Source organism: Pleomorphochaeta sp. DL1XJH-081 (assembly GCF_049310885.1).
GTDB lineage: Bacteria > Spirochaetota > Spirochaetia > Sphaerochaetales > Sphaerochaetaceae > CAYZJV01.
In genome coordinates this window covers 20,513-78,183 of record NZ_JBMDYO010000006.1, presented here as the reverse complement: position 1 = coordinate 78,183, position 57,671 = coordinate 20,513, and the positions used below count along the sequence as shown (strand labels likewise).

General features: G+C 46.4%; 48 protein-coding genes. 35 read left to right on the top strand and 13 right to left on the bottom strand.

The genetic code is table 11. The annotated features are described in order from the left end of the window. The 4 genes from ACODJP_RS10665 (at position 1) to ACODJP_RS10650 (ending at position 3,879) form a co-directional block, all read left to right on the top strand. Complete coding sequence (locus tag ACODJP_RS10665) at positions 1-1,074, top strand: 3-deoxy-7-phosphoheptulonate synthase (protein ID WP_422481318.1); 1,074 nt, start codon at positions 1-3, stop codon at positions 1,072-1,074. Then, complete coding sequence (locus ACODJP_RS10660; RefSeq protein WP_422481316.1) at positions 1,071-1,631, top strand: DJ-1 family glyoxalase III; 561 nt, start codon at positions 1,071-1,073, stop codon at positions 1,629-1,631. The genes ACODJP_RS10665 and ACODJP_RS10660 overlap by 4 nt, the downstream gene beginning before the upstream one ends. A 25-nt stretch (positions 1,632-1,656) precedes the next feature. Continuing rightward, entirely contained in the window at positions 1,657-3,171 is a 1,515-nt protein-coding gene (locus tag ACODJP_RS10655) for a DUF1846 domain-containing protein (RefSeq protein WP_422481314.1), read from the top strand. A 69-nt stretch (positions 3,172-3,240) separates the two neighbouring features. Beyond that, a complete protein-coding gene (locus ACODJP_RS10650; RefSeq protein WP_422481312.1) occupies positions 3,241-3,879 on the top strand; it encodes an AAA family ATPase in 639 nt (212 codons plus the stop codon). Positions 3,880-3,939: 60 nt separating this feature from the next. Here the strand turns inward: ACODJP_RS10650 and ACODJP_RS10645 are convergent, their stop codons facing one another. Beyond that, the gene (locus ACODJP_RS10645) at positions 3,940-5,274 is read right to left on the bottom strand and encodes an acetate kinase (protein ID WP_422481310.1); all 1,335 of its coding nucleotides are present in this window, start codon (positions 5,272-5,274) and stop codon (positions 3,940-3,942) included. A 67-nt stretch (positions 5,275-5,341) separates the two neighbouring features. On the opposite strand from ACODJP_RS10645, the gene ACODJP_RS10640 reads away from it, so the two are divergent. Further along, entirely contained in the window at positions 5,342-6,754 is a 1,413-nt protein-coding gene (locus tag ACODJP_RS10640; RefSeq protein ID WP_422481308.1) for a hypothetical protein, read from the top strand. Here the strand turns inward: ACODJP_RS10640 and murB are convergent. After that, entirely contained in the window at positions 6,726-7,646 is a 921-nt protein-coding gene (murB, locus tag ACODJP_RS10635; protein ID WP_422481306.1) for a UDP-N-acetylmuramate dehydrogenase, read from the bottom strand. The two genes, ACODJP_RS10640 and murB, sit on opposite strands and share 29 nt — an antisense overlap. 72 nt (positions 7,647-7,718) lie before the next feature. Between murB and cysS the strand changes: the two genes are divergently transcribed. The 4 genes from cysS to ACODJP_RS10615 all read left to right on the top strand — a co-directional run bounded on the left by cysS (position 7,719) and on the right by ACODJP_RS10615 (position 13,096). Beyond that, complete coding sequence (gene cysS, locus ACODJP_RS10630) at positions 7,719-9,140, top strand: cysteine--tRNA ligase (RefSeq protein ID WP_422481304.1); 1,422 nt, start codon at positions 7,719-7,721, stop codon at positions 9,138-9,140. A gap of 28 nt (positions 9,141-9,168) precedes the next feature. Further along, a complete protein-coding gene (locus ACODJP_RS10625) occupies positions 9,169-9,696 on the top strand; it encodes an RNA polymerase sigma factor (RefSeq protein WP_422481302.1) in 528 nt (175 codons plus the stop codon). After that, positions 9,686-10,255, top strand: coding sequence for an anti-sigma factor family protein (locus ACODJP_RS10620; RefSeq protein ID WP_422481300.1), 570 nt, complete (start codon positions 9,686-9,688; stop codon positions 10,253-10,255). The genes ACODJP_RS10625 and ACODJP_RS10620 overlap by 11 nt, the downstream gene beginning before the upstream one ends. 189 nt (positions 10,256-10,444) lie before the next feature. Further along, on the top strand, positions 10,445-13,096 hold the full coding sequence (locus ACODJP_RS10615) for a valine--tRNA ligase (RefSeq protein ID WP_422481298.1): 2,652 nt from the start codon (positions 10,445-10,447) through the stop codon (positions 13,094-13,096). Positions 13,097-13,168: 72 nt separating this feature from the next. On the opposite strand, the gene ACODJP_RS10610 is transcribed toward ACODJP_RS10615, so the two are convergent. The 6 genes from ACODJP_RS10610 to nagZ all read right to left on the bottom strand — a co-directional run bounded on the left by ACODJP_RS10610 (position 13,169) and on the right by nagZ (position 20,165). After that, positions 13,169-13,345, bottom strand: coding sequence for a hypothetical protein (locus ACODJP_RS10610; RefSeq protein ID WP_422481296.1), 177 nt, complete (start codon positions 13,343-13,345; stop codon positions 13,169-13,171). Between the two features lie 110 nt (positions 13,346-13,455). Next, complete coding sequence (locus tag ACODJP_RS10605) at positions 13,456-14,706, bottom strand: peptidase U32 family protein (RefSeq protein ID WP_422481294.1); 1,251 nt, start codon at positions 14,704-14,706, stop codon at positions 13,456-13,458. Continuing rightward, the gene (gene lon, locus ACODJP_RS10600) at positions 14,703-17,075 is read right to left on the bottom strand and encodes an endopeptidase La (protein ID WP_422481292.1); all 2,373 of its coding nucleotides are present in this window, start codon (positions 17,073-17,075) and stop codon (positions 14,703-14,705) included. The genes ACODJP_RS10605 and lon overlap by 4 nt, the downstream gene beginning before the upstream one ends. An 80-nt stretch (positions 17,076-17,155) precedes the next feature. After that, complete coding sequence (locus tag ACODJP_RS10595; RefSeq protein WP_422481290.1) at positions 17,156-17,863, bottom strand: SGNH/GDSL hydrolase family protein; 708 nt, start codon at positions 17,861-17,863, stop codon at positions 17,156-17,158. Continuing rightward, complete coding sequence (locus ACODJP_RS10590; RefSeq protein ID WP_422481288.1) at positions 17,863-18,501, bottom strand: queuosine precursor transporter; 639 nt, start codon at positions 18,499-18,501, stop codon at positions 17,863-17,865. Before ACODJP_RS10590 ends, ACODJP_RS10595 begins: the two co-directional genes overlap by 1 nt. Before the next feature lie 107 nt (positions 18,502-18,608). Beyond that, the gene (gene nagZ, locus ACODJP_RS10585) at positions 18,609-20,165 is read right to left on the bottom strand and encodes a beta-N-acetylhexosaminidase (RefSeq protein WP_422481286.1); all 1,557 of its coding nucleotides are present in this window, start codon (positions 20,163-20,165) and stop codon (positions 18,609-18,611) included. Between the two features lie 179 nt (positions 20,166-20,344). Here nagZ and arcC point away from each other — a divergent pair, with 179 nt between their 5' ends. Next, positions 20,345-21,292, top strand: a complete 948-nt coding sequence (gene arcC, locus ACODJP_RS10580) for a carbamate kinase (protein WP_422481284.1) — start codon at positions 20,345-20,347, stop codon at positions 21,290-21,292. Between the two features lie 50 nt (positions 21,293-21,342). Here the strand turns inward: arcC and ACODJP_RS10575 are convergent, their stop codons facing one another. Beyond that, complete coding sequence (locus ACODJP_RS10575; RefSeq protein ID WP_422481282.1) at positions 21,343-22,728, bottom strand: DUF4105 domain-containing protein; 1,386 nt, start codon at positions 22,726-22,728, stop codon at positions 21,343-21,345. 114 nt (positions 22,729-22,842) lie between these two features. Here ACODJP_RS10575 and recO point away from each other — a divergent pair, with 114 nt between their 5' ends. The 24 genes from recO (at position 22,843) to ACODJP_RS10455 (ending at position 48,339) form a co-directional block, all read left to right on the top strand. After that, positions 22,843-23,610 carry a DNA repair protein RecO gene (recO, locus tag ACODJP_RS10570; RefSeq protein WP_422481280.1) on the top strand — a complete coding sequence of 256 codons (768 nt, stop codon included), beginning with the start codon at positions 22,843-22,845 and terminating at the stop codon, positions 23,608-23,610. Positions 23,611-23,624: 14 nt separating this feature from the next. Then, on the top strand, positions 23,625-25,802 hold the full coding sequence (gene recJ, locus ACODJP_RS10565; RefSeq protein WP_422481278.1) for a single-stranded-DNA-specific exonuclease RecJ: 2,178 nt from the start codon (positions 23,625-23,627) through the stop codon (positions 25,800-25,802). An 84-nt stretch (positions 25,803-25,886) separates the two neighbouring features. After that, on the top strand, positions 25,887-26,096 hold the full coding sequence (rpsU, locus tag ACODJP_RS10560) for a 30S ribosomal protein S21 (protein ID WP_422481431.1): 210 nt from the start codon (positions 25,887-25,889) through the stop codon (positions 26,094-26,096). Positions 26,097-26,295: 199 nt separating this feature from the next. Then, positions 26,296-27,582, top strand: coding sequence for an O-acetylhomoserine aminocarboxypropyltransferase/cysteine synthase family protein (locus ACODJP_RS10555; RefSeq protein WP_422481276.1), 1,287 nt, complete (start codon positions 26,296-26,298; stop codon positions 27,580-27,582). Between the two features lie 11 nt (positions 27,583-27,593). Continuing rightward, on the top strand, positions 27,594-28,562 hold the full coding sequence (gene metA, locus ACODJP_RS10550; protein ID WP_422481274.1) for a homoserine O-acetyltransferase MetA: 969 nt from the start codon (positions 27,594-27,596) through the stop codon (positions 28,560-28,562). Between the two features lie 125 nt (positions 28,563-28,687). Beyond that, complete coding sequence (locus ACODJP_RS10545) at positions 28,688-29,572, top strand: NAD(P)-dependent oxidoreductase (RefSeq protein ID WP_422481272.1); 885 nt, start codon at positions 28,688-28,690, stop codon at positions 29,570-29,572. Then, positions 29,569-30,654, top strand: a complete 1,086-nt coding sequence (gene serC, locus ACODJP_RS10540; protein ID WP_422481270.1) for a phosphoserine transaminase — start codon at positions 29,569-29,571, stop codon at positions 30,652-30,654. The genes ACODJP_RS10545 and serC overlap by 4 nt, the downstream gene beginning before the upstream one ends. Further along, entirely contained in the window at positions 30,654-31,106 is a 453-nt protein-coding gene (locus tag ACODJP_RS10535) for an Lrp/AsnC family transcriptional regulator (RefSeq protein WP_422481268.1), read from the top strand. The genes serC and ACODJP_RS10535 overlap by 1 nt, the downstream gene beginning before the upstream one ends. A 177-nt stretch (positions 31,107-31,283) precedes the next feature. Further along, on the top strand, positions 31,284-32,090 hold the full coding sequence (locus ACODJP_RS10530; RefSeq protein WP_422481266.1) for an IclR family transcriptional regulator: 807 nt from the start codon (positions 31,284-31,286) through the stop codon (positions 32,088-32,090). A 32-nt stretch (positions 32,091-32,122) separates the two neighbouring features. Then, positions 32,123-33,505, top strand: a complete 1,383-nt coding sequence (locus ACODJP_RS10525; protein ID WP_422481264.1) for an aspartate aminotransferase family protein — start codon at positions 32,123-32,125, stop codon at positions 33,503-33,505. A gap of 16 nt (positions 33,506-33,521) precedes the next feature. Further along, positions 33,522-34,538, top strand: a complete 1,017-nt coding sequence (locus ACODJP_RS10520; protein ID WP_422481262.1) for an aspartate-semialdehyde dehydrogenase — start codon at positions 33,522-33,524, stop codon at positions 34,536-34,538. Positions 34,539-34,541: 3 nt separating this feature from the next. Beyond that, positions 34,542-35,723, top strand: a complete 1,182-nt coding sequence (locus tag ACODJP_RS10515; protein ID WP_422481260.1) for a M20 metallopeptidase family protein — start codon at positions 34,542-34,544, stop codon at positions 35,721-35,723. Positions 35,724-35,826: 103 nt separating this feature from the next. Then, positions 35,827-36,897: a TRAP transporter substrate-binding protein DctP gene (gene dctP, locus ACODJP_RS10510; protein WP_422481258.1), complete on the top strand. Its 1,071-nt coding sequence runs from the start codon at positions 35,827-35,829 to the stop codon at positions 36,895-36,897. An 84-nt stretch (positions 36,898-36,981) separates the two neighbouring features. Then, positions 36,982-37,614 carry a TRAP transporter small permease gene (locus ACODJP_RS10505; protein WP_422481257.1) on the top strand — a complete coding sequence of 211 codons (633 nt, stop codon included), beginning with the start codon at positions 36,982-36,984 and terminating at the stop codon, positions 37,612-37,614. Beyond that, positions 37,614-38,891 (top strand): TRAP transporter large permease, encoded by a 1,278-nt coding sequence (locus tag ACODJP_RS10500; protein ID WP_422481255.1) that lies wholly within the window; start codon positions 37,614-37,616, stop codon positions 38,889-38,891. Before ACODJP_RS10505 ends, ACODJP_RS10500 begins: the two co-directional genes overlap by 1 nt. A 16-nt stretch (positions 38,892-38,907) precedes the next feature. Then, positions 38,908-39,645, top strand: coding sequence for an aspartate/glutamate racemase family protein (locus ACODJP_RS10495; protein ID WP_422481253.1), 738 nt, complete (start codon positions 38,908-38,910; stop codon positions 39,643-39,645). 36 nt (positions 39,646-39,681) lie between these two features. Further along, on the top strand, positions 39,682-40,857 hold the full coding sequence (locus ACODJP_RS10490) for a M24 family metallopeptidase (RefSeq protein ID WP_422481251.1): 1,176 nt from the start codon (positions 39,682-39,684) through the stop codon (positions 40,855-40,857). 4 nt (positions 40,858-40,861) lie between these two features. Further along, positions 40,862-41,842 (top strand): threonine/serine dehydratase, encoded by a 981-nt coding sequence (locus ACODJP_RS10485; RefSeq protein WP_422481249.1) that lies wholly within the window; start codon positions 40,862-40,864, stop codon positions 41,840-41,842. Positions 41,843-41,850: 8 nt separating this feature from the next. Further along, positions 41,851-42,849: a cyclodeaminase gene (locus ACODJP_RS10480; RefSeq protein ID WP_422481247.1), complete on the top strand. Its 999-nt coding sequence runs from the start codon at positions 41,851-41,853 to the stop codon at positions 42,847-42,849. Between the two features lie 16 nt (positions 42,850-42,865). Then, entirely contained in the window at positions 42,866-44,035 is a 1,170-nt protein-coding gene (locus ACODJP_RS10475; protein WP_422481245.1) for a M24 family metallopeptidase, read from the top strand. 23 nt (positions 44,036-44,058) lie between these two features. Further along, positions 44,059-45,381, top strand: coding sequence for an aspartate kinase (locus tag ACODJP_RS10470; protein ID WP_422481243.1), 1,323 nt, complete (start codon positions 44,059-44,061; stop codon positions 45,379-45,381). A 106-nt stretch (positions 45,382-45,487) separates the two neighbouring features. Then, positions 45,488-46,474, top strand: a complete 987-nt coding sequence (locus ACODJP_RS10465; protein ID WP_422481241.1) for a dihydroorotate dehydrogenase-like protein — start codon at positions 45,488-45,490, stop codon at positions 46,472-46,474. Between the two features lie 2 nt (positions 46,475-46,476). Beyond that, positions 46,477-47,613, top strand: a complete 1,137-nt coding sequence (locus tag ACODJP_RS10460; protein ID WP_422481239.1) for a 1-acyl-sn-glycerol-3-phosphate acyltransferase — start codon at positions 46,477-46,479, stop codon at positions 47,611-47,613. A 3-nt stretch (positions 47,614-47,616) separates the two neighbouring features. Then, the gene (locus ACODJP_RS10455; RefSeq protein WP_422481237.1) at positions 47,617-48,339 is read left to right on the top strand and encodes a hypothetical protein; all 723 of its coding nucleotides are present in this window, start codon (positions 47,617-47,619) and stop codon (positions 48,337-48,339) included. Here ACODJP_RS10455 and mutL read toward each other — a convergent pair. From mutL to ACODJP_RS10435, 4 genes are all read right to left on the bottom strand, one after another. Next, positions 48,332-50,137 (bottom strand): DNA mismatch repair endonuclease MutL, encoded by a 1,806-nt coding sequence (mutL, locus tag ACODJP_RS10450; RefSeq protein ID WP_422481235.1) that lies wholly within the window; start codon positions 50,135-50,137, stop codon positions 48,332-48,334. The genes ACODJP_RS10455 and mutL overlap by 8 nt on opposite strands. A 65-nt stretch (positions 50,138-50,202) precedes the next feature. Next, positions 50,203-54,888 (bottom strand): hypothetical protein, encoded by a 4,686-nt coding sequence (locus ACODJP_RS10445; protein ID WP_422481233.1) that lies wholly within the window; start codon positions 54,886-54,888, stop codon positions 50,203-50,205. A gap of 65 nt (positions 54,889-54,953) precedes the next feature. Then, positions 54,954-55,757 (bottom strand): tRNA lysidine(34) synthetase, encoded by an 804-nt coding sequence (locus tag ACODJP_RS10440; RefSeq protein ID WP_422481231.1) that lies wholly within the window; start codon positions 55,755-55,757, stop codon positions 54,954-54,956. Continuing rightward, the gene (locus tag ACODJP_RS10435) at positions 55,747-57,165 is read right to left on the bottom strand and encodes an HD domain-containing protein (RefSeq protein ID WP_422481229.1); all 1,419 of its coding nucleotides are present in this window, start codon (positions 57,163-57,165) and stop codon (positions 55,747-55,749) included. Before ACODJP_RS10435 ends, ACODJP_RS10440 begins: the two co-directional genes overlap by 11 nt. Between ACODJP_RS10435 and ACODJP_RS10430 the strand changes: the two genes are divergently transcribed. Continuing rightward, positions 57,137-57,595: a hypothetical protein gene (locus ACODJP_RS10430; RefSeq protein ID WP_422481227.1), complete on the top strand. Its 459-nt coding sequence runs from the start codon at positions 57,137-57,139 to the stop codon at positions 57,593-57,595. The two genes, ACODJP_RS10435 and ACODJP_RS10430, sit on opposite strands and share 29 nt — an antisense overlap. Positions 57,596-57,671: the final 76 nt, after the last annotated feature.

Genomic DNA, 57,671 nt, shown 5'->3' with positions numbered 1-57,671 from the left:
ATGCAAAAAAATATAGACATCAGGATTGAGGGAGTAGAGCCACTTGCCAGTCCGGCAACCCTCGCGGAAAAGTTCCCCGTATCTGACGAATTGACTAGACAGATTCTCGAATCTCGCCAACGAGTGAACGATATCATCTTGGGAAAAGACAAGCGGCTTCTAGCGATTGTAGGCCCCTGTTCGATTCATGATCCTATAGCGGCTTTGGAGTATGCCAAGAGACTGAAAGAGTTTGCCGATGAGGTCTCGGACCAATTGTATGTTGTTATGAGGACCTACTTCGAGAAACCCCGTACTATAGGTGGTTGGAAAGGTCTTATTCTTGATCCCAACATGGATGGTTCCTATGATATCCAAGGTGGGATCGCCACCGCGAGGAAATTGTTGATCGATATCACCTCACTGGGTTTGCCGGTGGGATGCGAGATGCTCGATCCCATTGTTCCCCAGTATATCGATGAGATGCTCAGTTGGTGTTCTATAGGAGCTCGTACCACTGAGAGCCAGACTCACCGTACACTTGCGAGTGGCATGTCGGTAGCGGTCGGGTTTAAGAACAGTACCAGTGGAGAATATGCTACTGCAGTTAATGCAATAAAGAGCGCACGCCAGAGTGCTGCATTCATAGGAATAGACAAGCATGGCAATTCCGCGATCTACCGGACGACGGGAAATGATTGTGGCCATTTGATACTTCGGGGAGGAGACCACGCTCCGAACTATTATGAAGAGGATGTTGAGGCCGCAGCTAAACTTATGGAGAAATTGGCTCTTCCCAAAGCCATCATAGTCGACTGTAGCCATGCTAATTCTCGAAAGGATCCACAACGACAGAGAAGGGTCCTCAGAGCTGTAGTTGACCAAGTTGTCTGGGGTAGGAATGAGATAAAAGGATTCATGTTGGAAAGCAATCTCTTCTCCGGGTGTCAATCGATCCCTGAGAACCCCAAGGATCTTCAGTATGGAGTATCTGTCACTGATGGATGTATTGGGTGGGACGATACGGTTGAGACCTTGAATCGGGTCTGCAATGCATTGCGCAAAGGAAGACAAGAATTGGAGGCTTATGTATGAGTAACAAGAATATCCGGATTTTGGTTCCCTTGGCCGAAGGATTTGAAGAAATCGAAGCTCTTGCACCAGTTGATCTTTTCAGAAGAGCGGGTTTTACCGTAGTGTTGGCTGGTGTCGGGGCAACCGAAATTACTGGTGGACACGGAATAACGGTTGCTTGTGATACCGTTATCGAGGATGTGGGAATAGACTTCGATGCAATGGTCCTCCCCGGTGGTGGCCTCGGATCGAAGAATCTTGCCGGTTCCTGGGAAGTGAATGAAAAGATGTTGATGATTGCCAATACCGGTAAGGTGATAGCTGCTATTTGTGCGGCTCCTGCTGTGGTCCTTGGTCCCGCAGGACTTCTTGAGGGACATCAGGCTGTCTGCTTTCCGGGAGCTGAATCAAACACTCCCGATTTCGATTTCGGTACTGAGCGCGTCTGTGTGGATGGGAATATTATTACTGCACGTGCGGCAGGGTGTGCTATCGAGTTCGCCCTAGCCATTATACAGAAGCTTACCGATGGCGAGATCAGTCGGAAAATCGGAAAATCGATACTAGCACAAGACTGATATAGAATAGGGGAGAACAGAGAGGATGACACGCACGGGATTTGACAATGAGAAGTATCTGAGGGAACAGACCCAAGCCATCTTGAAACGGATGGAGGAGTGTGATGGAAAATTGTATCTTGAGTGTGGTGGGAAACTTCTCTATGATTACCATGCTTCAAGGGTCCTTCCCGGCTTCGATCCCAACGTGAAGATGCGTGTATTTCAGTCACTCAAGGATAAGATCGATGTGATTGTCTGTATTTTCGCCGATGATATCGAAAGGCGTAAAATCCGGAGTGATTTCGGTATTACCTATGATACGGATGTTTTCAAGATGATCGACGATTTTGCCGATTGGGGTTTATCCGTAACCCGTGTGGTAATAACTAGGTTCAATGCACAACCGGCAGCCGTACAATTTATGAATCGCCTAACCAGACGTGGTATTAACGTGTATACCCACAAGGCTACGGATGGGTATCCATCAGATGTCGATACGATCGTAAGCGATGAGGGATATGGTGCGAATCCTTATATTGAGACTGAACATCCGGTTGTCCTCGTTACTGCTCCTGGTCCAGGAAGTGGGAAATTGGCGACCTGTCTCTCCCAACTCTATCATGATTATCGCAGAGGCTTGAAAAGCGGATATGCCAAGTTTGAGACTTTCCCCATCTGGAATTTGCCTATCGAACATCCGGTGAATGTTGCTTATGAGGCTGCCACGGCCGATATCGGTGATATCAATCAGATTGACCACTTCCAGCTATCGGCTTATGGAGAACATGCAGTCAACTATTCGCGCGATATGGAAGCATTCCCCTTACTCAGAAGAATAATTGAAAAGATCACCAAACAACCATCCTTCTATAAATCTCCTACCGACATGGGGGTAAACCGATGTGGTTTCGGTATTGTTGATGATGAAGCGGTACGCAATGCCGCATATCAAGAGATCATCCGTCGATATTTTGCAGCGGCTTGTGATTATGCACGGGGAATCGGAACTCAAGAGGCTATCGGAAGGATTAAGTTACTGATGGAGAACCTAGAACTGAACCCGATGATGCGTACAACCGTACCGGCAGCAGAAATTGCTCTGAAAGCTGCTGTAACAAAAGGGAAAGGAAGGGATGGTATAGTTTGCGCTGCGGCGATGGAATTGCCTGATGGCAGTATCGTATCCGGAGCGAATTCTGAGACCCTGCATGCCTCCTCAGCCTTGGTCCTCAATGCCGCGAAGCGGTTGGCTGGAATACCCAAGGCAATTGACCTGATACCGAAACAGACGATCGAGTCAATCCGGCATCTCAAGAGGGATGTATTGAGCGGGAGACGGGTAAGTCTAGACCTTGATGAGACTCTTATTTGTCTAGCTATGAGTGCACCGATAAATCCTTCTGCCCAAATTGCACTTGAGAAGCTGCCATTATTACGGGGATGCGAGGTGCATCTTACTCATTTGCCGTCTGTAGGGGATTCGAATGGTCTGAGGAAGTTGGGCTTGAATACTACCAGTGAACCTAAGTTTCCCTCTGCCAATCTCCACGATGACTAGTGATTAGAGTTTCCCCTTTCACCATAGCCATAATCACGATACAATAGGGTGTACAGAAAGGAGGAACGTATGGGAATACATACGGTAGTTTCAATCAGTAGACAATTCGGAAGTGGTGGTCGTGAAATCGGTAGACTGCTCGCCGACAAGTGTGACATCCCTTTCTATGACAGTGCACTGATTTCCATGGCTGCTGAGAAGAGCGGTATGAGCAAACAGGTCTTGGAAAATCTCGATGAAAAGGCTGCAAGTAGATTTCTCTACACTATCCCTTCGAGTATTCCTACACTCGGACATGCTTCCACCTCAGTCTATAATATGCCGCTGAGCGATACATTGTTCCTTACGCAGTACGAGATAATAAAACAACTGGCTGAAGAGGGACCATGTGTTATCGTTGGTCGTTGTTCAGATTACATCCTTAAGGAACATCCACATCATGTTTCCATATTCATCCATGCTCCTGAAGAAGTCCGTGCCCAACGTATCGCTGGATATGAAGATATCGAAATCAAAGAAGCTCTTTCCCATATCTCCAAATATGACAAGGAGAGAAGGAAGTATCACGACTACTATGCGGCAGGTACGTGGGGAAATGCAGCATTCTATGATATGACGTTAAACTCAGCACCTCTGGGAATGGATGGCACGGCAGGTTTTATCAAACAATTCATTGAAGCAATGGAAGCCCGAGAGGAAAAAATTTAGGGTTGCACCACAACCGAAGTCAGATGCAACCCTCAAAGGCAGAAGAATAATCACCGGCTATTAGCGAGGTAACGCCAATATCTTCTTCAACTCCGGCTTCTTCTTAAGATCCTGTTCCAATCCTGCAGCACGGGCTTTGTTCACATACTCCTTGTGTTGGAACGAGTAGGTGAAGTTCATGTGGACATCATAAGTTCCATTCATCAATGCATAGGCATCCTCGGTCATTACCAATTCCTCGTCGGTAGGAATGACGAATATCTTTGTCTGAGAATCGTCTGTACTGATTTCCAATTCAGCATTTCTGCATTGAGCAATCCTATTTTTATCTAGGTCCAACTTGATTCCCAAGATATCGAGATCTTTTGTAGCCCCTTCACGGATATGGGGAGCCATTTCACCAACCCCTGCGGTATAGACAAGAGCATCGACACGTCCAAGCAAAGCTGCATATGCTCCTATGTATTTCTTCAAACGGTGGCATTCGATTCCGACAGCAAGTTTCGCCTTCTCATTTCCGCCAGCTGCTTCGTCTCTTACATCTCGACGGTCACTCATACCACAAATACCGATAAGACCACTCTTCTTGTTCAGTGCGCTGTCCATCTCTTTCGCACTCATGCCGGTGCGGTTCATAATGAACGGGAGTATGGCCGGATCCAGATCTCCAGATCGGCTACCCATGACCAGACCTTCCAATGGGGTGAGACCCATGGTGGTGTCTATACAAACACCATTTTTAACTGCAGAGATCGATGCACCGTTACCGATATGGCAGATGATCAGGTTTGTATCCTTGGGCTTTTTTCCTAAAAGGACGGCAGCTCTTTTTGCAGTATAGACATAACTGGTTCCATGGAATCCATAACGTCTCACATTGAACGATGTATACCATTCATAGGGAACAGCATACATGTATGCTTCGGGGGGCATGGTCTGGTGCCAAGCTGTATCCATGACGATGGCGTGGGGGATATCGGGCATGACTTTCCGAGCAGCTTCAATACCCATGATATTGGCTGGCATATGGAGTGGACCAAGGGGAATGAGCTCTTTGAGGTGGGCTAGTACATCGTCATCCACTAACGCAGATTCCTTGAACCTCTCGCCGCCATGGAGAACGCGATGACCGACAGCACTGATCTCACTTACATCAGAAATAACTCCTCTCAATGGATCCAGCAAGGTCTTGATGATTAATTCGATTGCCTCTTTATGAGTAGGGCAAGAGACTTTTTCGGTATATTCCCCATTCTTGGTGGTTTTATGCTCTATTACGGAATAATCGAGTCCAATGCGTTCAACGACACCTACTGCGAGAACTTCTTTGTTATTCCAATCATACACCTGATATTTTGCGGAAGAACTACCGCAATTCAATGTGAGAATCACCATTACGACCTCCTGGTACTACTTGACCAAATTACTATTTTGACTGTGTACAGCCAACAATTATTTTTACATGTCACGGCTAAAAAATCAATGGATAAGAAGCAATATGAGGGATTTGGTCGTTATTTCGGTCATGGTCAATAAAACGAAGTCATCAGTTGCAATACTCATGCTACTCCTCTCAACCCCTGTATGGGCAAACATGAACATGGTCTTCTCTTCTACGATGACGAATTGGTCTATGGATCTGGAGGAGACGACTTGCCAAGTTGGTATTTCCGCTATGGAACTCTCTATGGGATTTTATGCAAGCGCAGAGATGACGGATAACAACCCTGTCACTATTGGGATTAATGGTGTCATAGCTATAGCGATAAAGATGCCGAAATTCCATTTTTACTTCGGTGATATTTCAAGAGATCCCCGTCTTGCAGTCTTCTCTTCCACCGCTTTCCAGCTTCATCCTCTTAAGGAACGCGACTATGGGCAAGTGGACGTGGTGAAGTTGGATTTTGATCTCCTTTCCCACGCATCTTGGATTTTCTCAATGACGAACCTTAATTTTACTCGTATCCATCTTTTCAGACTAGTCTCACAACAAGAAAGAGCGGGAGGTAACCTAGGTGCGCTCGTCGAGATAGGTAACCGATTGGGTATTATGAGGTTAGCTACTCTAGTAGTTGACCATGGATCCTATGCTTCAGGAGACCACACGATCAATTACAAGGCAAGGGCGATAGGCGAGGGGTATTCATCATATCTTGCATGGAGTGGAGACTATGAGGTAGCTGATTGGAGCGTATCAATCATGCCTCAATTGTTGATCCGTTTTGCATGTGATCGCGAATTGGGTTCTGCCATAGCCTCCCTCTATCGTTTGCAGATCGATCGCCATAACGTTTCGTTGGTGCTAGAACGTGTAGAGTCTTCTGCATGGGTAGGTGTCTTTGATTCTAATGGAACCAAGATTGTCGATATTCCGATGAGACGTGATACGGTCGGTCTTTCCTATGATGGGGAGACGTTCGCCCTGGATGCCTCCTTACAGGATTCTTGGTGGCAACAGACGGTGTATGCCGCAGAAAGTCAGAAGCGGAGTATTGTTGCCAGTATAGCCGGTAACTACCAAGGCTCATGGGGCGAAGCTGGTATCGCCGCACGATACCGTAAAAGAAACAATAGGTCGGCCTCTCAATCGAAGGCGATAGAACTCTCTTTTCCTCTCTCAATACGTATGGTAGCTGTTGAGCTCTCGTTCTTACCGACACTGAGGTGGTCTAAAGGATTCTCTTTGCATGGTCGCTTACTCTGTGAATTTGAAATACGTGGATTGGGAGTCTGCAAGACAAAACTCAAGATCATGTCGGAAAAGGTGGATTTGGACTTGACCTATATCCATGAGCTGAAGGGAGGAGATATCTCGGTAACCTTGGATAGTACGGGGGGAATAGGGATCAGTTGTTCCATCGACCTAGGAGGATGACCTCTCTTTCTAGGTGGATCTTGTTTCGTTTTTCGATCTCATGTTCAACTATCCTGCTCAGTTCGTAGATATCACTCGCAGAGGCGTGATGATCGTGGTTTACAATGAAATTACCATGGTGCTCGCTCACCCTAGCACCACCGAAAGACCTTCCCTTGAGTCCGGCCTCATCGATCAGTTGTCCGGCAGAGATTCCATGTGGATTCTTGAACATGCACCCTGCACTCGGGAAGTCGAATTGTCCCGTTTCCATCCGTTCGATCCTGCTTTGTTCCTTCCTCAATCTGGCTTCGCTAGTCTTCTTATTCGGTATGAGTCTGAAGGCTATTTCGTAGATAATGCTTTCGGAGTCTGTGAAGGGCGATTTCTTGTAGGAAAAGCCGCCATCCATACCTTGATAGCGATGGAAACTGCCATCCTTATCCAAATAATCTACCCATTCTATCAACTCAGATATCCATAGCCCGCCGGCGGATGCGTTTCCACGCACAGCTCCTCCGACCGTTCCGGGGAGTCCTCCCAAAGGTTCGAGGCCACTCAGGGAACGCTCTATGGCGACATTGATCGCTGTATCCAACGGAAGGCCGCTCTGGGTACAAAAGATTCGACCACGCACATGATGCTCAGTTAATCCTGTAGTGAGTATCACCAGACCTTCCACCCCTTTATCTGAGATGAGAACGTTGGAACCACCACCTAAAATAGTTGTGGGGAGGGATCGTTCCTTTGCCCACAGTAGGGCTGCCCTGAGTTCACCAAGATTGTTCGGGGTAATGAGGAAGTCGGCCTCTCCTCCCGTACCATAGGAACAGAGTGAGGCCATTGCTACATGCTCATGCACCAAGTGGTCGATATTGATTTTTTCATCTGCATTACGTATTGTGGTATCCACAGGGGTATACTATCCCATTTCCTTTTGGCATACAATGCCAGTCTGGATGGTTGCCGATTATAGGAGAACACCATGAAAATTTCCCTCCACAATACTATGAGTCGATCCATAGAGCCGTTTGAACCACTTACCAACGGCTTGGTCCGCATGTATTGTTGTGGTCCCACTGTGTATAACTTTGCCCATATAGGAAATCTCCGTACCTACATTTTCGAGGATGTGTTGAGGAGAACCTTGGAATATGGAGGATTTTCGGTAAAGCATGTGATGAATGTGACCGATGTCGGACATCTTACCGACGATGGTGATGATGGTGAGGACAAGATGGTGAAGTCCTCCAAGGAAACTGGGCGTGATGTCTACGAGATTGCTCGTATGTATACCGATGCATTCTTTTCCGATACCGACGCATTACATATCCTCAGACCTCACGTAGCTTGTCGTGCTACCCAACATATCGAAGATATGATAGCCCTCATAAAACGACTGGAGGAGAAAGGCCACACGTATGTATCCGGTGGTAATGTCTATTTCAGCATTGATACCTTCAGCCGATATGGTGAACTGGCAAAGTTAAATCTGGAAGACCTGCAATCGGGTGCTAGAATAGATGTTGACGCGAATAAGAAGAATCCAAAGGATTTTGTCCTATGGTTTACCAAATCCAAATTCGAAAACCAAGTGATGGTGTGGGATTCTCCATGGGGTAAGGGCTATCCGGGTTGGCATGTCGAGTGTTCTGCAATGAGCATGAAATATCTTGGTGAGTCTTTCGACATCCACTGTGGAGGTATAGACCATATACCAGTTCACCATACCAATGAAATTGCCCAAAGTGAGGCTGCGACCGGTAAACGTTGGGTGAAGTATTGGGTTCATGGTGAGTTCCTTATCAATGAAACAGGAAAAATGTCAAAATCGAAAGGTGAGTTCCTCACTCTCACAGTACTCCAAAAGAAGGGGTACGATCCTATGGACTATCGTTACTTCTGTTTGGGAGGTCATTATAGGAGCCAGTTGGTTTTCTCGTGGAAATCGATGGATTCCGCTAAAAATGGTAGAAAGAATTTGATGAAGCTCATTAGGGGCGTCCATCAGGATGCTACAAAAGCGATCCATTCGGATTTATCTGATAGTGCACAGAAGTATCTGGATACGTTTTTCGGTCATCTTGGGAATGATTTGAATGCACCGAGAGGTTTAGCGACAGTATGGAACCTCGTAAAGGATAATTCAGTACCAGCATCGGATAAGTTGTTTTGTTTAGGTGAGATGGACAAGATTCTCGGGCTGGGTTTGACCGTAATTGAAGAATCCGAAGAACCCTCAACAGGGGAAATTCCTGAAAATATACGGGCACTGGTCGATGAGCGGATAGAAGCCAAGAGCAACAAGAATTATCACCGTGCAGACGAGTTGCGTGCTATAGTGGAAGAAGCTGGTTACAAACTTACCGACACACCTGACGGTACAGTTGTTTCAAAAATAGTGTAACCAAGACCATGGATGAGTTGTTAAGTGTATGGAAATAAAGAGCAGCGAGAATGAATCGTTCAGGCTGGTATATGAAGAGGTGTTCCCGGTGGTGATGCGCGTTGCGTATCACGTAACCTACAACATGGATGTCTCTGAGGATATCTGTCAGGAAGCATTCATCCGGTTCTACGAGAAGAATATCGATTTTCGTTCAGTGGACGAAGCTAAGTATTGGTTGATACGGGTGACAAAAAACCTTTCGATCAATGTCATGAAGCGGAAATCGAGGGAACAGGCGATGGTGGACAAGATTAAGAAAGCCCCCAAGACACCTGTTCGGAACGGAGAGGATGCGCTCATAGATTCGGAAACGAGGACTTTGGTCCGGGAGGCTGTGGAGAAATTGCCGGAGAAGTTGAAGTCGGTCTTGGTTCTCAAAGAGTACGCCGATTTAAACTATAAACAGATTGCCGGGATCCTCCATATTTCTGAAAGTAATGTTAAGGTTAGGGTACATCGAGCCCGTAAAATTATGGAGTCGATGCTTGACCGGGAGGAAATGCATGTGTCTTGATGACCAGATTTTAAACACGTATCTGGATGGAGAGCTCTCCGAGCCATGGAAGACCCAGGTGGAGGAGCATCTCAACTACTGCACTGCTTGCAAGACGCGGTTCGAGCAATTGCGCTCATTACACAGGGTTGTCTCAGGTGCAAGACTCGAGGAGCAGGAGATTGCTCCTCATCAGGACAAGGTCTTCCAGTTCATAGAAAAGAATTATATGGAAAAGAGGAGTAAGGTTGGATTCTTCCATAGAGACTTTCGTATAAAGACCCCCACCTTACTCATGGCTGCTGCAGCTTTTATATTCGTATTGGTCGGTGCCTTGTTGATTGGACCGGGCAGTGCAACAGAATCGGATCAACTAATTCCCCGTGTGGTTCCAGCATCCGAAGGGGCACTCGTCCAGGTCAGAGCAACCGAAGGTTTGGCCGCATCCCAGGTCTTGGAGAATTTCCCGTTGGAGGATATCCTCAAGTATCTCGACTCCAAAGGATATGAGGTCGACCTCCGGGTGAAGGGAATCCAACCCATGGGCGAACAACAGGGTGAAGAGCCGATAGTGGAATAGAGCATCCAGTAACAAAAGGATAGAAAACCGTCTGTATGGTACCAGTGTACTTCATCAGGCGGTTTTTTTTGCCCTAGGCTCTCCTAAGGTCACATTTCCTGTTCAGTCGTAGAGTTGTCACAATGGGACGATTTTGCTAGTATGGGTGATCGTCACACATCGATCGATACGAACCTAGGAGGCAATTCCATGAAAGCTGTGGAACTGGACAAGGCATACAACCCAAAAGATTTTGAGGACAGGATCTACGAAGATTGGAAGAGCAATGGTTTCTTCTTGCCGAAAGAGGGAGAAGGTCCCTCCTTCACCATTGTTATGCCACCTCCCAATGTAACTGGTATACTCCATATGGGGCATGCGTTGAATAACCAGCTTCAAGACACATTAGTTCGTTACCATAGAATGTGTGGCGAGCCATCATTGTGGCTTCCTGGAACGGATCACGCCGGAATAGCAACTCAACATGTTGTCGAGAGACAATTAGCCCAAAAGGGTCTACGCAGACAGGATCTGGGACGTGAAAAATTCATAGAGGAGACTTGGAAGGTAAAAGATCGCCACCATGCGACCATCTCAAAGCAATTGGAGAAGATTGGATCTTCGTGTGATTGGTCCCGTGAACGGTTCACGATGGATGAAGGTCTTTCAAAGGCTGTCCGTGAAGCATTTGTCACCCTGTATGAAAGAAAGTTGATCTACAAGGGCAACTATCTGGTGAATTACTGCCCTCACTGTGGAACCGCATTGGCAGATGATGAAGTAGAACACAAGAATCTCCCAGGAAAGTTATACCAGGTCTCCTACCCATACGCTGAAGGTGAGGGGAGTATCACTGTCGCCACGACCAGACCCGAGACCATGTTCGGAGACGTCGCTGTTGCCGTCAATCCTGCCGATGAGCGATATGCCCATCTTATCGGTACTTCGGTCATCCTTCCCCTGGCAAACAAAAGAATCCCTATCATCGCCGACAGTTATGTCGATATGGAGTTCGGTACCGGTATGGTCAAGATCACTCCTGCCCACGACCCCAATGACTGGGCCATCGGGCAGAGGCATGATCTCGAGACGGTCAATATCCTGAATCCGGATGGGACTCTGAACGAAAACGTTCCAGAAGCATATAGGAATCTCGATGTGGCCATTGCCCGCAAGCGTGTTGTCGCGGATCTTGCCTCGGAAGGATATCTTTTAGGTGAGGCTGACCATAACCACGATGTCGGCCATTGTTATCGATGTTCTACCGTGATCGAACCCTACCTCTCCGAACAGTGGTTCGTCTCGATGCGACAAATGGCTGACAAGGCTCTTGGGGCTTGGAAGGATGGCAAGATCTCCTTTTATGCAAAACGTTGGGAGAACACTTATAGCCATTGGTTGGAGAATATCAGGGACTGGTGCATAAGCCGACAATTGTGGTGGGGGCACCGGATTCCTGTCTGGTACTGCTCTGATTGTGGCCATATGATGGTAGAACGAGAGGATCCGACCTCCTGTAGCAAATGTGGCTCAGCTCATATTGAACAAGATACCGATGTCCTCGATACTTGGTTCAGCTCTTGGTTGTGGCCTTTCAGTACATTAGGTTGGCCTGAATCGACTCCCGATCTGAAGAAATTCTTTCCTACAACCACACTGGTGACCGGATATGATATCATATTCTTCTGGGTATCTAGGATGATAATGGCCTCCTTGGAATTCTTAGGTGAAGTACCGTTTCGTGATATTTATATCACTGGCTTGGTTCGGGATAAGCAAGGTCGGAAAATGTCCAAATCCCTCGGCAATGGGATAGATCCGCTTGAGGTCGTGGACCTCTATGGAGCGGATGCCATGAAATTCACTCTCTGTTATATGGCTGCTCAAGGTCAGGATATCCTCATTGATATGGATTCATTCAAGCTCGGATCCCGATTCGCCAATAAGATGTGGAATGCGACTCGATTCCTCCTTATGAATTTGGAGGGAAGGGAACTTGTTCCTGTAGATCGTAGCAATTTGGGTGTGATGGACCAATGGATGTACCACCAGGTCAATGATGCTGCTGCGAAAGTGTCCACCGCGATTGAGGGATATCGTTTCAACGATGCCGCTCAAGCCATATATGATGTATTCTGGAATGATTTCTGCGATTGGTACGTAGAGGCTACCAAACATGCTTTGTCAACCAAAGGTGAAGATGAACGTAATCGTCAGGTGAGTGTAATGTTGGATCTGCTGGCGACACTTATGCGCCTTATGCATCCATTTGTCTCATTCATAACTGAGGAAATTTATGGAAAGTTGCCCAATACAACCGGGCATATCATTGACGCTGCGTATCCCGTGTATTGTGATGAAAATAGATATTCCGATGCCAAGAATATGGTCGATGCAATGCAGGAATTCGTTCGGGGGGTTCGTTCATTAAGAAGCGAGCTTCAAATTGGAGCGGAAAGGAAGCTTCATGTCTCTTTCCGTCCTGATACGGGTTTTGTCGCTACCGATTTCGTCAAAGAGCATATCGGGTTGATCTCCACATTCATCGGAGCTTCTCGTCTGGATGTCGATACCGAGCATACCGCATCGATAGAGAAGGCCGTACCTGTAGCCGGTCCCGGATTCGAGGCTTTCGTATTCGTTCGTGACGCTATTGATGTAGAACAGGAAATTTCACGGATTGAGGAAGATCTGGCAAAAACCGAGAAGTCGCTGGAAGGAACGTTGAAGAAGCTATCTAATGAACAGTTCATAGCAAACGCGAAGGAAGTTGCTATAGAGAAGGAAAAAGGTAAACGGACTGAATTCGAGGAAAAACTCGAGAAAGGCCGCAAACACCTGCAACTGCTTCGCAGTCTGTGATACGAAGATTTAAACCAAAAAAATCGGGGCCCTTGTGGCCCCGTTGAGTAAAAGAAATTTAGCATTCCGCTTCTAGAGTTCGCTCTTCTCTTCCTGGATTTCCTTGCGTCTTTCCTTCGAAAGTTTTGCAATCTCACCGAGAGCCTTTCTTGCTCTTGCAGCAGAAGCCTTGATTCCTTTTTCTGTGAATTTCTGGTTTTCTGCGATGTAAGCCTCATACTGAGCTACGATTTGCTCATGGATAGTCATTGGCAAGCCTCCTATAAGTTCTTGCGTTTATAGTAGCATATCTACATCAAATGACAAGAATTTTCCCAATAAAATCGCTAAAAAACGGTTAAAATTAACAGAATTTTGACCTAATTCAATTTTTTTCGTATGATAAAGCCCGGTTTGACCGGTTTTTTCGTGCGGATTCTCACAGACTGGTGGTGATTGGCCGATTCGACGGTATTTCCTTCTTTATCGAGAATAGAGAAATCCGTATCCTCAATTCCCAACGTTTTCGGACCGATGAATTCCAACGCGGTTCCCTGCTCTATCTTGTTTTTCAAGGAGAGGTCAAACAATCCTGGCTCTACTTCATCCTGAATGGTGCCTATCAAGAGATAATCACGAAGATAGCTCACTTCAGTTGGGTTGGCGATCTCCTCATTATCAAAAAAGAACCCGGTAGAAAACTCTCGATGACTTACTCGGAACAGCTCATCCCGATATTCACGCCAATCTTCCGAACCGGCTTTCCCTTCAAGCGCATCAATCGCCTTCCGATATGCCCTCGTAACGGTCGCGACATAGTAAAGCGATTTCATCCTTCCTTCAATCTTGAATGAATCGATTCCAGCTTCCTTGAGTTTTGCCAAGTGATCTATCATACAGAGGTCCTTGGATGAAAGAATGGTGGTATAGCCATCTCCCTCATTGACCGGGAAATACGTTCCTGGACGACTTTCCTCTTCCAATGCCAATTCTCCAGAAGGGAACGAACCCTCTGTTTCCTGCCGCTCCATCAAGCGGTATGTCCATCTGCAGGTATGTGAACAATCCCCCTGGTTGGCACTTCGTCCGGTAAGGAATGCACTGAGGAAGCACCTTCCTGAATAGGCCATACACATAGCCCCGTGGACAAACGTCTCAATCTCCATTTCAGGGTTGGTATCCTTGATACGACGGATTTCATCCAGAGGAGTTTCCCTTCCAAGTATAACCCGAGAAAAGCCGAAATCGGCATAAGCTTGGACAGCCGCACTATTCAAACAATTCGCTTGTGTGCTCAAGTGCAATGCCCTGCTTTCTCCGAAATGATTTTTGAGGATATGGGCAGCACCGATATCGCTTACGATGAAAGCATCGAATGGGTATCTTCCCAATAGCTCAAGTTTTTCTTTCAACAGCCCTATATCCTTCTCATGCATGTAGCTGTTTACCGCAGCGAATAGCTTTTTTTCCCCTTTTATACGTTTAAGGGAGTCTATATCGTCTTCGGTAATATTGCCTGCACGGGTACGCAAGGAAAAATCCTGCATACCCACATAGGCTGCATCGGCACCATAGGTGTAGGCATAGGTAAGTTTTTCCAAGGTGCCCGCTGGGCTGAGTAATTCAATCACGTAGATGCTCCCTGGCTGACCTTCTCTTCGCCAAACACATGGTACAGTACCTCATCGAATGTCGACACGGGGTGGAATGTGAGGCCCTTCTTGATTTCCTGATCCAGCTCATCGAGATCACGCTTGTTGAATTTGGGTATCAAGATGGTTTCAATCTTGTTCCTACGGGCTGCGAGGACCTTCTCCTTCAATCCTCCGATAGGCATAACCTTGCCAACCAAATCGAGTTCTCCAGTCATGGCGAGGTCTTGTTTTATCACTTTATTCGTGATCAATGAGTAGAATGCTGTCGCCATAGTGATTCCAGCGGATGGACCATCCTTTGGGGTCGCACCTTCAGGAACATGGAGATGGATTGCATGGGTATCGAACCATGTCGCTTCAATTCCATGATCGGTAGCAATGGATTTTAGGTGGGTTAGGGCGATATTCGCCGATTCCTGCATAACCTCACCCAACTTTCCAGTTAATTTGAGTTCCCCCTTGCCGGGATACGAGACCGCTTCAATCATTAATGTATCTCCACCCATACTGGTCCATGCCAAACCAATTGCCATTCCTGGTCTATCAGCCCTGAGGATCTCATCTTCGTAGAATATCGGTTGCCCAAGATATTCTATCATTTTCTGTCTATTAATACGGACAGGAAGCTTGGGCTCCTTTTCCAAAATTTCACGGGCAACTTTCCGATGGATCCGGTCCAAGGATTTTTCATAATTACGTACACCAGCCTCCCTTGCATACGATTCTGCAATATCCTGGAGGATAGCAGAAGTATAGGAGACCTCCTTCTTGGTAAGGCCATGTTTCTTGAGACTCTTTGGCACCAGGTATTTCTTCCCGATCGAGAGTTTTTCCTGCGTGGTATAACCGGCTATCTGGATGATTTCCATCCTGTCGAGCAATGGTCTTGGTATCGTCTCCAGAGTATTCGCAGTTACGATGAACAGGATCTCTGAGATGTCAAAGGGCAAATCCAAGTAATGGTCACGGAATGCGAGGTTCTGTTCAGGGTCTAGTACTTCCAAGAGAGCCGAGGCAGGATCGCCTTGGAAAGATACGCCCATCTTGTCTATTTCATCTATGAGGAAGACGGGATTCTTGGATTTTACCGTTTTCAGCCCCTGAATAACCTTTCCAGGCATAGCCCCGATGTAGGTTCGACGATGACCCTTGATCTCAGCTTCGTCACGCATACCTCCTACACTGAAACGGTAGTATTCCTTCTTCAATGCTCTTGCGATCGACCTTCCGACTGAGGTTTTTCCTACTCCGGGAGGACCCACAAGACAGATAATGGAACCTTTGGTATCCTGTTTCTTCTTTCGTACAGCGAGATACTCGAGAATTCTATCCTTCACATCCTTAAGTCCATAGTGGTCTTTTTCAAGGATCTTCTGAGCCGACTCAAGAGTGAAATCTTCGGGCTTTGGTTCCTGCCAAGGGAGCGCGGCTATTGTTTCAAGATAGGTTCTTGTGATGGAATAGTCGGGACTGTTTGGGTCCAGCGATTGGAACTTCTCCAATTCATTGTTCACTGCTTCAGCGACTTCACCTTCCAGATTTAAAGCTGCTATCTGTTTGCTTATCTTGTTGAACGTAGCGCTACGAGGGTCGCTTGTAAGACCGAGTTCCTGCTGGATATGTCGAAGCTCTTCACGGAGGAAGTACTCCCTCTGATTCTTCTCCAACTTGCTGTTGACCCGATTCTGGATCTGTTCTTGCATGGCAAGAACCTGTTGCTCCTTCTTGATGAATACCAGAACCCTCTCCATCCTTCTACGGACATTGAGTGTCTCCAAAATCCTCTGTTGCTGTCGCCTGTCGATATTGATGATACTGGCAATGAAGTCAGCCATTTTTCCAGCCTGGTCGATATTGACCATATTCAAGCGCATTTCTTCGGTAAAGAGAGGATTTCCTTTTGACAATTTTTTTGTCTCAGTGATTAATTGCCGGGTCCATGCCTTCAGTTCGGTAGGGTTGTCTTCGATATCATTGAGATATTCGACATCAGCTATGATGAACTTTCCGTTTGCATGGAAATCCTTCACCTGGAAGCGTTTCAGCGTTGAGATGAATATATTCATGCCACCATCGGGCAATTTTATTCTCTTGATGATTTTAGCTATTGTTCCCACTCTATAGAGATTCTCCGGCTCGTAGTCGGTCTTGGACTCATCCTTGACCAGAAGTAGTCCGAGGTCTCCACCATGGGCCATAGCCTGATTTACTATTTCGATGTCTTCCTTGCTTTCAATCACCAATGGGGTGAAGAGGCCTGGGAAAATAGGATTTCCGACCAAGGGAAGCACGAAAAGGTTATGGGGCAGGTTCTGTTCTATAGGTATCAATTCCTGATCTGCCATGTATTATCCTCCACTAAGGTATAGTTACTGCTTATGCGTATATCCAATGTAATAAAAGATTCGCTGGCCGTGTAGTTGTTTTACCAGGGTAATACTGCTGAAATCGCAGAGGCTATCGTTTGCGCACCCAAGGCGTTGGGATGGATTCCATCGATAGTGACTATGAGGTCTCTTTGCGATGAAACCGCAGCTGCATTCTTTTCATCATTTCCAATGGATTGGACATCCTTGGCTATGTCTCCCGGACTTTCAGGAAGGTAGGACGAATTGCCTTCGGCCTGTATCACCAATTGTTCGAGAGCAGTCGTGATATCACACCAGACGACTTTGTCGATACTCTCGGCGATTGCATAGAGCGACTCATTCCATCTTCTCATGATTGTATTGGGTTCTGAGTCGAGATTTTCTCCGAGTATCGGTATCGAACATAGTACAAACATCACTTCGGGATGCGAGGTCGTCATCCGCTCCATCCGCTCTTGGACCGATTTCTTGAATGCATCGTCAGAAGATTCATTGAATGCCGGTCCCGCCTGTCCCTGTTTCCACGCAGGGAAGTGCTTTGCCATATACGGGAGGAGGATATCGTTGGCTCCTCCTTGGATAACGATAGTAGTTTGTCTACCAGACTTTTTGGCTTTCAGGTACCTATCGACTCTATGTGCGATATTCGACCAGGTATCACCTTCAATACCATGGACCTCTGTCGGTAAAGGTATGTATCGCCGGTATGCTATACCGATTCGCCCTGCAGTGAGACTATCGCCGAAGAGGACCGTCTTTCCCATTACATCTCCTTTTCTCCCTTTTTCATCCACCATACGCCCAAGTAGCATAATGGGGTATCTAGGAGTGCGAAGAGGACCTTAAATAGCCAATATGGGATGATGAGGCTGAAAATGAAAGGTACAGTGTAGCGTTCTGTCATATGGAAAAAAGCAATAAACATGAAAATGGTTGTGTCGATAAATTGGCTGACTATCGTGCTTGCATTGTTTCTGATCCAGAGATGTTTCTCCTTGGTCAGTCTTTTAATTGCCGAGAAGGTTAGGACATCGACATGCTGGGCAATGAAAAATGATACGATACTTGCTGCGGTCATTCTCATACTCGAACCGAATATCGTGGCATACGATTCCTGTAACCCCCACGTGGGATTTGCTGGTAGAGCGATGCAAAGTCCTATCATGGCGAACATGAATACGAGCATCGCAGTGGAGAGGTTGACGAATTGGGCTGATGTTTTTCGTCCATGAACTTCTCCAATAATATCGGTAACCAAAAACAGTATCGGCATGAAGAATACTCCAACCGATGCCCGGACCGAACCGAGAGTCGTGATCTTTGATCCTAGGGTATTAACCAACACCATTGAGGTCAGATAGAGGGCGAACAGTAGCATTTTCTTGTGATCACGGTTGAACATGGTATACTCCTCAGAGCCTGTTTGGGCACTGATAGTACCGGAAAATCGACGTTTGGTAAAGGGTTTTTCGTATGATAACCTGCATATAGTCTGTCAGGGCATACCCCTCACCAGTGGACGGGGAGGACCCCGGTAGCGCTTCTCTCTTTGGTCAATACACATCGGATTGCCTCGAACGCTAACGGAGAATATTCGAATGCCGCATAGCTATGGATATTCTCTGCCAGATAAAGCAGATCATACGGATTACCAAGAGAGATCACTATAGTTGGTAAACCAGTACCCGCCATTGCATTTGCCAATGCCAATTGGCCTTGGTTGAGGTGTCCATTGCATGTACCGATAACGATCGATGTAGCGCCTTTGGTCTCTTCCATGAGTGCAATAATATCATCTTTATTGGGATCATCTCCTGTAAGCGTAGAGCGTCCTCCTATATGATCCGCCATCCACTGAGGGAAGGGAGTGTCCAAAGTAGCCCCATCGGATATTTCGGCATTGCTTATGTGGCTACATCCCATGAAAAGGGGATGTTCTCCAAGATCGGGCTCTTCATCCAAGGGAAGGTTCCCTACACAGATAGCTCTTGCCATGATTGCTTTGGCTACGTCTTTATGTTCTTCACTACCAACAATCCTGGGAGAGGGAAGAGCGGAAAGGGTGTATCTCTCTTTGACTGAAAGGAGCCTAGCCAATGATTGTTGGTGTTCTTCCCAGTCAAGGTAAGAGTTTCCAAAACTATCAGCTATTGCCCGATACGCCTCTTCTACCAACTGGTGGGTGTGGCTTATCAGGACAAGATCCACTCCTGCTCTGAGCGCCTCTACCGTACCATGGACGGTGCCGAAATGTTCTATGATAGGTCCCATTTCCATACAATCAGAGAATACCAACCCTGTATATCCGAGTTCGTTCCTCAGAAGATCGGTCACCAAAGCCCTAGACAGGGTAGCGGGTACATGGCTTTTCTCTATCGAGGGTACGAGGATATGACTGGTCATGATAGCTGGAATTTCTGCATCTATCGCTGCCATGAATGGTATGAGTTCACATGCAAGTAATTCTTCTTTGGTCTTCTCTATCAAAGGAAGTCCAGTATGACTATCAATTGTAGTGTCTCCGTGTCCAGGGAAATGCTTTGCCACACTTAGGACATCTCCTTCAGATAGACCTCGGTACATCGCTGTACCAAACTGTGCCACATTATCCGGTTTATCGGAGTACGAGCGTACGCCGATTACGGGATTCGATCGGTCGCTATTAACATCCAATACAGGAGAAAGGTTGCATTGTATGCCTAAAGCCCGCAACTCCTCGGCTACAATGCGACCTGCGGTAAAGGCATTTCCTTGGTCTCCTGTTGCCCCGATAGCCATTGCTCCAGGTATATGGGTCGACTTATCATGGAGACAACTCGAAGTTCCCCCCTCTTCATTTATCATTACTAGTGGTTCGATCCCTGTCTCTTCCACTATAAGATTCCGGATATCCGTGCAGAGTTTTCTCAGTTGCCTCGTGCTTCTGATATTGCGTCTGAAGAGAATGACATTGCCTACTTTGTAGTTTCTGACCAGATTCCTGAAGGAATCATCCAAAGAGGTTCCATGCACTCCAGCCACGAGGTGTTGTCCGATCGATTGTTCGAATGTTAGATCCTTGCTCATGGGTAACTCCTTGGTGATACAATTGTAATCATATAAAACAGTTGTTGAAAAACGGTACCACTAGGAAGTCGATTTTGTCAACGGAAAGAAAATTGTTGCAATTTGTTGCATAGCTGGTATACTGTGGAAACTGCGGCGCTTATAAAGCCGTATAGCAAGGCATATGACGGAGAATAACTATGGATACCAGCAAATTGATCGTAATAGCAATCGGAGGTAATTCCCTTATTGAGGATTCGAAGCATGTAAGTGTTTCGAGCCAGTACGAAGCGGCACGGAAAACAGCACATCATATCGTTCGTTTGGTAAAGGCTGGTCATCGAGTGGTGATAGCTCATGGCAATGGTCCTCAAGTCGGATTCATACTTCTCAGGGCGGAGTATAGCAAATCTATTTTGCATACCGTACCACTCGACTCCTGTGTTGCAGATACTCAGGGAGCTATCGGTTACCAGTTGCAGATGGCCTTACATAATGAATTCGCAAAAGAGGGGATACTGCCCCAGGTGGCAACTATAGTAACCCAGGTTGAGGTGGATCCGAATGACAAATCATTCCATAATCCAACCAAGCCGATCGGATCATTCATGTCAAAGGAGGATGCCGATAGCCACAGGATCCACGATGGTTGGGATGTGGTAGAGGATTCTGGTAGAGGATATCGGCGGGTAGTGGCATCCCCAAAACCGGTTTCTATTGTTGAATTGGATACTGTCAGAACATTGGTCGATAACAACGTTATCGTCATTGCTGCCGGTGGTGGCGGTATACCGGTGGTCCGTCATGAAGATGGTTCTTTGGAGGGGCGTGAAGCTGTTATTGATAAGGATCTAGCGGCAGCGCTTATGGCCAAGGAGCTTAAGGCTGATCTTTTTGTAATCTCAACAGCTGTCGAGAAGGTATGTCTTAATTTCGGTAAACCAGAGCAAAAGGAACTCGATACCATAGATTTGGCAGAATGCCAGAAGTATGTGGATGAGGGGCATTTCGCTCCTGGAAGCATGTTGCCGAAAGTCTTGGCTATGATGGATTTCGTCAAATCAACCGGGAATGTGGGATTGATCACTAACCCTGAGAATATCTATGGTGCATTGTATGAGGGCAAGGGGACGAAAATCGTCAAATGAAAGGTATAATCGCCTAAGTATCAGGACCTCCACCAGGGGGCCCTGTTTTTTTACAGATCATCATCATCCAAAAACTTGTGTCTCTTTCTGAACAGGCGTTCGAAGGGTATACTGCTATTGGCAATATAGATTGGAAGTAACGTGAGCATGATCTGCCAGTTTTGTTGGATCAGAAGATCAAAGAAAACTCCTTTCAGGATAATCGAAACCGCTATCAATAGTGCCAACACGGTATTGCCCTTGCGAAACCGCTGGATGGCTTTCTCTTTTCCGAATGCTGAGGCCAAGGCTTGGATCGACATGACGAGAAGCCATGGGTTTGCAAAGAGGATATTTTCGTTGAAGTAGGTCACGTCATGGTTACTAGCGATCATCATGAAAAGCAACAAGGTTCCAAGAATACCGGTTGCGAAAGTCCAAATGAAATTGAGCCAACCTTCGCATATCCTTCCCATGCTTTGGAACCATGTGTATTTGCTGGATGTCATGACTCTGCCGAATACCAGTGAAAGGATTCCGACAAAAAAACCGAATAGCAATCCATAGGGAGTCATTGATCGGTAGGATTGCATGACTAGAGGTCGGATTCCAGGCGTCGCTTCATGAATGATCTTCCGTTCTCCGGATACGATAGGTACCACAGTACCTGAGCCATCGGTGTAGGAAAAATCGAGAAGGGCTTGTTCAAGTACAGCGGGGAGAAACATCGCTTCCCAGAGCGTTATAGGCTTATCGATAACACCACTTTGGAGAAAATTCAACGTCCAATCAATACCTGGTGACGCTGCTGTATGCCGCATTACCATTTGCCGTAAAGATTCCTCGTATGGTATCGAGGTAGCCCATTCTTTGAATTGCCCACCCACAGTCTTGTCGATGAGATCCCTGATCCGTGTTGAGCAGTTCTCATTATAGTGGTGATAAAGATAGGTATTGTTCTCGGGTTGAATATTGAAGTTCAGGAAATTGACCAGCTCCAATGTAGCCGATGCCGGAAGATTGAGTGTGATTGAGGATGTCGTACGGTCTTCCTCTATGGCCAGTGCATGCCGTGCTGGAGCCGATGTAGCCCATACTTCATAATTCAGGCGACCTAAGGCGAATGTCTGATAAAAATCGTCATCGAAACTGAATATTCCGTAATCGTACATTACACTTCGTTCGGTGTTGCGGTCGGTAACGACTAGACCAGAGTGGCCGAACCATATGTAAAGGGGATCTCCTCTTCCCATTGTGGTCAATGAGATCTCCAGCTGATTGGCAGCCGATTTTTCCTGTTCATTGAGTTCACGGATGAATTCCTTGTCCGACAATACCTTTTCTGAAGCCATGGGATCATCTAGCTGCAATGTGGGATAAAGTGATATGGCTGGAAGGGTGAGGCTCCAAAAAATCAGGAGTCCGAACAACAACACCCGCTTGCATCTCGGCATCATGACGGTATCATACCACATTTCATGGCGTTTGGTTGACAGAGTTTCAGTGAGAAGATACTCTGTTTCCATGCTTTTGAAGGTCATGCCACAACACTGTTGCCCAGGGGTCGTCATATGGAACGGAACATAAGCATCGAGGGCATTGTATTGACCAATAGGCGATGGGGTGAGCTGCATCGCAAAGTCACATTGCTCTCACCGGAGCTGGGGGTATTCGATGCTGTGGCATATGGGGCAAGAAAGGGTAAGCTTGCAGGTGGCATCGAACCGTGTACCATAGGGACTTTCTATCTCTACCATAATCGGGCAAGGAGTGAATACTCGCTCAAAGATGTCCAACCGATTGGATCGACTGGCTCACTACGTGAGGATATCGTAAGACTCTATATTGCACATGCAATGGTGGAGATGGCCTTGCGGATGCATGGTGGCGACTATGGTGTCTTGTATCGGATAATGGGTAGTTTTATTATGCTGTTGCAGGAACCAAGCATAGACCCTAGGCTGGTCCTGATCCAATTCATCTGGAAGTTCATTGGAATCATGGGTCTGCAGCCAGACTTGCGATCGTGTCCTATCTGCTTTACCTCCTATGACGAAAGTGAGATTCTCTCGTTCAATACAGGACTTCATACCGCATGCTGTGCCCAATGTGGCGATGTGGATACCGAAGGCTTTGAATTGGCTATGGGCCCAGGTGCAAGAAGGTACCTGCTGCTTACCAAAGGCTTGGAAGAAAGTGATTCTGTCTCTATCGAATTGAGTGAAACCGCTACATTGCGTATGATTCGTTACCTGATGCGGTATGTCACCAATATTCTCGGACAACCGCTGAGCAGCCTCTCTGGGGGAGTCCTGATGGAGGCCTTACATGCAAATTGAAAAAAGGTTGATATATGAAAGAATGGAGAAAGGAACCGGTTTCGGTAGAGCTTGTAAGGAAGTTGAACGAAACCTATGGAGTGGATTACATCACTGCCTCCCTATTGGCTCGTCGTGGAGCTGTTGAGCCGGAAACGGTACGGTTTTTTCTGGAAACCGATGTTTCGTTTCTACACAATCCCTTCCTATTCGATGAGATGGAAAGTTTTGTCGAACGGGTCATGCAGGCAAAGGATGAAGGCGAAAAGGTCTGTGTATTCGGGGATCGTGATGTAGATGGTATCACCAGCACCGTCCTTCTTGTCCAGGAATTGGAAGCCATGGGAATGGATGTCTCTTGGCGCTTGCCCGAGGGCGATGAACCATATGGCCTTACCGGGGCGGGGCTGAAGCAGGCTGCTGATAAGGATATCACATTGGCAATCACGGTTGATTGCGGTATCTCGAATATTGAAGAAGTAGCTCTGGCCAAAACGCTTGGTATAGATGTGTTGGTTACAGACCACCACCTAGCTGGAGAGATGATTCCTGCTGCTGAAGCTGTTATCGATCCAAAGCTTGAGGGATGTGGATATCCATTTGCGCACCTTGCCGGTTGTGGTGTGGTCGCGAAGTGTATCTGGGCATTGCGCTTTGCTTCAAGTGACTTCTATAGAGAAGAATTCATCCTCCTTCATGCGATGCCAGGTAATACGGTACCAGGAAAAGAGACTATAATCATTGAGGCTGCAAGGATCAAGAATCTAGTCATGGAGGATAGGATTGTCGAGGAAGTAGTTCCTGGAATCCTAGAGATACACCAGAGTCGGATGCTTCGATTCCTTGATGCCGGAATACCTATCCTAGCGTTCGATATTGATATCGAGAAACAGGTATTGGGACGAGCCTTTGGTGCCAATGTGGATATCCATATGGGAGAGTTACGGACTCAATTCGAACAGGTTTTGCCCCAGGTGAAGGGAAAGAGCCTCTTTAGTCTTATGCGAATGAGCAGATCGGTTCGGTATACTAAATCTCCGAGCGAACTCGATGTGCTGTTCTCTCTCTTTACCGCTTATGTACTAAAATCGGTACCAGGTCTTTCCACTGAATACGAGAAGATCTTGGACTTGGTTGCCATGGGAACGATAGGGGATCTCATGCCGATGGTCAATGAGAACCGTATTCTGGTACGGACCGGAATGCGTATGATGACCGAAGGTGTACGCAAGGAACTGCTGGCTCTGATGACTATGCAAAATCTGGTAGGTAAACAACTCTCAACCAGCGATATCGGTTGGCAATTGACCCCCGTTATCAATGCCTCTGGGAGATTGGGAAGACCTGATGTGGCTGTGAACATGCTGCTGGCAAAGGATATGCGTTCCTGTGAGGAATTCGCCGGTGAATTGATGAGGCTCAATAAGGAGCGACAAAAGCAAGGGGAAGACTCGTGGGGTAGATTGCTCCCCAAAGCCCGTAATAGCCATGGAGATTTCGACGGGAAGTTTCTTATGGTTGAGGATGCTACAGTGAGTCGTGGACTAACCGGAATCATGGCATCGAGGTTGCTGCGACAATTCAATGTTCCTAGCATGGTTATCGCCCATCTGGACAATGAACGGGTAACGGGCAGCATCCGAAGCCCGCAACATTTCAATGTGCGTGATTTCTTGAGTACATTTGAAGATCTTTTTCTGGATTTCGGAGGGCATCGTTGTGCGGGTGGTTTCAGTATGGAGTACAAGCATCTGGATGCGCTTAGGTCGCGAATCGTACAAGCGATAGATTTGGTGGAATCCCGTGATGGCATAGAAGATGAACCGGTTTTGATTGATGCTGAGTTGCCTCCAGACTATCTTACCCCAAAATTGATTTCACTGGTGGAGATCTTTGAACCATATGGAGAGGGCAATCCACCATTGCAGTTCCTGATTCGCGGAGCGAACGTGGAGGAATTGCAGCTGTTGAACCGTTCCAAAGGTAGTGGGGCTGCCCATGTGAAGATGCAGTTACAGTACGGTGGCTTCCGATGGCCTGCTCTTTACTGGAATGGGGCGGACGATGTCGGTTCTGTGTTCAATGAGCACGATGAGGTCGATGTTGTCTTCAGGATGGGCAGAAATTATTTCCGTAATAATGAGACTTTACAGCTTACTGTCGTCTCTGTCCAAAAACACAAACGGTCCATAGAACAGATTATGGACCGCTGACACGTAGGGACCTTGACAAAAAAAATAGTTTTCACCATGATAAATCCTACATTGGTCCCATGCATTGGGAAGGGGGTGATTACCATAGCTTACGTAAGAGTAGACGACAATGAACCTCTCGAGAAGTCGATCAAGAAATTCAAGAGAATGGTCGAGAAAGAGGGTATCATTCGAGAATGGAAAAAGCGCGAATATTTCGAAAAGCCTTCCACGATCGAGAACCGGAAAAAGAAGGCCGCAGCGCGCAAACAGCTGAAAAAAGTACGTAAGATGCACTCCATGAAGAGTTACTAATCGCCTCTGTACATGTGACGTGATCGCCGTCGGTGTACAACCGACGGTTTTTTTTATAAAGTAAGGAGGTTCCTGGATGAGTAGGACATTGCATACCACCTGTAGAAATGGCTCCGTCCGCGATAGCATGCGACGGCTTTCTCCAGACATGTGCCGGTATGGCCATGACCCATCATCCCATAAATAAAGGAACCAAACCATGAATAACAATAATGTATATCACTTTGAGACACTACAATTGCATGCAGGACAGGAGCAAGCCGATTCTGCCACAGGAGCTCGCGCTGTACCTATTTATGCTACCACCTCCTATGTATTCGATGATTGCCGACATGCTTCGGCACTTTTTGACCTCTCCGAACCAGGAAACATCTATACCCGTATAGGCAATCCGACGACCGAAGTCTTTGAAAAGCGGATGGCCGCCTTGGAGGGAGGAGTAGGAGCGTTGGCTACTGCCTCTGGGCAAGCTGCCATTACCATCGCTATGCAGAATCTCGCTCGCAATGGAGACCATATTGTCGCAGCCAGGACTATCTATGGAGGAACCTATAATCTGTTAGGAAGGACCTTTTCGGACAATGGAGTGAGTACGACATTCTTTGATGTCGATAATCTAGAATCCTTGGAACAGGCTTTCCAGCCAAACACGAAGGTTGTTTTCATAGAAAGCATTGGTAATCCGAATGCCAATCTAGCCGATATCGAACATATCGCTAAAATTGCTCATGAACATGCTGTTCCTCTGGTGGTGGACAACACATTCGCCACGCCATATCTCTTGAGGCCGATCGAACATGGGTGTGACATCGTGGTACACTCGGCAACCAAGTTCATCGGAGGGCATGGGACAAGTATCGGGGGAGTTATCGTCGATGGTGGTACCTTCGACTGGAAGGCCTCGGGGAAATTCCCCTGGTTTGTAGATCCAGATCCGAGCTACCATGGCATTAGCTATACCGAGGCTACCGGAAATCTTGCTTTCATTACCCGTGCACGGGTAATCTTGCTTCGGGATTACGGAGCGGCACCCAGTCCATTCAACTCCTTCCTCTTTCTCCAAGGACTTGAGACTCTTTCTCTCAGGGTTGAGAGGCATATAGAGAATACCCTAGCGATCGTGGACTTCCTTTCAAAACATCCTAAAGTAGAACGGGTTAACCACCCCTCAGTGGAAGGCAATCCGAATAACATGCTATACAAACGGTACTTCCCTCATGGTGGAGCCTCTATCTTCACCTTCGTGGTATCTCAAGGAGCAGAGGGAGCCATCAGATTTATCGATCGTCTCGAAATCTTCTCATTATTAGCCAATGTTGCCGATGTGAAGTCGTTGGTTATTCACCCGGCAAGCACTACACACTCACAGATGTCCAGCCAGGAGTTGGCGGCTGCAGGAATTGAGCCAGGTACCGTCAGACTTTCTATCGGAACTGAACATATTGAAGATCTGCTGGCCGACTTGGCGCAAGCGCTCGAATCTTAGGAGAGTGCTCTATGCCAGTGAAAATTTCCGACGCACTACCTGCTAGAAGTATACTCGAGCAAGAGAATATTTTCGTGATGACGGAGAAAAGGGCTATAAGTCAGGATATCCGTCCATTACGCCTATTGATATTGAACCTAATGCCATTGAAAACCAGTACGGAGACGAGTCTTCTCAGAAGATTGTCCAATACCCCATTGCAGATCGAGGTGGATTTTCTGAGGACGGAGACATATATTTCGCGGCATGCCTCAGCCGAATACTTAGAGGAGTTCTACAAGACGTTCGATGAGGTGAAGACCCATTCCTATGATGGGATGATCATTACTGGAGCTCCTGTGGAGACGATGGAATTCGAGGATGTCGAATACTGGGATGAACTATGTACTATCATGGAATGGGCGGCAAACCACGTGTTTGCCAACCTGTTCCTGTGTTGGGGTGCACAAGCCGGATTATACTACCACTATGGTATTAAAAAGTATCCTCTTGAAAAGAAGATGTTCGGTATTTTCGAGCATCAGGTCCAGATACCGAATATGCCGTTATTACGAGGCTTTGACGAAATGTTCAATGCTCCTCATTCACGTCATACAGAAGTCCGTGAATCGGATATCGCTACAGTAGATGACCTAGAGATCCTGGCTACCAGTGATGAGGCGGGGCTCTATATTGTCTCAAGCAAGGATGATCGTCAGATCTTCGTATTTGGGCATCCCGAATACGAGGCCGACACATTGGACTCGGAGTATAGACGGGATCTGGAAAGGGGACTTTCAATCGAGATGCCGAAAAACTATTACAAGGACAATGATCCCGGGCAGGGGCCAAAAGTGACATGGTATTCGCACGCTCAGCTGTTATACACCAATTGGCTTAACTATTATGTATACCAGACCACACCCTTCGACCTCGATCTCTTGCCCGAATCCCATACAAAAAATCCCTCTCCGGCAGCTCCAAAGAGGCTAAAGACTTAAGAAACATGGATACGGTAAGAAGTTGATGGGAAATTTACCTTAACGTAAAAATTTCAATAATTATTTGACAAATCCCGAATTACTGCAGTATCATGTAATAACCTTTAATCCATAGGAGAAATATGATGCTGATATTGATTTCAGACGCATTCGATGCCTCTCTTCCAAAAATGCTCGAGGCATATGGAGAAGTCACTGAAGATCATGGCCGACTGGCCGAAGCCGATGTAGTACTTGTAAGAAGTAAAACCAAATGCACAAAGGAATACATCGACAGTGCGAAGAACTTGAAACTGATTATTCGCGGTGGGGTGGGAATCGACAATATCGATTCCGAGTATGCAAAAAGCAAGGGGATCATAGTACGGAATACGCCCAAGGCTTCGGCGATCGCAGTAGCTGAATTGGCTTTCGCGCTGATGATTTCGGTTCCGAACCATCTAATTGAAGTCCATAATGGAATGAAGGATGGCCAATGGCTCAAAAAAGTAAAGCGAAACGAACTCTATGGGAAAACTTTGGCTTTGCTCGGAATCGGTAATATTGCCACCAAGGTAGCCGAACGTGCATTGGCTTTCGGTATGAAAGTGGTTGCGTACGATAAATATGTAAAACAGAGCCCTGTTGCTACCATGATGCCCACTGTTGCCGATGCTGTGAGAGATGCCGATTACGTTTCCATGCATTTGCCGCTCACGGATGAAACAAAAGGTATCTTTTGTACCGATTTGATCCGCGAATGCAAGAAGAGACCGGTTATCATCAATACGGGACGTGGTCCTTGTGTCGATGCCGAATCCATGGTTAAAGCACTTGAAGAGGGAACCATTTCCTGGTATGCCACGGATGTCTATCCAAGCGATCCTCCTAGTCCCGATTATCCATTACTTAAGAGCGATAGGGTAACATTAACCCCCCACATCGGTGCGAACAGTGAAGAAAACCTTTTAAGGATTGGTGATGAAGCTTGTGCAATTATCGATGAATTGGTCAAAGGAGGAGCTCTATGAGTCGGAAAAAGAATTTTTTCGCAGGCCCATCGGTTTTACCGATGGAGGTTTTGCAGCAACTGCATGAGGACTTGCTCGACTATAAGGGTAGTGGACTCTCTATGGTAGAGGCCAGCCACCGTGGCCAGCCGTTCGAAGATATGTACCACGAATGTCTTAACTTGCTTCGGGAACTCATGGGTATTCCCGAAAATTACGACATTTTCTTTCTTGGGGGAGGAGCTACCCTCCAATTCTCCATGATTCCCATGAATTTTCTCCGCCCGGGAACTGTAGCCGATTATATCAAGAGTGGTACATGGGCTAATAAGGCTACCAGCGATGCCAAGAAGTTGGGTGATGTACACCTCTACTACGATGGTACAGAGAACAACTTCACCTCTTTGCCAGACCCAAAGAGTGTAAAACCCTCACCAAATTCATCTTACCTTTATCTATGTTCCAATGAGACTATCGGAGGAATCGAGTGGCAAGACTGGCCGGATGTCGGGGATGTTCCTTTGATTGCCGATATGTCCAGTGATTTGCTCAGTAGAGCTGTACCCGTGGAGAAGTTCGCAATGATCTATGGCGGGGTACAGAAGAATTTAGGTCCAGCTGGAGCGACTCTCGTGATTTTGCGGAAGGATATGCTGGAAAGACAAAATAAGAACCTCACTGCCTATCTCGATTACCGACTCCATGCCGAAGGTGAGGGGTTGTACAATACCCCTCCTGTCTTCTCGATCTGGGCAGTAAAACTAGTCCTAGAGTGGATAAAGAAGAATGGTGGCGCTGAAGGTATGGCAAAGCGGGCACAGTTGAAATCTTCAATCATCTATGATGCCATAGATTCAAGTGATGGTTACTATCGAAGTCCTGTCGATGCTGCCTATAGATCGAAAATGAATATTGTCTTCCGATTGGGAAGCGATGAACTTGAGAAGAAATTCCTTGCTGAGACAAAGGCAGCCGGTATGCTTGGTCTAAAGGGACATAGGAGTGTAGGAGGACTGCGAGCCTCGATTTATAACTCACTTCCTGTGGAAGATGTCCAGGCGCTGGCCGATCTTATGAAGGAATTCCAGAGAGTGAATGGCTGATGAAAAAGATTGATGAGACCAATAAAGCGATAATCAAACAACTTTCGGATGGACGTAAACCGTTCAGTGCGATTGCCGATGAATTGTCCATTACCGAGAATACCGTACGGGCACGTGTAAATAAGCTGATGGAAGAGGGTGTGCTGCAAATTTCCGGATTGATTGATCCTGAGGCTATACCAGGTCTTCAGGTGATCATGATGGGGGTAAAGCTTAAAACCCTAGACCTTGGCCGGAAGGCACAGGAATTCGCCAGACTGCGGGGAGTAGTTTCCGCTGTGGTTGTCACTGGACGATATGACCTTATCGTCCAGGTCCTACTCGGAGAAGATGAAGGTTTGAGCTTATTGGATTTCTTCAAGAAGGAATTGGCGAAGGTTTCAGAGATCTTGGAAGTCGAGACCTTCGTTGTATACCAGTCCCATAACTATAGGATTCCCTTTATCCTCTAAAAGTCTCCTGACGTCCTACATACAAAATAGACTACACACGATTGGCAGAGTGCTTTTCGTGTGTATTTTTGTAGCCAAAACCCTTTGATATATTAGATATTTTATTATCTTTTAAAGAATAGCTATAAATTTTAAATTTTTTATTGACATCTGCCAGATGTCCCCCCATAATAAAGTATGTTTCAACAAATAAACGAGCGTTCAAATAGTGAGACATCTTACCAGCTGGCTACCACGGTTATGAAGGGTTTCCATCTTCTGGAATTTATCTCAGAAAACCAGCCAGTCCAGCCCTCGACCATGTGTAAAGGGTTAGGTCTCACACGCGCGAACCTTCATAGGCTACTCTATACGCTCGTTTGTCTTGGTTATGTGGAAAAATCACGTATGGGCTACCAGTTGAGCCTCAAGCTGTTCCAACTTGGCAGTACGGTTCCTATTAAGGAACAACTTAGGGAATCGGCAAAAGCACGGATGTATGATCTGGAGCGTATCGCAAAGGAGAACATTTACCTTACCGTATTATACCACGACATGGTGATAGCCATTGAAGAGGTGAAAAGTTCCCATACCGTTGTCCTGAATCCCGATGTCACCTATACCTATCCGGTTAATACCTGTGCATCGGGGAAATTACTATTGTCCGGCTGGACAGATGAGGAGTTGGAGCGGTATCTGGATAACGTTACGTTTATTCAGAAGACTCCCAATACCTGTATGGATAAGGAACGATTCAAACAGTTGGTTCGGGAAGCCGGGGATAAGGGATATGCGACCGAGGTTCTGGAATTTGGTAACCACCTCAATAGTATCGCAGCTCCATTATTCAATCGGGATGGGGAGGTTATTGCGACAATCGCTATTTCCGGTCCATCCATGCGATTGACAGAAGAAAAGATGAATGAATTCGTCGAGCCTCTGATGATGATGGCTCGGCAGATTTCTGAAAGTATGAGTTATAACAACAAGACCCCTTCCCGGTAGTAACCGGAGATGCTGGGCAAAGGAGAGTTGATATGGATAATGAAAAGATGTTTGAAGAAATGTCTCTGCAGGGTGCACCGAAGATTGCTATGGTACCGCCAGGACCCAAGTCTAAGGAGATATTGGAGTACCAGGCAGCGAACGAGAGTTCAGCCGTGTCCTATTCAAAGGGCATGCCGATGGCTGTTGCTCGTGGTAAGGGAGCAACTTTGGAAGATGCCGATGGCAATATCTATATCGATATGTTCAGCGGCGCCGGTGTAATGGCTCTTGGCCATGGCCACCCGGAAGTTCTTAAAGCTGCTCACGAGCAGATCGATAAGGTAACCCATACACTGGATATTCCAACCGAAACCAGAGTTAAGATGGTTCAAGCCCTTCGGAGCGTTCTTCCCAAGGAATTGACCCGCGTATTCTTTGGCGGTCCTACAGGATCCGATGCAGTTGAGCAAGCGATCAAATTGGCAAAATACAATACGGGACGTAACGGAATTATAGCTTTTGAAGGTGCCTATCACGGAATGACCGGTGTTTCCTTGGCTTTGACCACAGACAGCAGTCACCGCGATGGAGTTGGCCAGTTGGTTCCTGGTATCCAGTTTATTCCATACCCATATGCTTACCGTAATCCGTTTGGATGTCCCGACGATAAGGTCGACGAACAGGCAGCCAATTATTTGGAAAGGGTTCTTGAGGATTCCCATAGTGGTTTCTCTCTTCCTGCTGCTGTAATCCTTGAGTCAGTACAGGGTGAGGGTGGTACAATCATTCCTTCGAAGCGCTTCATGCAGCGTGTACGTGAGATCACCAAAAAGCACGGAGTTTTGATGATTTGTGATGAAATTCAAGCTGGTTTGGGTAGGACAGGTAAGATGTTCGCATTCGAACATGGCGAGATTGTTCCTGATATCATCACCATGAGCAAGGCTCTCGGAGGTATCGGATTCCCCATCAGCGCAATCGCTTACAGGGAAGAGCTTAACACCTGGCCAACAGGAAAGACCATTGGAACCTTCCGTGGAAACATGATTGCATTCGCAGCTGGAGCTACCGCTCTCAATTGGATGACCGAACACAAGATTCCCGAACGGGCAGCAACGCTTGGTGAAAAGGCATACAAGAAAATGAAGTCTATGGAAGACAAGTACGATATCGTTGGTGAAGTACGCGGAATCGGACTCATGCTTGCAATCGAAATGGTAGAAGATTCTGCATCCCGCAAACCAGCAGCAGCTTTGGCCAAGAAAGTTCGCAAATATGCACACCAGAGGGGTGTCATGATTGAAGTTGGCGGCCACCATAACAACGTAGCGAGATTGCTTCCCCCATTGGTGATCCCCGAAAACTATCTGATGAAGGGTATCGATATTATTGAAGGTGTCATTGCAGATTTGCAGAGCGGAAAGCTCGACTAGGATAGGAGGAAATAAGATGTCTAAAGAATATACTGTTGCGGTAGTTGGTGCACTTGGTGTTGTCGGTACCGAAATGATCTCCACATTGGAGAGAAGGAATTTTCCAGTCAAGGAGCTTGTGCCCCTTGATATTGCATCCCAGGCGGGGAAAGAAGTTACTTTCAAGGGTAAACAGTGGGTCACCAAAGAGGCCAAGAAAGGCGCATTCAAAGGTGTTGATATCGCAATTTTCTCTGCTGGTGGAGATGCCAGTGCCATATTGGCTCCTATCGCTGTTGAAGAAGGCGCGATCGTTGTAGACAACAGTAGCCAATGGCGTATGGATCCTAATTGTCCGTTGGTAATTCCCGAAGTCAATCCCCAGGATCTTGACTGGCATAAGGGGATTATTGCTAACCCGAATTGTTCTACTACACAGATGCTCGTTGCATTGAAGCCTTTGCACGAAGCAGCGAAGATCAAGCGTATCGTCGTATCAACTTACCAGGCTGTATCCGGTTCCGGAAAGAAAGCTATCGATGGATTGCAGCTTGAGGCCGAAGAGGTGATCAAGGATGGGAAGATAACGAAACCACGCGCTTACAAGAAGCAGATCGCATTCAATGCTATTCCCCATATCGATGTATTCCAGGAGGGAGGCTATACCAAGGAAGAGTATAAGATGGTAAATGAGACCAAGAAGATGCTCGACCCCAGTATTGAAGTAACTGCTACCTGTGTACGTGTTCCCGTATGGTATGGGCATTCGGAGTCGATCAATATCGAAACCGAGAGAAAGCTTACTGCAGAAGAGGCGAAAGAGATCCTCTCGAAGGCTGAGGGTATTAAGGTTATTGATGATCCGTCAACAGAACTTTATCCCACTCCTTTGGAAAGCAACGATGAAGATTTGACCATGGTCGGTAGAATCCGTGAGGATTACACCATTGCCAATGGGTTGAACCTCTGGTGTGTCTCCAACAATATCCGCAAAGGGGCTGCGCTGAATGCTGTACAGGTTGCAGAAACCTTGATCAAGAGGAATTTGGTATAATCTATGAAAGTCCAGGAAGCTGTCAGATCACATAACAAAGAGCTCATAGCTTTGCGAAGGGATTTCCATGCTCATCCTGAGTTGGGATTCCAGGAGTTCGGGACTTCCAAGAAGATTACGGAATACTTGAAGGGTTTGGGTTTGGATCCTCAAACCGTTACCAAGACAGGTGTGACGGCTCTTCTTAAAGGTAAGACCGACAATGGTCCCGTTCTGCTTATGAGGGCAGATATGGATGCTCTTCCAGTTGAAGAGCAAACAGGACTCCCTTTCACCTCCGAAGAAAAAGGTTTGATGCATGCATGTGGGCACGATGCCCACATGGCAATGATGTTAACCGCAGCGAAAATCCTTGTTTCAATGAAGGATTCTTTCGACGGTACCATTAAATTTGTATTCCAACCAAACGAGGAGATTGCCGGAGCTCAATCGATGATTGATGATGGTATCCTGGAGAATCCGAAAGTCGATGCGGCAATGGGGGTCCATATCTGGTCTCCATTGCCAAGTGGAACCTTGGGGGTAAAATCGGGAGCCGTAACATCCTCCATGGATGTGTTCAAAGTCGTTATCAAAGGACGAGGAGGACACACCGGTTACCCCGACAGTGCGGTTGATCCTGTAGTTTGTGCTTCTGCTGTCGTACAACAGGTACAGTCTATCCAGACACGCTTTATCAGTCCCATGAAACCGATTGCCCTTATGTTCGGTAGGATCAGTGGTGGAACAAAGAACAATATTATTCCCGATAGCGTTGAGCTCGAAGGTACGATTCGTTACTTGTTCGCCACTAAGCCAGGAAATTCTGACAATCCTACGGACAAGTTCAAGAAAATGGTAACTGACATCTGTAATTCATATGGATGTACATGTGAGTTCTATTTCGATCATGAAAACGACGCTGTGATAAATGATCCAACCATGACAGCTTTGGCATATGATGTAGCCAAGGACATAGTGGGTGAAGCGAATGTTGCTGAGCATGCTTCTATGGCTTGTGAAGATTTTGCTGCATTTGGAGAACATGTTCCTGCAGTATTCACCTTTATCGGTACAGCAAGCGAACAGGCGAAGAGTACCTATCCCCATCACAACCCTCGTTTCACGATTGATGAAGAGACTCTCCCGATTGGTGTTGAATTCCTCGTGGAATCCGCTTTGCGGTTCTTCAAGGGAAAGAAATAACAATCAACCGGTATGCTGTGGGTGGAGGCCGCAACATACACTCGAAACTAGCGATCATATGTGGATTAAATGCTCCACATGAGAAATTTTTCAGGAGGTTTATATGAAAAATCGTATCGTCCTTTTAGCGCTCATTATTGCGCTGATGATGCCTGCTGCAACTCTGTTTGCACAAGGTGGCGAGGAAGCTGCACCTGCTGCGGACCAGACATGGAACGTACGTATGCCGACCGCTGAGGTCGAAGGCGACCCGATGACCGTTTGGGCACGCGAATTCGCCGAGTACATGAAGGAAGAGACCGACGGTAAGTTTAATATCGAGGTTTTCCCCTATGGTACTCTTGGTGAGAACCGTGACATTAACGAGCTTGCTCAGCTTGGTGTCGTTGAATTCGTCTTCTCCGACTATGGTTGGATTAGTTCTTTTGTTCCCCAGGCCAACGTTCTTGCCTTGCACTACATCTGGCCCTATGAGAATCTTCCCGAAGTACTCGACTGGGTAGTTCGTAATGGCGAATCTTTCGAGCTGATGCGCGCAAAATTCGAGCAGAACGACTTGGTCCCATTCGGTATTTTCTTCGAAGGCTGGCAGTGGCTCACCAGTAAAAAACCCATCAACCAACTCTCTGACCTTCGTGGTTTGAAGACTCGTGTCATGGGTTCAGAAATGCTCACACGTGACTATCGTGCGTATGGAATCGTTCCTACTCCGATGGCATATGGTGAGATCTACAGCGCCTTGCAGACTGGTCTTATCGATGCACAGAGCCAGCCGATGTTCGCGAACTTCAGCATGGGCTTCTATGAGGTTGCTGATCATTTCGTTCAGCTGTGGGCAGAACCCTTCTTGGGTATCCCCGCAATCAACAAGGCATTCTTTGAATCCTTGCCGAAAGAGTATCAGGACCTTATGGTCAACTACTGGCTCGACAAGATCATCCCGAGTGCTGAGTGGGTAAACGCCAATAACGAACGCATGAGGAAAGAGATTGAGAAGTCTCGACCCGAGGTTACTTTCACTGAGTTGAATGATGACCAGATTGCCCAGTTGCGCTCAATTGCAGCTAAGGATGTCTATCCTAACTTCCCAGAAGTTGGTGGCGCAGGTTCCGCTGAGATTCTTGACGCTCTTCTCGCTGATATCGAGAAAGCCAAGGACGCTCTTGGAATGTAACCAAGTATACTTTGTCAATTCAGGTTTCCCGGGCTTCAGCCCGGGAGGCCATTGGCAATAGTCCCCCCATAAAGGTAAAAAACCATGAGTAAACCACAAACGGATACGCAAGGTGTCCAGAACCCGATAAAAAGACTTGGAAAGTATCTGTCTTTATTCATTGATAGGTTTGAAGTTACCATATTATCAGTGAGCACAGCCTTTCTTGCTGTCTTGCTCATTGTCAACGTTATTGCACGCAATTTGTCAAAGAGCATATATTTCGCAGAAGAGATTTCCAAGCTCTTCGTTATATTGATTACTTTCACCGGCACCAGTTTCGCCGCTAGAAAAGCTAGGCATATCCGGATGGGAGCGATATTGGAATTGTTGCCACCCAAAGTTGAGAAGGTGATCGTCATTCTTATTAGTATTATCAGTGCCATTGTCATGTTCACTCTTGCCTATCATGCTTTCAACTATATGAACAACCTCCGCATCCGCGGTACCAAGACTGAGGCTTTGGGTGCTCCCTACTGGTATTTTATAATCATAGCTCCTATAGCATTCTTCACTTCCGGAATCCAGTATGTCCGGACTGTATTCAAGAATTTCAAGGAGAAAGATGTATGGCTGTCTCCTGAGCAGCAAAGTGAATTTGAAGATGAAGTCACAATGATGGAAAACGTTATGGCTGAAACCGATATAGACTCATTGGAAATGAAGGAGAATAAGTAATGGGTACCGTAGGATTAGTAATGATAGCGATGTTACTGTTGGGTTTCCCATTCGTGATCACCCTCATAACACCGCTTATGGTTTATCTTGGCTTGGAAATGCCCTTGGTAAATCCGCAGGTTATCATCCAACAGATGATCAACGGATTTGCCGCTCCTTCATTGGTCACCGTACCGATGTTCATTTTGGCGGCAAATATCATGACATCCGGTAAGGCAGCAAATCGCTTGGTCAATATGATCAGGGTTTTCGTTGGTCATATACCGGGAGGTTTGGCAATAACCACCAATGCAAGTTGTACGTTGTTTGGTGCCGTATCAGGATCAACTCAGGCTACTGTTTCCGCAATCGGTGGAACCATGAGACCAATGTTGCTGAAGGCTGGTTATTCGAGTTCTTTCACATTGGCTCTTATTATCAATGCGAGTGATATTGCACTGTTGATCCCACCATCGATCGGGTTCATCGTCTATGGAGTAGTCACAGCAACCTCCATCGGTAAGTTGTTCCTTGCCGGTATAGGGCCTGGTGTGTTGATCTTTATCCTATTCTCGATCTATGTATTCTTCTATTCCAAGTTACGCAATATCGCTATCTTGGAGAAGGCGAGTTGGGCAGAGCGGAAACAGGCACTCAAGGAAGGTATTCCTGTCATGGGATTCCCGTTGATTGTTGTCGGTGGTATCTATGCTGGAATTTTCAGTCCAACCGAAGCAGCAGCTGCCGGTGTAGCCTATGGCTTAATACTGGAGACATTCCTGTATAAGACCATGACATGGAAGAAGCTGGTGCAGGTATTATTGGATGCTGGTATCGTAACAGGTGTCGTGTTCATTCTGGTAGGTTCCGGTCAGGTCTTCTCTTGGATGATCAGTTTCTTACGCATACCCCAACAGGTCATGCCTGCGATCATTGGAACGGATCCAACACAATTGCAGCTTATCATCGTAGTCGTCATAGCATACTTCGTTGCATGTATGTTCGTTGACCCGATTGTAGCAATTTATGTTCTGAGCCCGATTTTCCAACCGTACGTAGTGGCAACCGGAATCGACCCGGTCCTCTTGGGAACCTTGATCGTACTCCAGGCTGCTATCGGTTCGGCGACTCCGCCATTCGGGTGTGATATCTTTACCGCACAGTTGATCTTCAGAAGACCATATTTCGAGGTTATCAGGAAAATATTCCCCTTTATTGGAATCCTGATTCTCTCAACGGCATTGATTATCATCTTCCCACAGATTGCTCTATTCTTGCCTCAGACAGCAGGAATTTGATCGAAGGAATGGTGATATGAAGTATTTTGTTCGCCCGGGACAAGTAAGTTATGGAGAATCTATAGGAATATTATTATTGGAGAACTATGCTCCATTCATTCCGGGCGATACTGCCAATGCGACAACGTACGGATATCCAGTTCGATTCAGACGGGTTCCGGGGTTGTCCGTTGAGCGGATATTCAACCACGATGCGAGTATGTATGAAGCTTTAAAGGCTGCTGCAATGGAGCTGAAGCGGGAAGGAGTCCGAGCTATTACCGGAGATTGTGGATTTATGGCTCTTTTCCAACAACAGTTGGCGAAAGAGCTAGGTATACCAGTCTTCCTTTCGAGTCTCCTACAGCTTCCGTTTATGGGTCTTATTGTAGGTCCAAAAAAGCCTATCGGTGTTGTCACTGCCAACAAGACAGCGTTGATACCAGAGGTCTTTTCATGGGCTGGTGTTTCTGAGGAACTTCGTGACCGTTTAGTGGTGAAGGGACTTGAAGATGACCAACATTTCGTAGATGCAGTATTCACGGAAAACGGGATGCTCGATTCAGAAATTGTCGAATCAGCCGTCGTAAAGCGTGCTGTCGATATGCAGAAGGAGCATCACGATCTTGGAGCCATATTGCTTGAATGTAGTATGTTGCCACCATATGGGGCTGCTGTTGCGGAAGCTACTGGCTTGCCGGTGTTTGATTACGTAACAATGATCGATTACGTCCATGCAACCGTCGTGAAACGTCGATTCCATGGGCATATGTGAGAGATAGTAGGTAAATAAGAGGCGAGGAGGTTTTTGATGCCAGTATTTACAAGAGAAGAATATTTGGGTCGTATAGAAAAGACCAAACAGTTGATGCAGAAGAAGGGGATTGAACTCTTGGTAGTCAGTCATCCTGCTAACATGAACTATTTGACCGGATACGATGGTTGGAGTTTCTATGTACACCAATGTGTATTGGTTTCATTGGATAAAGAAGAGCCTCTGTGGATCGGTAGAGGAATGGATGCCAATGGTTGCAGAATCACCAGTTTTCTGAAGAATGAGAATATCTACGAGTATGCCGACAACTATGTCCAGTCCTTGGAACGCCATCCCATGCAGTATGTCGCCGATATCGTAAAGAAACACGGCTGGGACAAGAAGACTGTAGGTGTAGAAATGGATCAGTTCTATTTCACTGCACAGGCTTATGTTGAGTTGCAGAAAAGTCTTCCCAATGCAAAGTTCACTAACGGCAATGCTTTGGTTAACTGGGTCAGGGTCGTCAAATCTCCTGCAGAACTCGAGATGATGAAAAGAGCAGGGCAGATAGCGGTCAAAGTCATGGATGCAGCCAAGAAGCACATCCAAGTCGGAGTCCGTGAATGTGATGCTGCGTCCAAGATTGTCGAAGCTCAGTATGCTGGAACCAGCGAATATGGTGGAGACTATCCGGCCATTGTTCCTCTCATGATGGCTGGGGAAGCTACCAAGACTCCACACCTTACCTGGTCTGACAAGACTTTCAAGAGGGATGAGGCTGTACTTTTAGAGTTGACCGGTGCTTATAAACACTATCATGCTCCTATTGCCCGTACGATCTATTTGGGAGAGAATCCGCCCCAACTGATGAAAGATACGGCTGAGGTAGTCATGGATGGTCTTCAAAAGACGCTAGAATGGATCAAACCTGGAGTAACTGCTGAAGGAATTGAGGCGAAATGGAGAGATGCCATAAGCCATTCTAAGGTTGTCAAAGAATCACGGTTGGGTTATTCAATTGGTGTGAATTACCCACCAGACTGGGGTGAGCATACTATCAGCCTCAGACCAGGCGATAAGACGATAATCGAACCAAATATGGCACTGCACCTGATTCCTGGTATCTGGTATGACGATGTAGGTTTTGAGATTGATGCCTCCATCTATATTACCGAAAACGGGTATGAGTCGTTCTACGATTATCCTATCGATATCATCTTTAATAAATAACGTTATGAAGGATACGAATACGTTACCGACCATTGCAGATGTCTGGACCGCTGCCGGGAGAATCTACCCGGTGGTGTCCGAGACACCGGTAGTCGAGTCCCCGCAGGTCGCTAAGCTTGCGGGTTCTTCGTCTGTCTTGTTGAAATTGGAACTCATGCAGCCTACAGGATCATTCAAGGTTCGTGGTGCCACAAATACTATTCTCTCTCTCTCTGATGAGGAGAAGAAGCGGGGAGTGATTACCTTTTCTACAGGCAACCATGGCCGTGCGGTCTCTTATGTAGCACACCAGGTTGGCGTGAAAGCGGTTGTCTGTCTTTCAAAACGGGTCCCATCATATCGTGTTGAGGCGATTCGTGAATTGGGAGGCACTCCAGTGGTCTATGGGGCATCGCAGGATGAAGCCGAAGACCATTATCGGGAACTCAAGGAGAAGGAAGGCTATGTACCAGTCGTTCCTTTCGATGATCCAAGGGTCATTGCAGGGCAAGGGACTATAGTCTTGGAGCTGCTTCGGCAAAGACCCAATATTGATACCCTTTTGATTCCCCTGTCAGGAGGTGGTCTCCTTGCGGGAATGGCAATGACTGCTAAAGCATTGAAACCCTCGATTCGGGTGATTGGAGTCTCCATCGTCCGATCACCAGCGATGTTGGAGAGTCTCAAGATCGGTAAACCTGCCGATATCGAAGAGAAGGATACGCTTGCCGATTCCCTTTTGGGAGGTATCGGACGGGAAAATCACTATACGATGGAACTGGTGAGACAGTATGTCGATGAACATATCCTTGTCGATGAGGATGATATCGAGAAAGGAATGCGCTACCTGTTCACCAATCATGGTCTTGTTGCCGAAGGAGCTGCATCCGTAGGTATAGGAGCTCTTCTCTCTGGTAAGGTTGATGTCACTGGAGGGCATGTCGCCATGCCCTTGACTGGACGGAATGTCGATATGGAGAGATATCTCTCCATTATTCAAAAGTGAGGATATACATGAGTGATGGAATTCTAGTACTTTCTGAGCAGGAGTTGAGAAAGTTCGTAAGATTGGATAAAGAAGTTATCGAAAAAGTAGAATTGGGTTTTGCCGAATTGGCTGCAGGTAATGCCACCGTTCCACCTATTATGATGCTGCCTGTACCCGAGAAGAACGGTGAAGTCGATATAAAGAGTGCCTTTATTAAAGGATTGCCCAGTATGGCGATAAAGATCGCTTCAGGTTTTTTCCAGAATCCAGATATCGGACTACCCTCACAAAGTGGCCAAATGTTGGTAGTCAGCGCAGAGACTGGTTTCTTGGAGGGCGTTCTTCTCGATAATGGGTATCTAACCCAAGTCCGTACAGCAGCCGCAGGGGCAATAGCTGCCAAATATTTAGCGCCCGATGGGATCGATACTGTCGGAGTTGTTGGATGTGGAGTTCAGGCTCGTTACCAAATGGAAGCTCTCATGTTGGTGAAACCATATAAAAAGATCGTGATGTATAGTATTGATTCAGAAGAGCGGAAGCAGGATTTTATCAAAGACATGAAAAGTAGGTTGGATGTTGAGGTCGTTAGTGCTGCTTCTGGTGCAGAAATGGCTGCCCAATGTGGGATAATTGTAACCACCACACCCGCAAGAAAGGGATATTTTGAGGCTGATTGGGTTCACCCTGGTTTGCACATCACCTCAATGGGTAGTGATGCTGAAGATAAGCAGGAACTTAAAGGTGCCGTATTCGGGAAAGCAGATGTTATCGCTTGTGATCTTAAAGCCCAGAGCTTCCGTTTAGGTGAGTTGCGGGGAGCAAAGGAAGAGGGTTTTGTCGATGACAAGACTCAAGTATGGGAAATTGGCGAAATAATCAAAAGCGGAAAGTCGGCTAGAACCCGTGCGGATCAAGTTACTGTATGTGATCTCACCGGTGTAGGTGTACAAGACACCATGATTGCTCTCATGGCCTACGAGATCGCAAAAAGAGAGAAAGCCGGGATAACTGTCCCCCGCTGATATTGAGGAGTCAATGATGAAAAAACTGGTTTTTTCTACTGATGAATATAAGAGGCGCTTAGATTTGGTAAAGGAGCGAATGGACCATCGTGGTATAGAATTGCTTCTTGTTATGGATCCAAGTCATATGAGTTATCTCACTGGATTCGACGGATGGAGCTTTTATGTGCATCAGGGTTTGGTGATCGATCTCAAAGATCCTATGCCAATGTGGTTTGGGCGTGCTCAAGATTCAAATGCAGCTCGTATGACGACTTATTTACCTGATGACCATATTTTCGGTTATAAGGATGAATATGTTCAATCGCGATATATGCATACCATGGAATTTGTTGCAGGCCTCATGAAAGGTAAAGGGCATACCCTTGCTGTGGAAATGGATGGTTATTGGTTCAATGCTAAGATGTTGTTGACCTTGAACCGTGAACTTCCCGAGATGAAGATTGTGGATGCAGAGAACTTAGTCGGCTGGGTGAAGACCGTCAAGAGTGAGGCTGAGATCAACTACATTAGGGAGGCTGGAAAAATTACCGAAGCCGCAATGACCCTTGCTATAGATTCAATTGCACCTGGTGTATATGAAAAAGAGGTCGCAGCCTTGGTCTCCGCGCAACAGATACGGGGAACAGAAACCTATGGTGGAGACTCTCCCGCGATCTTCCCGATCATCCCGAGTGCTGAAAGGACATCGTCGGCTCACTTGACTTTCGATTCGGAAAGGAAGTATCAAAAAGGGGATGTTGTACTTTTAGAATTGGGATCGGCCAGACATCATTACCATGCCCCTCTTTCCCGAACTGTTTTCATAGGAGATCCACCCAAGGATTTACAGCATGTTTCTGATGTCGTAGTAAACGGTTTGCAGAAGACGCTTTCGGGAATTGGCCCGGGAATGCTTGCCGAAGAGGTTGAAGCCTTATGGCGTTCATGCCTAGTCGGTACAGGAGTGGAGAAGCCATCGAGGGTAGGGTATTCGTTTGGCTTAGCTTTCGTACCCGATTGGGGTGAGCATACCGTAAGTCTCCGGCCTGGAGATAAATCGGTTCTCAAACCGGGAATGACCATACACTTCATGCCGGGAATCTGGTTAGATACCTACGGCTTTGAGTGTAGCGAACCATTCTTGGTTACAGAGACAGGATGTGAAAAGATTATTGAGTATCCGGAGAAATTATTCATAAAATAGGCTATGGCAAAGAGGTGAACAATATGGCAAAGGGTAAAGAGATATGGGTAAGCAAATTTGGCGGGACATCGCTTGCGAATGCCAGTCAGATAGCAAAGGTCAAGGACATTGTATTTGCGGACGACAGAAGGAAGTTGGTTGTTGTCTCAGCTCCTGGAAAAGAGCATAAGGAAGATACGAAGGTGACCGATCTGTTGCTTACGTGCCATAAGCTGGTTGAACAGGGAAAATCCTATGACGAGCCTTTTGCCATTATTAGAAGAAGGATCAATGAGATAGCCTCAGCTTTGGGTGTTGGTCTCGATATGGACAAGGAGTTGGATGATATTTACGCACGGTTATCCCAAGAGAAAACTGCAGATTTCGCTGGAAGTCGAGGTGAATATCTAAATGCTCTGATGATCTCAGAATTCTTTGGCGCAACCTTTGTCGATGCAGGACAGATTATCCGACTTACCGAAGATGGCCGTGTTGATGAAGAAACCTATGAAATTGCCGAGAAAGTCCTTAAGACTATTGAGGGACGTATCGTTTTGCCAGGTTTCTATGGAACAGGACCTCATGGTGGTATCCAGACTTTCAGTAGAGGAGGGAGTGATATCACTGGAGCTATCGCTGCAAGATCCATTGGCGCAGATATCTATGAAAACTGGACTGATGTCTCGGGAATCTATATCGCTGATCCCCGGGTAGCTGAAAAGGCTGGTCCAGTCGCCAAGATCACCTACCGAGAAATTCGTGAATTAGCTACCATAGGTGCCAGTGTATTCCACGAGGATGCAATTGCCCCAGTACGTAAGGTCGGTATTCCTATTAATGTAAAGAATACTAATGATCCAAGTGCCCCTGGGACCATGATTACTTCTTCAAGGGATTCTAAGAAGGACCACTTGGTCGGAGTTTCGGGGAAGAAACCATATAGACGGCTCGTTGTTGAAAAATTCATGTTGGATCGCTATCCAGATGCGGCAAAAGCTATACATGGAATCATTGAGCAGGAAAAGCTTGTATGTGACGTGGTAGTCGATGCGTTCGATACGATTGTCATGTATCTTGCGACAGATATGGATGATGCAGGGGCGGATGAATTGGTTAAAAAAATCACAGAGACTGTCGATGTCGATATCTGTGACATGTCGGAGCCTTTAGTTCTTATTGGAGTTGTTGGAGAGGGAATGGATCTTGAGCCCACCTTAATGGAACGAATTGCGACAACCATTTCGACTCTCGGATTCCCATTGACTGTCGTCTCTGCAAGTTTGCCGATCAAGCGACTGTTTGCCGTACCGATCGATGCGTATGCCCCGGTATTGAATGCTATTGTGGATACCATAGTCTCCGACTGATACGTACTAAATAGCACACTATCAGCCGTCTCTCCTTGAGTGAAGACGGCTGTTTTACTGTACAACCGTACAAATATTGGCTATGATGACTGACGGAGGTAGCGTTATGGAACGTTTGGCAACAACATATCTCGGATTGGAACTGAAAAACCCGATAATCGTGGGGAGTTCTCCCCTTACATCATCTTTGGATAAATTAAAGAAATGCGAAGACGCTGGTGCCGGTGCAGTAGTGCTGAAATCCATCTTCGAAGAGCAGATCGATAACGATGCAGCTAAAATGATTAGTCAGACGGAGGGCTTTGTGGCTCATACCGATGGCCAGGACTTCATTGAAGAGGTATCTAGGAACTATTATATCGATGCTTACCTTTCTCTCGTTGAGCAGGCAACAGCTGCTCTTGATATTCCTGTGATTGCAAGTGTCAATTGTAGATCTCAAGGTACTTGGCTGGATTATGTCGAGCGGTTTGCCGAGGTCGGAGCAGATGCCTTTGAACTGAATTATTATATTCTTCCCTCCGATTTCGGACGCTCAGCTTCAGATATCGAGGATGAATATTTCGCTGTAGTCCAGGCTGCTAGAGAGCGATTCAAGTTACCTCTATCTGTTAAGATCAGTTCACAATTCACCGCATTGGCTAATGTCGTTAAGAAGTTTGACAAAATGGGTGTGGATGGATTGGTCTTATTCAACAAATTCTATCGACCCGACATCGATATCGAAAAATTGACGACCAAATCATCAATTGGCTTGAGCACACCCAGCGACTATGCACAAGCCCTCCAGTGGACAGCTTTGCTTTCTGCATATCTCAATTGTGATATCTGTGCATCCACGGGAATACATTCAGGCGATACGTTGATCAAGATGTTGCTCTCAGGAGCAAAAGCAGTACAAGTATGTTCCGCAGTGATGAAGAACGGACACAAGGTCATAGACGAGATGAATGGATCCCTTTTGGCTTGGATGGATCGTCATGAAGCGAAAGATTTTGTCGATTTCAGAGGCAAGCTGGCCCATAAGCGAATGGAAGACCCCTCCCAGTGGGAGCGTGCCCAATACATGAAGTCGCTGAATGTGGAGTTCTAATCATGGATAAATCCAAATACAAGGACATCGCCCCCTATGAGGGACAAGATGTCCTTGATGCTGTCGCCAGAATCAAAGCCTATCCAAAATTCCTGAGCAATATGGCAGAAGTCTTGTATGCGGGCAATATTATAAAGACCAAATGGAAGAGTCACCAGATGAAGGAGATGATTCCGCCACTGTTGGATCAGGTACGATCCTATGATGATTTCCAACGATTAATAACTGCTGGTGTGTTCCTTCCTACCATAGAGCGTAATTCCATGACCTCTTTTACCTATAGTGGACAGGAAAACCTAGATGATAAGACCCCCTATCTGTTCATTAGCAACCATAGGGACATCGTTCTCGATTGTGCTCTGTTGGACTATGCTCTGCTGAAGACCGAACTACCCATCTGCGAGATGGCAATCGGAGACAATCTGCTGGTAAACCAGTTCACCACCGATATGTTCAAATTGAACGGTGGGGTTACGGTCAAACGGAATCTTCCGATCAGAGAACAATACCATGAATCATTGCGGTTATCCCGCTACTTTGTTGAACTGATTACAGAGGCTAAGAAATCGATATGGGTAGCTCAAAAGAGTGGTCGCTCTAAGGATGGTATAGACAAGACCAATCCAGCGATCATTAAAATGCTCTATCTCTCCTTTAAGTCGTCTGGGATCAGCTTCTCTGAATTGATAAAGAAATGTCATATCGTACCGGTTGCGATTTCCTACCAGTACGATCCAAATGATATCAACAAGGGAAGGGAAGAGGTCTCCAAGAAACTGAATGGAACCTATACGAAGAAGCGGTACGAGGATTTGATCAATATGCTTCGGGGTTTACGGCGGTTTAAGGGAGACGTCCATCTCCATTTCGGAAAACCGTTGACTGGTACTTATGAGAATGCCACCGAGGTAGCTCATGAAGTCGATAGACAAATCCATCTCGGCTACAAGTTGTGGGATACAAACTATTTGGCCTATGACCTCCTGCAGGGACCAACGAGATTTACCGAGAAGTACGAATCATTGAATACGAAAAAATTCCTTGATCGCTATAAAGGTCTTTCTGAAGATTTGCGTCGAATAATCTTGCGTTCCTATGCGAATCCAGTAGTCATGCAATTGGAAGCCTTGGGTTGGTAGACCATGGGTGAGCGGAGACAAGGTTTTGGGAATGTTCTCTTACCAATCGGGTTGTCAATCATCCTGGTAGTCTCCCTAGTTGCTTGTTCACGCGAAAATGCCACAATCTCTTCCTTCGATGTGAAACCCCTTGTGTGTGCTACCTTTGGTGCCGAAGTAGGACCTACACTATCGGAGGGAGTGGTAGTAACTATCCAATCAGATTCATTCGAGAAGGATGCGATTTATGAGGTGGCTGTCATTTCACCCGATTCAACCTATCGATGGGAACGTTCGGTCCAACCTTTTCCCGTAGGGGATCTTTTATATATTGGAATGAATGATCTGTTACTCCCTCCTGATCTCAAGTTGCAGCAGGGCGTATGGAATGTGGAAGTCTTTTCACAAGATGGAAGTAGACTCAGTGAGGAGTTTGATTTTGTCCGTCCACAAACAGCCATGACAAAGGCACATTTAGCTGTATCTATTGTCGATGGAATGCAATGGTTGGTTCTTGATGATGCTCCCCAGCTCCGAGGACTAGGAACAGAAGATAATCCCCAGTGGTTGTACCGTTTCTACGATTCAGACGGGAATCTCCTAACTGTTTTGGAATCGACAGGAGACCAGATTCTGAGCCCTTTGTTCGTGGATATGACCCTCCAGAAAAGGACCCATCTGATAACCGCTATGCGATATGATGTGGAAAGCGGTGTTTATCTCATGGTTCGACAGTTCTTTACATAATACGTCCAACGGATCGCCATAACTGGTCTTTCGTAATTTCTACAACAAAGGTACGTCCATGTGGACAGACTGGATTTTCCAACTGGAAGACTTTTTGGATCAATGATTCGGCTGTTGTTGCATCTATCGCATCACCATCTTTTATTGCTGCATGGCAAGCAATCGTTGCGTACAGTTTCTTTTCTAATTCAGTCACATCTCCAGCAGATTGTGAGCTGATAAAGGACACTACATCCCGTTCTATCGATTTCCAAAGTGCCGGGATAGAATGCAATTCCCAAGAGAGATCGCCGATTCTCCTCAAATCCAACCCATATTCGGCATACCAATGGTGATGGTTCTGAAGAAATTCATCAACGGTTCTATCGACTTCAAAATCCAAAGGTACCATGAGTTTTTGGATACCTCCATCTTTCCGTATCTGATCATAAAGGATCCTCTCATGAGCTGCATGTTGATCAATCAGATAGAGTGAATCGCCTTTTTGCACAATCAGAAAGAGCTCGAAGGCTTGGCCTAGATAGGTAAAAGTTGAATTCTCCTCCTTCCTTTCTAGCGGGTTAGAATCAGAATCCACTTGTTTTGATACATCGGCTTCCTTATGCCCAGAGAGAACTTTCCGTGCCCGCTCAAGCCAATCCTGAGAATGGGTTTGGCTTTGCTGATTACGCGATGGCTCCCCGATTTTCCCACGGGGACTCGATGTATGGTCGGTTGAAGGCATATAAGGGGGGGGATCAAAATTTGCAAACTGTGGTTGCTGCTCTGAAGCGGTATGATCGAAATGCAAGCGGGGGAGCGATTTTGCCATTTGTTGACGGATCATGACCACTACTTGATGATGGATCTCCGCCTTATTACGTAGTTTGACTTCACGTTTGGCAGGGTGGATATTGAAATCAACCAACTCAGGGTCCACAGTCACAAAGAGGTAACAGTAGGGGAAAGCTCCTCCTGGAAGCATTTCTCCATATCCGTAGGTGATCGCTTGGACTAAGGCATATTCCTCTACAGGCCGCTGGTTGATATAGATTTTTATGTGAGAACGGTCGGTCCGATAACTTGCAGGGGTAGATGCTACTGCATAGAGACTGAACCTACTGGCAGTATCCGATAGCTCAGTAGTCTCAGAATGGATCAGGTGTTTGTCATGTACCAGAGCGTCCAACACTCTCTGTTTTGGTGTGGTGGCAGGAAGATCCAGTTTCAGACGATCGCCATCATACATCCTGAAGGTAATTTCGGGAAAGGCGATTGCTTTCTCAATAATGGTATTTCGGCACATGTTCGACTCTGTAGAAGGTCTTTTGAGAAACAGTTTTCTTGCTGGAATAGCTCCGAAAAGATGTTCCACATCGATCTTAGTTCCCTGCTGGGGACCCCCAGGAATCACTTCATGTTCAATTCCATTATCTACTACAATGGTAGCCCCTTCACTTTTCGAAGTAGTGCTTGCGATTGTAACTCTAGCACTTGCCGCGATGCTGTACAGCGCTTCCCCTCGGAACCCCATCGTCTCTAAGGTGTACAGATCTTCCAAGGTTGTTACCTTACTTGTCGTATGGGACCGACAACAGAGGGGAAGATCATCGGCTTCTATACCAACTCCATCGTCTATAACAGTAATTCTCTCAATTCCACCATCTATGACTTGGACGGTTATCATCTTTGCTTTTGCATCGACAGCGTTGTCTATCAACTCCCGAACAACCGATGAAGGTCGCTCGATAACTTCTCCTGCTGCTATACGCTGAGCTACCAGAGGGTCCAATACATGAATCTTTTGTACCTTGTTCATACCGTATCCTAACAAAAAAGGTCGTCCCCCACTAGAGGGACGACCCTGAAAGATTTTGCACTGTTTTAGAACAGATTGATGTCAACACCGAGAGTGAGAGCTGGAGAAGTGACTGACTCGTTCTGTAGGTTCCAGCTTCCAACAGGGGTGATGAAACTGGCAAGTGAAGAGAGCGTCGCCTTGAAGGTCATCGGTCCCTGTGTCACTGCTATACCAGCACTGATGGCACTAGTTTCATCAAACAAGAATGTCCTTGCCCTACTGAGGAGGCTACCGCTAGAACCGGATAAGACATCTTCGATTCCACCTAAGAATCCCCGTTTACCATATGCTAGCTCCAGATCGAACCAGGATAGGTCTAAAGTACTGCTGACGGTAAATAGATCATTATCCGTATCAGCTTGGAAGTCTGCTGATAGCGGCATGAGGTAAGAGGCTCCTAGTGCAAACTTATCTTTCTGCCAATCCATTTCTGCAGTAATCGTGAAGCTTCTTGGATCGTTTGCTGGATTCTCTACATCAAGAGCAGTAACCAATGAATTCTGTTCTCTCAAATACAGGGAGTTGAACATACCGTAAGAGATTCCTCCCTCCTGCATAGCAAGATCAATTCCCATGCCAAATGCACCGGCTTGCATATCAAGACCACCTGTAAACAGATAATTGTTGAACTTACCCAAGAAGGTGGAAGCCGAGGAGTCGAAGAAGTTCTGTACGAATCCAGTTCCTGCCTTGTATCCGAGCATAGTCGTGAATGAACCTTGAGCATCGAAAGAAAGGTTCTCGCCATGTACGATGGGAAGGTTGAGATCGAAAGATGGGAGTAGGGCTATCTGCTTATCACTATCGGTAAGTTTGGCAGAGCCTATCGCCGATAAGCCAAATTCAGCACCATAGGATTTAAATGGAGCTATACCAAAACGGACACCACCAAGTTGGAGCTCAGTGATATCATTCATAAATACATCGATATCGAAGGATTCGGTATCCAATTTTGCTTGTAACGCCAATGGGGTGTCTAAGCTGGAATCGGTCCTTGTTGTCACCTGTTTGACCAGCGGTCCCATGGAAGTCGAGATGTCTCTTCCGATGGCAAGATGGAATGTATCATCCTCTTCTCCTATGTTCACGTGGTCGATAAGTGATAGTGAATCGGTCAGGCTGTCGTACAATTTTCCGACTGTTGACGGATAGTCCTTTCCAAATCCAAACGGTGAATCATCGTGTGCATAGAGTTCAATATCGGAGAAGTCGATCGAGATTTGAGGTCCAATTCCAATGGAGAACGAATCATCCTTTGTATAGCTTATGATAGGCTTGATCGTTAGATAATGAGTATCGGAAGTATCACTGACGAAATTCCTCGTATATGCTGTTGAGATGGTTCCAGAGAAATTCGATTCATCGTCGAATACCGCTCCACCGATGGTTGGATCGGTAGCTTCACTAATTGCTTGTTTGCCAATGGTAACAGATGCTCCCAAATTGACCCTTGGAGTGTACGATCCACCAGGATTGTCAGGATTGGAAGGTACCATTGATAGATCACCGAATATACCGAACAATCCATTTGTGTAACGGAGGGCTACGTAGGGTTGAGAATTACGTTCAAGACCTTCATTCTCTGATTTAACCATTTCTATTGCAGCTGACGTAAAATTACCTGAGGTGAAGAGATTATCTATTGCGCTAAGAAGTCCAACTCTTCTGAAGCCTACCGCGCCTTGGAAGTTAGCGCCTGTATAGGTAGCTTCAATTGCAAAACGATCACCAGTTGTTTGAGTTCCATCAATTTTTACGATCTTTGAGAAATCTTGATCGATCGGAAGATACCAAGATGTCGTAAATCCCAAGTGTTCTCCGCGATATCCAAGTTCGGAACCGATCGTATAATATACTCCGGCAGAACTATCGAGCATACGGCTTCCCGAATAGGTAGTCTGGTTGAAGGATCCAAGCGATAACAATCCATCTGAGCTGTTTTGCACAGCACCGACAAATCGTGCATCCCATTTCAATGTATGTAGATCCACACCTCCTGCGAAGAGGAAGTTCGGCAGTTTTCCTGAAATTCCGCTACCGGAAGCATTATAAACCGTATCGAAAGAGAATGGATTCATTTCAACCTTGGTTGCGGCTGTTGCAAAAGCATCGAAACGCAATCGTCTTTCATTCTTGATTTTCCAAGTCAGGTCTAAAGCTGGATATGCATCGATGTTTCTTCCTCTATCGGCCGTAAGCATTGAAGAGAGAGCAAGATTGAAGTTGGGGGAGATATCAAAGGAGAGCCGTCCTCCACCTGTCTGTGAATCACCATCCAGCCATTTGGTCAGATACAGGTCGTCGGCAAATAATTCTATACCGAATCTACCGATTTCTGCCGAACTGTAGAGGCCGAGATGCTCTTCAAACGGCCCTGTAGCGACTCCAAGGTTATCTACAAGGATCCGATTCCCAAAAGCTATAGGTGTTGAATCATCAGCAACCAAGTAGAATGGATACTCTTTCTCTCCATATTTCACATAGTCTAGGAAACGCATCGCAGAACTGAGTGTCGTTGCAATTCCTTCTCCATCGATTATATTGGAAATCGTGTAGGTCGATGGAGAGAACGGACTACCATCGGTAAGGAAAAATGCCTGCAATCCCAATTCGAACGAATTCCGGTGGTAGAATGGATTTATTGATACACCCATCTTAGGTGTAGCGCTATTGGTAAAACCATCACGAGAAAGGGTGAATCTGGTAGTGACTCCCCAATCCACAGTCTCTTCAGCCGTTGTTGGAGATCCCGAAACGATTCCCAACGGTTCTTTGATGGTCAGGGCTTCATCCCCTTTTTTCACATCTTCCACTGGCTCCGTTATAGCGGTTTCAACCGGTTCTTCTTCAACAGAGACTTCCACCGATGGCGCTTTTGGTACAATAGTCTTTTCCAATGCTGCAAAACGCGCTTCTTGACTTGTAATGTACTGTTGGACTTCCCGGTTAGCGGGTACCGACTCTATTCCGAATTGTGCTGCCAATGTACTTGCTGTAGGATTATTCACATCCTCAACCGTTATGCGATTAGCATAGAGTGATTTGACTTCGTCACCCAATACGTGTGCGGCAACTATTCCAACACTGGACAATTCTCCACCTGCATTGACGATAAGTGTATCTCCGACTGTACGTCCACCGGCAGGAGTGCTTGCTATTTCTCCGTCGATTATGAGGTCGATCCCTTCCAATGCATTGGCAATATCAGAGCTGGTGATTCCCGAATTTTCGGCGATATTGCCCAAAAGGACAACTAAATCTGCTTTCTCAACGACTTCATCCAACAGTGTTTGGGCCTGATCAATGATGGTATCATTTAGGTACACAACACCGTCAATGGTTCTAGGAGGTACACTGATACCAATTACGCCAACAGAGAATTCATCGAAATCGTAAATTTCATATGGCGTGAACAATGCATTCCCTGTCTCATCGAAGACATTGGCAGCCAAGATGTCGAGATCCGAATATTCAGAGGCTAATCTTGCTGCTTCCTGCAAACGGTCTAGACCAAAGGCATAATCGGCTGCTCCTGGTGCAATTGCATCATAGCCAAGCATATCCAATAGAACTGCCACCGGTTCTCCTTCGAATGCATCGACGATGGGAGTACCACTTACCGTATTACCAGCATCGAGTACTAGGTGCTTGTCGGAGACTGACCTTCCCCAATCCAACAGGGTAGCAAGCCGTGCATAGCCGATGCCTTCACCAGAAAGTTGTCCGCTTGCATCATTAGTATGGACAATGTAGAAGTCAAAAGCCTCTTGAGGTACTTCAGAGGGTTGTGCTGAAGTATCTGTCTGGCTTTCGCTGTCTGTGGTTATGGATACTTTGAGAGATAGCCCTTCACTCGGCGCATCGGTTACAACAATTTCCTTCGCTTGCAACTCTTTCTCTCCCTCAATGGTGAGAGGAACTGTTACCGTTGCCTCGATTGGAGTGTCTTTTGGAGTGATTTTGGAAGATTCGACGGTAGGTACGGCTACCTCTTTCTCCACTTCAGGTTCCTCTGGAATCTGGGGAACATCGAACAGTGGAGCTGGTGCCTTAAATGTAATGCCATCCTCGACGGACGCACTGGGAAGAGTCTTTATCGAACCTTTGTTAGGATTGATTGAGAGCGTGTCATATGTTTGTTGAGAAATCTGCTTTGTATGTAGGAAAGGATCCGCAAGATTCATATATGTGTAGGGTGGGACATCTGAGATCTGGCGTGTTATGGCATTCATGACCTCGATTTCTCCACCAAGTGAGAATATCAGTTCGGCATAATCGGAAGAGACAAACATCTCCCCAGGTCCTTCAAGTTTATAGATTCCTACAGGGGTGGAGACTTCGAATGTACCGGAGAATGGTTTGTCTACCAAAAAAGAAGCCGAGCCTGCTACCAGATAGTAAGAGGGACTATCTACACGGGCTGAACCTATCGTAAGTATCGATTCCCTCTGAAGAACTATCGTAGTGTATCTACCTTTGATAGTAACCGGCTCTTGGCCAGATAGGATAATCCACCCTTTCTTCAATTCTGCTGGAGGATCGGTTTGTGGGACAAACACTCCCTTGTCGTTGAACTGGAAATAGTCGGAATCCATGCCGCTTGCGATATACAGATATGGGTTTCCACTTTCTCCAATGCCAGTGTTCGCTGCCGAAACAGGGGCCGCGACCATAAAGATCGCCATCAGTGTCAATATCACTCTTTTCACGTATGTCATCCTCTTCACTTTCATGTTTATACATTACTCCAAAACATGATTGACCGCAACTGTGTTTACTCGCTGCGATCCTCAGAAACGCTATTTTTGCGTGGTATGCGATAAGAGAAGGCATGAGAGTTATAGATATGTTCACGGGCATCCCTGTCCAGAAGGACCAATTCCTTGACTATAGGCTTCAGTCTTGAGCGGATGTTTGTCTGGTCATAGGGGCAGACCGGTTTTACCGATGGTAGTTGGTATACTTCACTCAGTCGACGAGTAGTGTGTTCATGTACTTCAATCATGGGACGAATGATATGCAACTTTCCTTGGAAGAATTCTTGTATTGGCAGCATGGTTGAGAATTTTGCCCTACTGGTTAAATTCAGCAAAGTCGTCTCTACCAAATCGTCCAGATGGTGTCCCATCGCGATGAGTGGATATCCATGTTCTGCAGCATAGTTAAAGAGAATTCTCCTGCGGTTACGCGAACAAAGGTAACAATTGAATTCACCTTTGAAACTCTGGGGATATTGTTCTTCTTCGAGTATGGTCAAAGGGATCCCTAGGGATGCGAAATATTCATGTAATCGCTCTTGTGCCATGGTGCCGATCGGATGTTCCTTCCAATCAATCATGACCGCTTTCATGCTATATGAGACCGGTAACCATTTCAGTCTCAGTGATAGGGCTAGTGCCAATGCTAGGGAATCCTTTCCCCCAGAGACACTGAGGAGGACCGAATCATCGGCTTTTATCATTTCGTGTCTATTAATGGCTTTGCCGGTAAGTTTGATGAATCGCATCACCCAAGGTGGGATGTCCCCTGATATCAATTCTTTCCAATGGTGGATTTCTTCAGTTACGTCATGCTTCATAGTGTGTGATAAGTCCTATAAATATTTGATGAGCAAGGGATCTATCGATCCCTCCTGGAGTATATAGTTGGATTTTTCTAAGACTCGCAGTGAATGTTTTAACGACATCTCTGGTAAAGAGTTCATCCACTTGAGAGAAGGGAAGGACCGAACCATCTTCTCGGAGAATCGGGATATCAGATTCGAAGGAGACGTCCTCTGGGATGTCTATAATGATTTCATGGGGCTTGAGCGAGCGGTAGTGCTTACGTAAATCATTGAAGATAGCCATTTCCAGATTCTCCCTGAATTGCTTGTCTCCATAAAGTTTCTGGTGGAACAGAGTGTTTTGGAATGGGATGGCTGCTTGTTGGACTAAAAGACGGTTGTCCCTGACAGCGTTAAATAGTTCTCCGCTTGCTGTATCATGGTACGGCTGAAACAGTAAAGCAAAGGATTCGTCATCCTGTCCATAGAGCTCTTTTTCAGTCACCAAATCCTCTGCAAGAGCAAGTTGGACTGCTTTTTTGATCATTGCCGTTGCCCCTCGTGTCCCATGGTGCCAATAGACATTCCTATACATGGAATACTTTGCAAACAACAGGTGTTCGACCGATCCGATGGCTTCTATCGGCATACCAATCGGCAGTCCCTCTTTTACGATGCTGAGGTGTCTGATGATATACGAGGCATCTTGGATTCCGTAGGGGATTCCACAGAAAAGAGCGTCACGACTGAGATAGTCCAATTTGTCTGGATCAAGTGTCCCACTCAAGATTGTCCTGAGGAAACCAACCTCACTATCCTCTGAAGGACGGCTCGTATCAATTATCTTGCAAACCGTCTCTACCGATGTGCCAATCTGGTTTTCTATGATATCCCGTAGCTCATTGTCATTCTCTATGATAAGGGCACCAAGGGCTTCATGTTCTTTACTCACCATATCTTTCAACGCGTGTGCATAGGGAAAGTGACCCATATCATGTAACATCGCGCTGGTTAAGAGTGCGCGTATTCCCTCTTCAGAAATAGCGGGAGCAATAGTACCTTGACGGATCTGGTTCAGCAAAGAGAGTATGATGAGACGGGTTGCGTGGAAGACACCCAGACTATGGTCCAGTCGGGTATGCACTGCACCCGGATAGACCAAATAGGCTGGACCCAATTGCTTGATCCTATTCAATTTTTGCATGGATCGGCTGGTGAAGAGGCTCTTGAATCCCTTCGAGAGAGGAATATCGCGCCATAATGGATCACGGACCGTCTCATTGAAATCGGCGGTAAGGTGGGCTATTTGTCTGAGTGTAATATCGGTGATCATCGATGCCATCGTATAGAAACCATCGCCAGATGTCCAGCCACTATTTGACTTCCTCCTCGGTTTGGGTACATCATGGGATATGGTCGGTTTACAGAGGTCTATCTTCATCCTCTTTCTCATCGGATTATCCACTGTTTCTCTCGGTGGGGCTGCCACTGTCTATGAGGGTGTTCTTGGTCTCGATGGACAAGGAACCTTTCCTTTGGATTCACCAATAGGATACATGGAGGATCCTAGCCAACCTTCCCATCCTGCGATTTCATCTGCCTATATAGCGATGAATGACTTCTATCGTCCAGACTGGTTCAAACGATATGTCCATCCATCAGCGGTATTCGCATTGAATAAGCTACATGGGAAACGATTGTCACTTACCCTGCCAGCAACCATTGCTTTCGGAAAAGCCAAAGTCCATTCCGATCAGGTATTCCTACCGACGTTGATCTATCGGACTGGGGGAGAGTTCGAGGTTTGGGATTTATTTCTCACTCAGGATAGTGATGGGAACTGGCTTATACACTCGATCACGTTACCGTGATTTCCAAACGAAGCGAGGGCAGCGAGGCCACAACGTGGATCACATTTCCAAGCGAAGTGAGAGTAGCGGGGCCACA

Coding starts and splice junctions, on each gene's coding strand:
- ACODJP_RS10665 (WP_422481318.1), top strand. CDS start 1: ATGCAAAAAAATATAGACATCAGGATTGAGGGAGTAGAGCCACTTGCC.
- ACODJP_RS10660 (WP_422481316.1), top strand. CDS start 1,071: ATGAGTAACAAGAATATCCGGATTTTGGTTCCCTTGGCCGAAGGATTT.
- ACODJP_RS10655 (WP_422481314.1), top strand. CDS start 1,657: ATGACACGCACGGGATTTGACAATGAGAAGTATCTGAGGGAACAGACC.
- ACODJP_RS10650 (WP_422481312.1), top strand. CDS start 3,241: ATGGGAATACATACGGTAGTTTCAATCAGTAGACAATTCGGAAGTGGT.
- ACODJP_RS10645 (WP_422481310.1), bottom strand. CDS start 5,274: ATGGTGATTCTCACATTGAATTGCGGTAGTTCTTCCGCAAAATATCAG.
- ACODJP_RS10640 (WP_422481308.1), top strand. CDS start 5,342: ATGTCACGGCTAAAAAATCAATGGATAAGAAGCAATATGAGGGATTTG.
- cysS (WP_422481304.1), top strand. CDS start 7,719: ATGAAAATTTCCCTCCACAATACTATGAGTCGATCCATAGAGCCGTTT.
- ACODJP_RS10625 (WP_422481302.1), top strand. CDS start 9,169: ATGGAAATAAAGAGCAGCGAGAATGAATCGTTCAGGCTGGTATATGAA.
- ACODJP_RS10620 (WP_422481300.1), top strand. CDS start 9,686: ATGTGTCTTGATGACCAGATTTTAAACACGTATCTGGATGGAGAGCTC.
- ACODJP_RS10615 (WP_422481298.1), top strand. CDS start 10,445: ATGAAAGCTGTGGAACTGGACAAGGCATACAACCCAAAAGATTTTGAG.
- ACODJP_RS10610 (WP_422481296.1), bottom strand. CDS start 13,345: ATGACTATCCATGAGCAAATCGTAGCTCAGTATGAGGCTTACATCGCA.
- lon (WP_422481292.1), bottom strand. CDS start 17,075: ATGGCAGATCAGGAATTGATACCTATAGAACAGAACCTGCCCCATAAC.
- ACODJP_RS10595 (WP_422481290.1), bottom strand. CDS start 17,863: ATGGGAAAGACGGTCCTCTTCGGCGATAGTCTCACTGCAGGGCGAATC.
- ACODJP_RS10590 (WP_422481288.1), bottom strand. CDS start 18,501: ATGTTCAACCGTGATCACAAGAAAATGCTACTGTTCGCCCTCTATCTG.
- nagZ (WP_422481286.1), bottom strand. CDS start 20,165: ATGAGCAAGGATCTAACATTCGAACAATCGATCGGACAACACCTCGTG.
- arcC (WP_422481284.1), top strand. CDS start 20,345: ATGGATACCAGCAAATTGATCGTAATAGCAATCGGAGGTAATTCCCTT.
- ACODJP_RS10575 (WP_422481282.1), bottom strand. CDS start 22,728: ATGATGCCGAGATGCAAGCGGGTGTTGTTGTTCGGACTCCTGATTTTT.
- recO (WP_422481280.1), top strand. CDS start 22,843: ATGGAACGGAACATAAGCATCGAGGGCATTGTATTGACCAATAGGCGA.
- recJ (WP_422481278.1), top strand. CDS start 23,625: ATGAAAGAATGGAGAAAGGAACCGGTTTCGGTAGAGCTTGTAAGGAAG.
- ACODJP_RS10555 (WP_422481276.1), top strand. CDS start 26,296: ATGAATAACAATAATGTATATCACTTTGAGACACTACAATTGCATGCA.
- metA (WP_422481274.1), top strand. CDS start 27,594: ATGCCAGTGAAAATTTCCGACGCACTACCTGCTAGAAGTATACTCGAG.
- ACODJP_RS10545 (WP_422481272.1), top strand. CDS start 28,688: ATGCTGATATTGATTTCAGACGCATTCGATGCCTCTCTTCCAAAAATG.
- serC (WP_422481270.1), top strand. CDS start 29,569: ATGAGTCGGAAAAAGAATTTTTTCGCAGGCCCATCGGTTTTACCGATG.
- ACODJP_RS10535 (WP_422481268.1), top strand. CDS start 30,654: ATGAAAAAGATTGATGAGACCAATAAAGCGATAATCAAACAACTTTCG.
- ACODJP_RS10530 (WP_422481266.1), top strand. CDS start 31,284: ATGTTTCAACAAATAAACGAGCGTTCAAATAGTGAGACATCTTACCAG.
- ACODJP_RS10525 (WP_422481264.1), top strand. CDS start 32,123: ATGGATAATGAAAAGATGTTTGAAGAAATGTCTCTGCAGGGTGCACCG.
- ACODJP_RS10520 (WP_422481262.1), top strand. CDS start 33,522: ATGTCTAAAGAATATACTGTTGCGGTAGTTGGTGCACTTGGTGTTGTC.
- ACODJP_RS10515 (WP_422481260.1), top strand. CDS start 34,542: ATGAAAGTCCAGGAAGCTGTCAGATCACATAACAAAGAGCTCATAGCT.
- dctP (WP_422481258.1), top strand. CDS start 35,827: ATGAAAAATCGTATCGTCCTTTTAGCGCTCATTATTGCGCTGATGATG.
- ACODJP_RS10505 (WP_422481257.1), top strand. CDS start 36,982: ATGAGTAAACCACAAACGGATACGCAAGGTGTCCAGAACCCGATAAAA.
- ACODJP_RS10500 (WP_422481255.1), top strand. CDS start 37,614: ATGGGTACCGTAGGATTAGTAATGATAGCGATGTTACTGTTGGGTTTC.
- ACODJP_RS10495 (WP_422481253.1), top strand. CDS start 38,908: ATGAAGTATTTTGTTCGCCCGGGACAAGTAAGTTATGGAGAATCTATA.
- ACODJP_RS10490 (WP_422481251.1), top strand. CDS start 39,682: ATGCCAGTATTTACAAGAGAAGAATATTTGGGTCGTATAGAAAAGACC.
- ACODJP_RS10485 (WP_422481249.1), top strand. CDS start 40,862: ATGAAGGATACGAATACGTTACCGACCATTGCAGATGTCTGGACCGCT.
- ACODJP_RS10480 (WP_422481247.1), top strand. CDS start 41,851: ATGAGTGATGGAATTCTAGTACTTTCTGAGCAGGAGTTGAGAAAGTTC.
- ACODJP_RS10475 (WP_422481245.1), top strand. CDS start 42,866: ATGAAAAAACTGGTTTTTTCTACTGATGAATATAAGAGGCGCTTAGAT.
- ACODJP_RS10470 (WP_422481243.1), top strand. CDS start 44,059: ATGGCAAAGGGTAAAGAGATATGGGTAAGCAAATTTGGCGGGACATCG.
- ACODJP_RS10465 (WP_422481241.1), top strand. CDS start 45,488: ATGGAACGTTTGGCAACAACATATCTCGGATTGGAACTGAAAAACCCG.
- ACODJP_RS10460 (WP_422481239.1), top strand. CDS start 46,477: ATGGATAAATCCAAATACAAGGACATCGCCCCCTATGAGGGACAAGAT.
- ACODJP_RS10455 (WP_422481237.1), top strand. CDS start 47,617: ATGGGTGAGCGGAGACAAGGTTTTGGGAATGTTCTCTTACCAATCGGG.
- mutL (WP_422481235.1), bottom strand. CDS start 50,137: ATGAACAAGGTACAAAAGATTCATGTATTGGACCCTCTGGTAGCTCAG.
- ACODJP_RS10440 (WP_422481231.1), bottom strand. CDS start 55,757: ATGAAGCATGACGTAACTGAAGAAATCCACCATTGGAAAGAATTGATA.
- ACODJP_RS10430 (WP_422481227.1), top strand. CDS start 57,137: ATGGTCGGTTTACAGAGGTCTATCTTCATCCTCTTTCTCATCGGATTA.
- ACODJP_RS10435 (WP_422481229.1), bottom strand. CDS start 57,165: ATGAAGATAGACCTCTGTAAACCGACCATATCCCATGATGTACCCAAA.